The following is a 57,671-nucleotide window of genomic DNA, read 5'->3' on the forward strand; positions in this document are numbered from 1 at the left end:
GGTATCGCGACGAACACGCTCACCCTTTTCAACATGCAATGTTTCCAGCAGACCAGATACCGGCGCAACAATGACAGTATCGCTTAACTGTTCTTCAAGTTTGCGCAGATTTACCTTGGCGGTGGCATAGGCGGCGGCACGTTCGGCCTGTTCTAATGGCGCACTGAAATTTTCTTTTGCCAGACGCTCGGTCACCTCGCGGCGTCGCTTTGCCACCTCTAAATTCGCCTTGGCCGCGCTGATCTGTTCGACGAGGGTGCCTTTATCAAGGCGCACCAGCACATCACCAGCCCTGATATCACTGCCCTCAACCGCATCCAGCGAGATAATCTGTCCATCGGCCTTTGCCGAAACGGTCATTTCAAATTCGGCCTCACTGACACCGCTGGCCCGCACAACGCGAGTAATCGGCTGGTTCTTCACCTCGACCGCCGCAACAATCAGTCCCTTTTTCGCTGCCCCAGATGAATCCCCGGATGATGCCGCTTCTGGCGATGTGGTCGCTGACACGCTGGCAACCGGCGCTTCACCCTCGGCCTTGCCAAGCAGATCATCAGACAGCATCCAGCCGGTTACAGCCGCCGCAAACAGGCCTGCCAACAAATAAGAGGGTTTCCATTTCATCGTCAGAACCTTGCCAATTCTGCGGAACCCGTGTGGGGCGCTTCCATCGGGTTATATAAGCCTGTTTTACCTTTACCGCAAGGCAAGCACCGCAAACCGGATAGCGAGCAGCACATTTGGCAGGTTAAAAGATTCGTCCAGATTTGGCAGTTTGACCAGCCACCGCTGCTAGCCTTGCCGATCTTGCAGAACAAGCTGCGCCGCCTTATGGGCAAGCATGATCGTCGGCGCGTTTAAATTGGCCGAGGTTATATTTGGAAAAACCGACGCATCGGCAATCCGAAGCCGGTCAATCCCATGCACACGCAGCGCCGGATCAACAACGGCATGCGCCGCATCAGGTCCCATTCGGCAGGTTCCACAAGGATGGTAGACCGTGCCGCTGCGGGCGCGGAAATCGTCAATAATCGCATCGTCTGACAGGCGTGATAACGGCGTTTCAGGCGGCGCGGCCAAGATCTGGCCAACCGCAGCGCTATCCTGCATCCGGCCGACCAGCCGCGCCATATGGATTACATCGTCCAGATCGCGGGGATCAGAGAGGTAATTGCCAAAAATCAATGGTGGCTGGCGCCAATCGGGGGTATTGATTTCAATCCGTCCGGTACTGAAGGGGCGGCAGGAATTAAAGCTGAAGATAAAGCCCGGTTCCCGGTCAGGCAGGAATGGCCGACGGCCACCTGGCGGCGGCGGACGATAGGTAATCGGATTGATATAAATCTGCGTATCGGGTCGTGGCGCATCGGCGCGCGCGCGAAGCAATCCGCCAAGCTGGTTGACCCCAAGCGATAGCGGACCTTTCTTGGTAAACAAATATTGCAGACCAGCAAGGCCGATACGCGGCCAGCTTCCAAAAACTGAGTTCAAGGTCGCACAGCTCGCCCGCTGATAATAATTCACCCCAAGATGATCTGATAGATGTAACCCGACATTCGGCTGATCAAGCATAACATCAATGCCGTTGCGCTGGCTGATCGCCCCCGGCCCGATACCTGATAATTGCAGCAGTTGCGGCGAGTTCACCGCCCCAGCCGATATGATGATTTCGCCATCAGCCGCGAGGCGAACCGGCGCACCTTGCTGCATTAAATGAACCGCGATCGCACGCCCATCACGCACTTCAATCCGCGTTGCCATGCAATCTGTCATAACCGTCAGATTTGGCCGCGAGGCTGCCGGATGCAGAAATGCCTTTGATGACGAACAACGCACCCCGCGACGTGTCGTAATAAAATACGGATAAAGACCCTCACCATCGAGCCTGCAGGCAGCGTCATTATGAAGCCCCATCTCGTTCGCCATCGAGAAGAAATGTGATTTCAACGGGTGATATTCATCCGCAACGTCGCTAACCGTCAATTTGCCAATCATGGGCCGCTGATCATCATTGCGGATGATGTCTTCAAAGCTATTGTAAATCGGCTTGATCGAATGATAATCCCAACCGGAGTTGCCGGCTGCTGCCCAATCATCATAATCAGCTGGCTGGCCATGATGATAAACCAGCGCATTGATCGAGCTTGATCCGCCAAGAACCTTGCCCCGCGGCCAATAGAGCTGGCGGTTGTCCAGGCCAGTTTCGGCATTGGTGCGATAGCGCCAATTAACGCGGCTATCATTAAAAAGCATGCCGTAACCAATCGGCGTTCGAACCCAGAACCGGTCGTCCGACGGCCCCGCCTCAACAAGCAAAACACGAAATTTACCGCTGCTGCTTAGCCGATCAGCAAGAACGCAGCCGGCCGAGCCAGCGCCAATAATGATATAGTCAAAACTTGCCATGGATCGCACCTTAGCGAATATGCGGCCAAACAAGACCTGCCCATTGACACCAACCAGCTTTTACCTGAAATGCGGCATTAGAATGGTGTGCCTAGCTGGCTAGACGCCGCCATGCGCCTTGGACCACTCACGCGGATTATTCAGAAAATCTTCGACAGCGGCTAATGTTTTCGGATCAAAGCGTTGCGCGTCCTTGCATTCGGCAAGAACATCCCACCATGTCGCCAGATAATGAAGGCTGATGCCATCTTCGGCGAGACGGGCGGGCGTATCTTTAAAGATATCATAATAGAAGATCACGAATGTATGCGCTACCTCGGCACCGGCGGTGCGCAATGCCTCGACAAAATTCAACTTGCTGCCCCCATCGGTGGTCAGATCTTCAACCAGCAGAATACGCTGGCCTTCGCTGATATCGCCCTCAATGCGGGCATCGCGACCAAAGCCTTTGGGTTTTTTGCGGACATATTGCATTGGCAGATGGGTGCGCTCAGCAAGCCATGCGGCAAACGGTATCCCTGCGGTCTCGCCGCCAGCAAGCGCATCAAGCGACTCATGGCCGATATCGTTTAAAATCACCGATGCGCCGTAATCCATAATGGCAGCACGCATCCGTGGAAATGAAATAATCTTGCGGCAGTCGATATAAACAGGGCTCATCATGCCCGAGGTCAGTTTAAACGGCTCGTCAGCACGAAACAGAACCGCATCAATTTCAAGAAGCATCCGCGCAACCGACCGGGCCATCGCAGCCTTATCATAAACATGCTTGAAATTATCACCCGCCATCAAAATACCCTCAATCTATCTTTACTCAAAAAATTCGGCCGATTGGTTTACCCGGTTAGACGCGTCATAAGAATCGTCAATAAAACGTCTATAAAACATCCGTAAGGGCGATCATATCGGCTAATCCGCGGCTTGTCATTATGCCAGTTGCATCATGCCAATCGATGGCCATATGGTTGCCACGATTACCAGCATCACCGGATCATAACCTCACGCGACCCTACGCGCGGGCGGCTTTTTTGCGTTCATGCGGGCACAGATACATCTTTCTCAAACGCAGGCTTTGCGGCGTGACCTCTAGCAATTCATCTTCATTGATATAGGCCATCATCTCTTCAAGTGACATACGGCGCGGCGGCACCAGCTTGACCGCTTCATCCGAACCTGACGCGCGAACGTTGGTCAGCTGCTTGCCCTTTAGAACATTGATCTCGAGATCATTATCACGGCTATGTTCGCCAACGATCATGCCCTGATAAACCGGCGTTTGCGGGGCCACAAACATCTGCCCGCGATCTTGCAGGTTGAACAGCGCATAGGCAACCGCAACACCTGAATCAGTCGAGATCAGCGCGCCATTACGGCGACCTTCGATCGGGCCTTTATGCGGGGCGTATGAATCAAAGATACGGTTCAGTACACCTGTCCCACGGGTCTGGGTCAAAAAGCGGCTTTGATAACCGATCAGGCCGCGTGATGGGGCGCGGAACACAAGACGGGTTTTGCCCGCACCGGCGGCGCGCATATCCAGCATCTCACCCTTGCGGCGGTTCAGACTATCCACAACGGTGCTAGAAAATTCCTCATCAACATCGATTGTCACCTCTTCCATTGGCTCTAGCCGCTGGCCGGCTTCGTCTTTCTGGTAGAGAACCCGTGGCCGCGACACGGTCATTTCAAACCCTTCACGGCGCATGGTTTCGATCAGCACGCCCAGCTGCAATTCGCCGCGGCCACCAATCTCGAACGAATCCTTGGTGCCACTTTCGTTAAAGGTGATCGCAACATTGGTTTCAGCCTCGGCCAATAACCGCTCACGGATCGCTGTCGAGGTGACCTTTTTGCCCTCACGCCCAGCCAGAGGCGAGTCATTTACCGTGATTGTGACCGACATTGTTGGCGGGTCAATCGGGGTTGACTGCAATGGCACGGTGACTTCGGGCGAGCAAATCGTGTCGGAAACCGATGTTTTGGCCAATCCAGCGATACAGATAATGTCGCCAGCCTGAACATGATCAACCGGAATGCGCGACATGCCTTCGAATTTCATCAATTTGGTCAAACGGCCTGTCTCGACAATTTTGCCGTCAAGATTAAGCCCGCGAACACTGGCATTGACTGATGCGCTGCCCTGAACAACACGGCCAACAAGACAACGACCAAGATAGGGGTCGCTGTCGAGCAGAGTTGCCAACATCGCAAACGGCGCCTCATGGTCAACCTGCGGCGGCTTAACATGATCGAGAATAACATCCAAAAGCGGGTGTAGATTATCGCGCGGATCATCCAGATCGCGAACACACCAGCCACTGCGGCCAGATGCGTAGAGAATGGGGAAATCAAGCTGTTCTTCATTCGCATCAAGCGCGACAAACAGATCGAACACTTCGTCCACCACTTCTTCTGGGCGGCCATCACTACGGTCAATCTTATTGATGATCACAATCGGCCGCAGCCCTTGTGCCAACGCCTTACCAAGCACAAATTTTGTCTGCGGCATTGGCCCTTCGGCAGCATCGGTCAACAAGATCACCCCATCGGCCATACCAAGAACGCGCTCGACCTCACCGCCGAAATCGGCGTGACCCGGGGTATCAATGATATTGATACGAACATTTTTCCACATCACCGATGTTGGCTTGGCGAGGATGGTAATGCCGCGTTCTTTTTCAAGATCACCGGAATCCATCAGCCGCTCATCGACCTGCTGGTTTTCGCGGAACATACCGCTTTGTTTCATGATCGAGTCAATTAGCGTGGTTTTGCCATGATCAACATGGGCAATGATGGCTATATTGCGTAGCTCTTGGGTCATATAAATGTCTCTTGGGTTGGCGATTTCTATCCGCGCCGCATTCCTATAGCCAATAAGCCAGAATGGAAAGCATTATTTTCCCCTCAATGGAAAGGATTATTTTTCAGAACCGCCTGCCTTGTCAGGGTCGTCAGCACCGCCAATCCGGTTATCAGCCGCAAATAACCACCCCGCAAGCCGGCACGCTGGCCAGACCGCAAGCATCTGTGCGAGGATGAAAAACGGCATATCACCCATATGGATGCCGGAGAAACTGTCGGTCAATGATCGCGCAATCGTAACCGCCGGATTGGCAAAGCTGGTTGATGCGGTAAACCAATAGGCCGCGGTTATATAAAGCCCGACCATCCAAGCCACTGCGTCGGCGCGATATCTGACACCGCCAAAAATCACCATTAGCAAGCCAAAGGTCGCCACCCATTCAGATCCGTATTGGGTTAGGCCAGATCGCAGATGCGTTGCGTCTTGCAGTAATGGCGCCGCAAACATCCAATGCGCCAATAACGTTCCGCAGATACCGCCAGCAATCTGACAAATGATATAAAATGCCGCCAGTCTGGCCGATAAATCGCCACGCAGCAGAAAGGCCGCGCTGACCGCAGGGTTGAAATGTGCACCAGACACCGGCCCAAGCATGGTGATTAAAACAACAAGAATGGCACCCGTTGCAATGGTATTGCCAAGCAACGCCAGCGCCAGATTATTATTCGCCAATGTTTCGGCCATGATGCCCGAGCCAACCACCGTTGCGACCAGTGCCAACGTGCCAAACCACTCGGCAAAAAGGCGGCGGAAAAGATGATCCCGCGTCATGACCGGCCTGCCGCTTGCGCGCCGATGGCCCGCGCAATATCGCCAATGGTTTCTGTATCGGGATGCGCCGCGATTAACGCGCTAATTCGCGAACTCATCTCGGCATAGGTTGTTTGAAAGGCCGCTAGAATTTCGTCGTCACTGCCATTTGCAGCAGCCGGATCGACAACGCCCCAATGCGCCACCTGTGGATGACCCGGCCAGATCGGGCAGGTCTCACCAGCTGCATTATCGCAAACCGTTACAATCAAATCCATAGCCGGCGCATCATCACCGGCAAAAATATCCCAAGCTTTCGATGCGGCAAAGCCGGTCTCGATATCATGTGCGGCAAGCACCCGCAGCGCGAACGGATTTGGCGCACCGGTCGGCTGGGATCCGGCCGAAAATGCCTTAAAAAGACCATCGCCCAAATGACGCAGCACACCCTCGGCAATCAATGATCGCGCCGAATTTCCAGTACAAAGGAACAGAATATTTAGAGGCGTTGCTGACATTCTTTTTCCCTTTCAGCTAGGACTTTATTACCATGAAAGGCGTAGCGCCAAAATTATATGATAGGCGTGGCGCCGACGGTCGATTGATAGGGTTTAAATATGCCAAAAATGGTTCGAAAAGCCAATTTGCCGGAAAAGATTTGTGCCAGTTGTGGACGGCCCTTTCAATGGCGGAAAAAATGGGCGCGTGACTGGGAACAGGTTCGCTATTGCTCAAAACGTTGTCAGGGCGTCGGGGCATCGGCATCACCCCAGCCGCCCAGATAGCAATTGACCTTTGCGTATTTCCGCCTCAAGCGCATTGCGGAACCGTGAACGATCCTTTGCCGAAAATGCGGCATTTGCGCCTTTCCGGCCCGATTGCACCAGAAACGGATCAGCGGCGCGGATATCAGCCATTAAATCGCGGGTTGCCAATTGGCCGCCAATATTTGCTGCGGTAAAAACATCGCCATTATGCCGCATCGCCGCTGCCCCATTTGCGATCACCTTCGCCGCCAGCGGAATATCGCCGGTGATCACAATATCGCCTGGCACCGCCTGATCAGCGATATGTTTATCGGCCATGTCAGGGCCGTCAGGAACAATCACCAGTGTCACCAGCGGATTTGGCGACGGGCGGATACCGCCGTTCGAGACCAGCACAAGACGGATCTGATGGCGGGTCGCGATCTCTTCAGCTTCAGTTTTGACCGGACAAGCATCGGCATCAATATAGATTATCGACATTTTATCAGCCTTTAATGGTTGCTGCCCAAAACCGCGTAAATCAGATCGCGACTATTGATCCAACGCAACAATCGTTGCCTCAACCGCCGCCTGTTCCAGAACCTCGTTCACCAAACCGTTTTTCAGCGTTTCACCAATTGGCATTTCATCAATGAAAATGCCGAACTCCTCCGTGCCATAAAGATTTGCAGGAACCCACGCAAATAACGGACGGTGGCCTTTGGGGGCGCTTCGCTCAATTTCATCTGACAGCGCCTCAGGTTCGTCAAAACTGGTCGTAACAGCGACGGCAACAAAGAATTTCTGTTTACCCTCACCCGCCACATCAACGGTGACTGGCATCGTAATCACCACGTCATCCGCTTTACTCTCGTTCATATACTGCGCCAGCACACCGTCATAGTCGCGCATAATCACACCAAGCGGCACAAAGTGAGCAGGATTTTTGCTGCTAGGTGGCGCGCTACGCCTTCTTGATGTATTTGCCATAGTTGCTTCCACACACATTGCTACATATCGGCCAGCATTTGATTGCCTTAACCTATCTGTATTTTTCCCGAGTATCTTGATATTCCGAAACGGCCTTTAAATTTTCTATTGAACTCATTATTGTTTTCAAGCTCTAGCGGAGGTGAGCCTCAAAGGCAGAGGCCTCGAATTTTAGCATTAAACGAGATCTGTTTATTAATGGAGACCAGCTCGAAGGGAATAGCCACTACCACGCACCGTTCGAATTAAATTTGGCAATGAACCGTCGCCAGTATGATCAAGTGCTTTTCGAAGACGGCTTAGATGCACGTCAACCGTGCGCTCCTCCACATAAACACCATGCCCCCAAACAAGATCAAGGAGTTGAGCGCGACTAAACACCTGGCCTGGTCGTTCAATAAGAATCGATAAAAGGTGAAATTCCTTAGGCCCTAACGGAACCAACACATTCCCACGGTAAACCTCCACGCGGCTCGGGAACAACCGCAAATCTTCAAATTCCAGGACATCACTCATCGATGCAGGCTTAGACCTGCGCAACAACGCTTTAACTCTTGAAACCAACTCTCGGGGTGAAAAGGGCTTCGTCATGTAGTCATCAGCGCCAGTATCTAACCCCAAGGTTCGGTCGCCCTCTTCTCCGCGGGCACTAAGGATTATTACAGGCAGATATCTTGTCTCGTTACGTGATCGCAAGAGCCTGCATAATTCAATACCAGAAAGGTGGGGCATCATCCAATCTAACACCGCTATATCAGGCCGCCTATCTTCAATCGCCGCCATTGCTTGCTGACCATCTGAGGCAGAAACCACCTCAAAGCCTGCCTTCTTCAAATTAAAAGAGAGCAGTTCTAATTGATTTATTTCATCGTCAGCGATTAATACTTTAGCCAGCATTTCAAACCACCCTCAAATCAAGCCCCCAAAACCCTGCTAGTTCTATCGGCCTTTGGTCGGTCTTCTTCAGGCACGTGGCCCCTAACTAAGAAATGGACTTGCTCTGCGATGCCAGTGGCATAATCGCCAATCCGTTCAATATTCTTCGCTATGAAAAGCAAGTGCGCACCAGTAGCCACCATATTTGGATTTCGTGACATTGATGCAAGCACCTCTTTGTAAAAAGCGGTGTGCATGTGATCGACCTCAACATCACGGCTCCATACCTTTAGTGCCATCTCAGCATCATTATGCTTTAAGGACAGCATCACATCACGAACCATTTCCAGAGTAACATGCCCCATACGGCCAATATTAACACCGGGAATATTTTCGTTACCTAATTCAGAAAGAACCCTGGTGCGGTTGGCGATATTGCGTGCATAATCCCCCATGCGCTCAAGGATGGTCGCAATTTTCAATGACACAAGTACATAGCGCAAGTCCTGTGCCCGGGGGGCTCTTATAGCAATAATTTCAATTGCCTTTTCATGTATTTCAGCTTCTATTTTATCGAGTGCGGCGTCGCCTGTAATTACGGTGTCCAAAATAGCGTCATTCTGAGTTGCCAAACCTTCAATAGCTTTATCAAATTGATTACTCGCAAGCAAACCAAGCTCTTGCAATAAGTCGTTTAATAACTCTAAATCTTGATCGAAAGCAGAGCTGATGTGTTTTGAGTTGTCCATTTTTTGTCCTAACCAATTTTACCTGAAATGTAGGCCTCAGTCTGTTCATTTTTTGGCAAAGTAAATATATCTTTGGTGTTGCCATATTCTACCATCTCGCCAAGGTGGAAATATGCTGTTTTTTGCGATACCCGAGCTGCCTGCTGCATTGAATGAGTTACAATTAAAATAGTAAAACGCTGCTGCAACTCGCTTATCAATTCTTCAATCACAGAAGTTGCTATTGGATCCAGTGCTGAGCAAGGCTCGTCCATTAATAGGACATCCGGGCCAATCGCAATTGCACGGGCAATACAAAGACGTTGTTGTTGACCACCAGAAAGACCCGTTGCCTGGTCGGCTAACCTATCGGCAACTTCTTTCCAAAGACCCGCCTTTTTCAAGCTATCTTCGACTACTTCATCAAGTTCATTTTTATTTTGTGCAAGACCATGAATGCGCGGCCCATATGCGACGTTATCATAGATAGTTTTGGGAAAAGGATTAGGTTTTTGAAAAACCATGCCGATACGCGCCCTCAACAAAACAGGATCCACGTCAGGGCTATTAACATCAACATCACCCATGAGGATTTTTCCTTCCACCCGGCAGGAAGGAATTACGTCGTTCATTCGGTTAAAACACCGAAGGAACGTTGATTTTCCACAGCCGGAAGGTCCAATAAATGCTGTAACAGAACGGTCCTCAATATCGATGGACACGCTGTTCAACGCCTGTTTTGCGCCGTAGAAGACGTTGACGCCGACTGCACTAAGTTTAACCGCCTTAGCTGTTTCCGCTACCGAGTCCATTTTTACGTTACCACTTCTTCTCAAATTTTCGGCGCAAGAGAACAGCCGAGATATTCATTGTGATCAAAAAAGTCAAAAGCACCATGATGGCCAATGACGAGCGTTCGTAGAACGCTCTTTCTGCGCTATCCGACCATATGTAAATCTGAACTGGCAACGCTGTTGCTGGGTCAGTGAGGCTGGCAGGAACATCAACTATAAATGCCACCATTCCTATCATTATAAGCGGTGCGGTTTCGCCAAGTGCCTGCGCTATACCAATAATTGTTCCTGTCAGTATACCTGGTGCAGCTAGGGGCAACACATGATCTGTTGCCGCTTGCATACGCGAAGCGCCAAGTCCAAGAGCAGCGTCTCGAATTGAAGTTGGCACAGCTCGAATAGATGCTCGGGTTGCAATAATGATGGTTGGCAATGTCATCAAGGCAAGCACCATACCGCCAACCAAAGGCGCTGAACGTGGCATACCAAAAAAACCAAGGAATACAGCCAACCCTAAAAGACCGAATACAATTGATGGCACGGCTGCAAGATTATTGATGTTCACCTCAATAAAATCTGTAAGCCGTCCGGGTGGCGCAAAGTATTCAAGATACACGGCTGCCATTACTGCCAGTGGCAGTGCCAACAACACGGTAATCAATAACGCCATTGCCGACCCAACAGTCGCACCCAAAACTCCTGCACTTTCTGGCTCTCGAGAGTCGGCTGCAGTAAAAAATGTCTTGTTGAAAACCTTACGGATCCTATCATTTTTGACCAGCACATCTATCCAGGCGAGCTGTTGGTCTGTTAGCCGCCGCTTGGACTGATCGATACTCCGATCCATGCGGCCCTTCATAAGCATATCTACATCGTCTGAGGCTTTGATCCATATCTTAGTTTTGCCCGCGGATGGGCTGCTCATCGCCTCGATTTGCTTACGTAAATCGTACCCAGCATTTTCCGAAACAAGTTCACCAAGCGCCCTCTGGTCGAGCATACCTGTGACCTCTGGAAAATCAGCGCGAAAAGCTTTCTTAATCAATCCATTCCAGTTGAATTCCCTTGTCCTTTCGAGATCTAGGTCACCCTCTTTATTTAAGAGTTTTTCCAAAGGAAGTGTAACTTCAACCTGCAATTCTGTTTGCTTCAAAGCGGTGTAGCCATTACTGACAATGGTTGTTAATAAAATCGTTAGAAAACCGATAGCAATTGCGATTGCAAGAACACCGTAATTGCGCAGTCGTTGGGAAGCAGCGTGACGCTTTTTCAAACCCTGAGAAATTTTTATGAACCGAGCTTCAGTTTGATTATCGAGCTTTATCATTGTAACTGGATCACTCATAACGCTGCCCCAATCTTCGCGATGCAGTGAGAGCTGCAACATTCAACAACAACGTAATCACAAATAAAGTGATGCCGAGCGCAAATGCAGAAAGGGTTTTGACTGAGTCGAATTCGTTATCACCAGTGAGCAACATAACGATTTGCACAGTAACTGTTGTTACGGACTCCAAAGGATTAACTGTCATATTCGCTGCAACGCCGGCTGCCATTACCACAATCATCGTCTCACCAATGGCTCGACTTATGGCAAGCAAAAATGCGCCAACAAGACCAGGGAATGCAGCCGGCAAAACAACCCGCATAACTATCTCTCCCCTGGTGCTACCTAGCCCATAAGCACCGTCACGCAATGACTGTGGTACTGCAGTAATAACATCATCTGAGAGAGAAGAGATAAAGGGTATGATCATTATACCCATTACACCTCCGGCAGCGAGCGCACTCTGCGACGATACATCCAACCCAACAAAAAGCCCAAGATCTCGGAAGAATGGCGCAGCAGTTAGTGCTGCAAAAAACCCATAGACGACAGTAGGGATTCCAGCAAGCACCTCCAGAGTTGGCTTAATAACATTGCGGACCCGGCGCGGAGCAAACTCCGACGTATAGATAGCTGAAAACAGTCCGATCGGAACGGCAACCAGCATAGCGATGACTGCCACGAGCAATGTGCCTACCATCACCGGCACCATGCCGAATGAGCCAGTTGACCCCGCTACGAATTCATCCTTGGCACCAACTGCGCCTTCTCGAAGCGCAGTCATTGGTGCCCAATGCGTACCAAAGAAAAAATCAATCAAAGAGATTTCACGGAAAAACCTAAACGCCTCAAACAACAGAGACAAGACAATACCAATAGTTGTGAGAATGGCTATGCCTGCTGATAAGAAGAAGAGGCGGCGCAAAAATGTTTCGCATTGAATACGTGCACGAAACTCCGGAGAAACCCGCCTGTATGAGTAAAAAAATCCAATACACATTACTGCAGCAAGAGTTAATATCCGAGCACGATCCGTTGTGGCCTGAGCCCCAACGAGCAACTCCGCTTGAGCAGCCATAATGTCATCAGGCGCTTTTATATAACCAGCGGCAATATTGCCAAGCTGTGCCATTTTTAGGCTAAGAAAGGAGTCTGGAAGATTTGGATAAGCAGCTGCCATCCTAACCTTGGCAGCGCTCATTAGCATCGGGTCTGCCACGAACATCCAAATCAGGGCTAGAAGTAATGCTGGTATAAGAACCCACAAGGCCACATAGTAACCGTAGTATTGTCTGAGAGAATGCGCTTTCCCTTGGCCAGAAACACTCTTTTTGTGCACTCGATTCACAGCTAAGTAAAAAGACGCAATCGAGGAAACGACGGTGGCAAAAAAAACCAAAAAGTTTGTTGAAAAAAAAGTGTCCATCAAATCCTACAAACACAAAGCTCGGTTCACCTGTTTCAAGGCCTACCCAGTGTCAAATCATTTATTCGATATTTGAAGCCTAAAGCGATGACTTTATCATTCGGCCATTGGTTTATCACTTATAGTGCTCAAAGAAAAGGCATGCCACACATTCCTATCAAAAATGCGGCATGCCCTTACCGAGCGGTGTCGCTTAGAGCGAGTTACGTGCTGAAACTTGCTTCGCAAAATCGTCTTCAGACAATGGCACAAGACCAGCAGGGAAAAGGTAACCGTCTAAACCCATGGCTTTCTCTGAGACAAACTCGTTGATGAATTCCTTCATACCTGGGATCACACCAACGTGGGCTTTCTTCACGTAGAAGAAAAGTGGGCGGGCACCGGGGTATTTGTAGGACGCAATGTTTTCAAAGTTCAAATCAACACCGTCAAGCACAGAAGCCTGAACCTTGTCACGGTTCTGATCAAAGAAAGAATATCCGAAGATACCAAACATATTTTGGTCAGCAGCGAGTTTTTCGATGATAAGCGAGTCATTTTCACCGACTTCAATAGCGGCTCCATCTTCCCGAAGCTTTTTATAACCATCGCCCTTCAGGCCCAACTTTTTCCAGCCATTCTTCATAAACAACTCACCCATGGCATCGCGAGTTCCTGAGGTTGGTGGGGGAACCATAATTGACACTGGGATATTCGGCAAGCCTGCAAGCGCCTGGCCAGTTACCTTGGCGACATAACTATCAACCTGATCCCATGTCTTCAGTCCGTTTGCCGTTTCATTGGAAACGTTTGCTGCAACCTGGTATGGCAACGTAGCCGCCAAAGCAGCGGCGATGTGTGCGACAGAGATTTTAAAAGATTGACCGCTTAGGCTGTTGGAGAAAGCAATACCATCGTTGCCGACAATAAACTCCTGAAACTCAACACCAGCATTCGCACACAATTTGGCTTCTGAACTCTTCATTGCTCGCGATGCGTTAGTTACGTCAGGATGCTCAACGCCAACGCCTTTGCAAAACAACTTCATACCACCGCCGGTTCCGGTTGACTCGATAACTGGTGTCTTGAAACCACTGGATTGGCCAAATTTCTCTGCAACAATTGTCGCAAAAGGGTAAACTGTTGATGATCCTACAATTGAGATCTGGTCTCTGGCTTGCGCCACTGTTGTTATTGCAAGGCTCGCAACAACGCCCGCGAAAAGAGAAGTAAGACGCATATTAAACTCCTGAAATTTGAATTGCCCAAATGAAACTGTTCATTCGGTAGTCCGGCGTTGTTAAATACTGGAGATGTCACTTTGATTACAAATTTATTACAGATTTGTGACAAAACAAATTTAATCAATAATGATAGCTAAGAAATAAGATCATTAGTGGCTTTTGAAACTGGTACAGTTGGAAAGGCAACGGAAAATTTCGTTACATCATTTACTTTGCTCTCGATTGAGAGATAGCCACGATGTTTGTTGATGATATGCTTAACAATGGCAAGTCCGAGCCCTGTTCCGCCAATCTGGCGTGAACGCGCCTTGTCGACTCGGTAGAATCGTTCGGTCACCCTCGAAATATGACGTTCTTCGATCCCCTCACCAAAATTTATGACATCAATCTTAACTTTTCTTGGGTCGGTAACTTGGGCCGACAAAATAATTTCACTACCCTCGTAACCATATTTGATTGCATTCTCGATTAAATTAATGAAAACCTCTGTAATTTCATCGTGATTGCCAAATATCAATGGTCGGATAGCGTCCACAGCATCTCGTTCTTCATCATCCTGATCTTTGTCAGTTCGCTGTAACATTTTAAATTTTATTGACATGTTTTTTTTGCGGGCTTGGCCCGCCAAGGAATCACAAACAGCGCTTAATAATTGATTAATATTAATAATTTTTTCCGGGACGATATGCTCCTCAACCTCAACCCTTGATAAGGATAATAAATCATCGATTAGCCTCGACATGCGCTTGGCCTCTTCATCCATTATGCCCAGAAATCTTTTTTGCATTTCCTGATCATGGATATCCCCCTCTAACATCGTCTCCACGAAACCAGCGAGGCTAGTGAGAGGGGATCGCAATTCATGACTAACATTTGCGACAAAATCACGCCGAACATTTTCCAGATTTCTTTGCAATGTCATGTCCAAAAAAAGAAAAGCCACAAGGTTTTTGCCCACCCGTTTCATACGCACCTTGAATTGCTGCTCAACGATGCTTTTCGGTTCATATACAAATTCAATGAATTTTGTTTCACTAACGGCCCTGTTGAGTAGCAACATGAGGTCGCTGCGATCGATTAAATCGCAAATGTTACGGCCTGTCAGATTTTCACCCAACCACCTCACAGCTACTGAGTTGGTCGATGTGATAACTCCATCAAAATCAGTCAAAATCAAAGCATCATCAAGCATCGAGGCTAATTGACGTATTTTCATCTGCTTTCTCCGATCTCACGGCTACATAGCTTGTGATTTAAAGGTCAACGCCTTTTAAAGCCCGCCTATACACTGCGATTTGAATGCATAACAAAAGCAACGCGTGGAAGCCAAGCACGGAAATAAAATCGATGTGACAAATAAATAAAGGTCGGCACAATTAGGTGCCGCATTCACATAATTTACGCCTTACTGCAATATCTTTTTAATATTGCTGTGTTAACGAAATAATATGGCGGAGTGTGATGCCAGCGTTGAAATTGGCCTTAGACGCTTACAAGTTCAAAACTGCTTATTCAATACTGCAGCTAACCAAAGTTAATTCTGCATGAGTTCTCTGAAGACTAAGCGTCTTTAAATAAGGTAACCAGGTAAAAAATGATCAAAATCCTTGAAGCAAAAATCAGCTACATAATCGCCATGGTTGGCTTTTGGACGTTATACCAACAGAAAAAACGTCTTTGTAAAAAACACCCCTTACGCCGTTTGTCGTTTTAGGATCAGATAAACTCACATGGCAAAATAAAAGTGTGAAGATTGTCACAGCGCTCATAATTACGTCGCCGCCTCTTTGTTTTTATGCATGGGATTCTTGGATTACTAACATCATGGTCTCGGCGGTGAGCATAAGTTTAGTTGACAGTCCTCTTGCTCAAGTTCCTATTCAGTCCACCTTCCAAGGGTTAAGGCAGCTAAACTTTATAATTAAATAAAAACGCCTACTCCCCAAACAACCATCTCCAAACAAATAAAAAGTGGGTTGTTGCACACACGATTAGAGCAATCATTACAGCAGCGCTCCCGTAATCCTTTGCTCGTTTTGATAGTCCGTGATTTGACAATGAGATTCGGTCCACTGCAGCTTCTATACCGCTGTTCAGAAGCTCAACTATCCAGACCAGCGCTATTGTTATCAGCATCAAGGCTGTCTCTAATGCGCTAACCGGCAACAGCAGCGCTGTTGGAACAAAAAAAACTGCAAGAAACACTTCCTGACGAAAGGCACTCTCCTCACGAAATGCATGAATTAGCCCGGATAACGAATTTTTGGCAGCTGCAAAAACACGTTTCAGTCCCTGGTTCGACTTATGGGGGTTATCGGAAAAGTGATATTCACCCGGCCGAGACCTTGCCTGAACCAAATGATTTTCGAAAATCAACGTAGCGGCCTGCCAAGAAAACTGTTCAGCATGTGCGCGCACCAGTTTTCGATCAATATTCAGTGCTTCAAGACAAGCTGCTCGAAGGTCATGATTTAGAGCCCCTGCACCCGACATGCCAATCACATCAATTGGCCCAGTCACCGGATACGCAGCAACTGGCAAACCACAGCCCATAGCCTCCAATAACACAAGCCCGAACGTGTCAGTCTTGCTAGGAAAGACAAAAACGTCCGCATCATTATAAAATTTGGGAAGTTCAGCCATTTGCCTTGAGCCATGAAAAACTGTTTCAGGAAAGCGCGCTTGCAACGCCAACATCGCAGGGCCATCACCCACAACATGCTTTTCACCAGGCAAATCCAATGACAAAAAAGCTTCAAGGTTTTTCTCTACTGAGACTCGACCAACATAAATGAAAACTGGTTTTTTCTTTGCCTTACCTTGTATTTGCGGTCTTTCTGTTGGTTTAAAGAGATCAAGATCAACTCCCCGTGGCCATAGAACTGGCCTCCCAACTCTCCATTTTGATAAATCATCAATAACTGTCTGCGTTGGCGCCATTACTAGGTGGGAGGCACCGTGAAACCAGCGAAGAAATGAGTATGTCACAGCAAGCGGCAGCCTAACACGGGAGCGGACATACTCTGGAAACCTAGTGTGATAAGCGGTGGTAAAAAGAAACGAATTTTGTTTTGCAAACTTTCTAGCAGCGAGCCCAAGAGGCCCTTCGGTTGCAATGTGGATAAAATCGGGCTTCAGCTGCTGAATAATAGATCCAACTTTCCGACCCGGCAATACCGCTAATCGAATTTCTGGATAGGTAGGGCAAGGAATAGTCTTGAAAGCCTCAGGCGTTATCATCTCAACAATGTGGCCCATGGACCGCAAATGATCCCGTGTCATTGTTAATGTTCGAACTACACCATTGACTTGCGGATGCCAGGCATCGGTTACAATTAGGATTTTCAAAGTTTAATTCCCTGCGTTCGTGACGCGAATATCACTTGTGCATCAGGGTTTGAAAAGTTTTCTTCGGGTAGATTGAGCCCATTCTGTTTTTCGAACCCTGACCCAAGATTTTTGTGCCAGTCAACCAGCTCAAGTTTTCCATCAGTATGCTCAACAAGCGCAGAAATTGACTCAACCCAGTCACCATCATTGGCATATAAAATATCATCAATATAGCGAAGCTCAGGCTTGTGGATGTGGCCGCAGACGATACCATCACAGTTGCGCCGGCGTGTCTCAGTGACCATGACATGTTCGAAAGCTGAAATAAAAGAAACTGCCGACTTCACTCTCAACTTCAGATATTGAGACAGTGACCAATATGGTAAGTTTAACCAATTGCGAATTTTATTTAACAAACGATTTAGCTTAAGCAACACTCCGTAGGCATGGTCACCAACATAAGCTAGCCAGCGTGCGTGCTGAATTACATGATCAAAGAGATCACCATGCACCACCCACAATTTGAGGCCGAGTTTTGTTTCATGAACATGATCTCTCTTGATCCAAATTTCACCAAATTTCATGCCAACATATTCACGTGCAGCTTCATCATGATTGCCCGGAATGAAATATACCTTCGTGCCATGTCTGGCTTTCCGTAAAATTTTCTGAACAACATCGTTATGCGCCTGTGGCCAATGCCATCGCCGCTTGAGTTGCCAGCCATCTACAATATCCCCCACGAGATAAAGATATTCACTGCGTGTATGTTTTAAAAAATGCAATAGGAACTCGGCTTGCGCCCCTGGCGTTCCAAGATGAGTATCTGAAATCCAAATCGCTCTGTAGGTTAAAACTTGTTGACCGTTTTCATTCATTAGATCGGCCTGGCCCGTTAGAAGTCCACAATCTGGTAGCGATCTGGTATTACAATTTTGATACACTTATTTGACAAATGCGTGACAAATTTGTTCAACACGGCTCTGCACAGACATCTCCGCATTGCAAAATCAATACCTTCAGGTGGAACCAAAAAACTGGTCAATCACCAACTTTGTAATTGAACTTTACCTTTGTCATATTTTTGAAGCATTCATCCGTTAATGACGGATTTGGTCTTAATTTTTTCACATTTGCTAGAATTCTTTGACTGCATCACAGCGCAGCTAGCAATAACGAAAAGTGCGATTGTCCTGTGGGGGCGCAAATGCTTGATAATTTCGATTATGTTGTCAAAAAAATTGACACAGGGAAAATTCTGGAAAACCACGTTACTGGTTTCAAAAAATACCCCTCAATTCTTCGCACGATTGTGAAATACTTTTTGAGGGCTTTGGTAAGAGAAAAAGCAATCAACGATTTTCTTGAGGCCCATAAATATACTCGGAATTTTGATTTTATCGATGCCGTCTTCAATAGAATAAAAATTGACTGTCACATAAAGCAAAATGAAATCCAAAACATCCCTGCGCGAGGGCGAGTTTTAGTTGTAGCCAACCATCCCTTAGGCGGCATTGATGGGTTAACTCTTTTACGAGTAGTAGGTATGGTTCGGCGAGACGTAAGGATCGTGGCAAACAACATATTAATGTCAATTGATCCACTCGAAGGGTTGATGTTACCAGTAAACTCTTTCAGCGGTAACACAAGAAAAGCGGACATTGATCGAATCACGCAAGCACTTGAGAATGATGAGGCTGTAATCATCTTCCCGTCGGGGGAGGTGTCTCGTGCAGGAGCCAAAGGTATTCGCGATCGAAGCTGGTTACCTGGTTTTCTCAAGATTGCTGAAAAAACTTCAGCCCCAATATTACCGATATTTGTTAAAGGAAGAAACTCTGCTCTTTTCTATTTAACATCCAGAGTCAGCCAAGTAGCGTCTATGCTTCTACTTCCGAGAGAGATGCTAAATTACAAAGGAAAGATTGAACTTATTATCGGGCAATCGATCGAGGCAGAAACACTTTTCAAACTACCACTTCAGCGTAAGCAAATTGCACAATTAGTTAGCAAACATTTGCGGAGTCTTGGGAGCAAAAAAGCTCCAGTTTTTGAGACAAAAAAGAGTATAATCCATCCTGTTGAAAGACAAAGTTTGCGCAATGCTCTTCAAAAAGCTGAGCAGCTCGGCGAAACTGCTGATGGGAAAAAAATACTCCTTGCCGAGTATGATGAACGTTCACCAATAATGGATGAAATTGGGCGGCTACGTGAAATGACATTTCGCGCAGTTGGAGAAGGCACGGGAAAACAAAAAGATCTCGACCATTACGACCGGTATTATCGACACCTAATTCTTTGGGATGACGCTTCTCTTGAGATAGCTGGCGCTTATAGATTAGGAGAGGTGTGGCGTTGGTCAGATCAATCCCCTGATCACCTCTACTCAAGCAGTCTTTTTGAATATAAACCCAACATGAAGGCGCTACTCAATGAAGGGTTAGAGCTTGGCCGTAGTTTTGTTCAACCACAATATTGGGGCCTTAGAAGCCTTGATTATCTGTGGCAGGGCATTGGTGCATATTTACACTCAAACCAAGAGGTTAGATACTTATTTGGCCCTGTTTCACTATCAAGCAGTCTTCCAAAAAGTGCTCGCGATTTGCTTATTCATTTCTACAAAACCAACTATCCTGACCAAGATGCACTCGTAAAAGCGCGGATCCCTTATGTGGTTGAGAAGTCTGTTGAGGAAACTCTTAAAGCTGATTTTCCAGGGCATGACCTTAGACTTGAACAAGACCAATTAAAAGAGCGCCTGGAATATGTTGGTGTAAAAATCCCCACGCTGTTCAAACAATACTCTGAATTGTGCCAGCCAGGTGGTGTCAAATTTTGTGGGTTTAGTATTGATCCGGGATTTAATCACTGTGTTGATGGTTTTATTGTAGTTGACCTTGAAAAGGTTAAAGAGAAAAAGCGAGCTCGATATATTCGCAACCATAAAGATGAAAATTGATTAATTGTAGAAAACTAGCCTTTGTCATCGGGACATTGTTTTACTTCTATTTTGCAGAGACGCCACCACACAGTGTCTTTCATTGACTTTTTCCAAGATATTTATTGCACAAAAAGTCAGCCATCCCTCCATCACGAAGAAAATTGGACCCAGCTGGGCTTACACAGAAACGGGAAATCATGATTTCGAAAGTTAACACTTTTTTTGACAGAGCCACCTCTAAAGAGTGGCGTTTAATAACTGTGGGTAAAGATGTGGAGGGAGCCCAGCATGAACTTGAGTCATTAGACACAGGGGAGCGCGTTATTTTAAACTCATATGAGATAGAGAGGCGCTTTGTGTGCGAAGATTTTTTTGGACCAAAAAATATCAAGCAACTACTATTCAGTTCATTCAAAGGTTTTTTTTGACGGTAAACAGAAATTCAAACTGAGGCAATCATACAGCTGCAGACCATAAAGCACATATTATTAGTCATATTTATCGCCCAGCTTTACTCAAATGGAGTGAAGTCCCATAGCCTGCATACGCGACTTTAAGCCATTAAGATCCCCGTGCTGTTCCTCCAGTTCAAACCAAATATTCCATTGAGCCACCAATTTATGCAATTGTTGAGATTAACCCAAAAAACACCGGGATAAATTTTAACTGTTTTTTAAACTAAGAGCCTATCGAAGTATAGAAAACTGTGACAATTTAAAATAATCAAACAGCCTTTTATCGAGAAAAATCATGCCCAAAAAACACACTGGCGATAAGCTTTTTGACAACCTCATTGACGAAATGCTTGACGATACTTTAGAGCTCGACGCTGAGATTTTTGATTTGCCCAAAGAGTTGCGCGCAGAATTTGAAGCTCGACGGAAACAAACGTTAAGCAACAAAACATACTACAGAAACCTTTTGTCCTTGCAGGCTGAAATGATCAAACTTCAGGATTGGGTGATCAATACAAAAGCCAAAATTCTAATTATCTGTGAAGGGCGGGATAGCGCCGGCAAAGGTGGCGTAATCAAACGCATTACGCATCGCATGGACCCACGTGTGGCGAGAGTTGTTGCGCTCCCCAAGCCCAACGAACGCGAGGCTTCTCAATGGTATTTTCAACGTTATATGCCCCATCTACCGGCCGGTGGCGAGATGGTGCTATTTGATCGCTCTTGGTATAACCGAGCCGGTGTAGAGCGGGTAATGGGCTTTGCCTCAAAGAGCCAAGTCGAGCAGTTTTTTCAAGATGTGAAAGAGTTAGAGAAAATGCTGGTCAGGTCAGGAATTATTTTGTTGAAATATTGGTTTTCTATCACAGATGAAGAGCAACAGTTCCGATTTCAAATGCGTATACATGACCCAATGAAACAATGGAAATTATCACCGATGGACCTCGAAAGTCGGATTAGATGGGAACAATATACTAAGGCAAAAGAAGAAATGTTCGATCGCACTTCGACCGATACCGCACCTTGGTTTATTGTTGAGGGCAATGATAAAAGGCGGGAAAGGTTGAATTGTATGGCACATATCCTTTCACAAATACCGTATCATGAGGTACCACATACAAAAGTTAGCCTGCCTGAGCGCAAATTTAACCCAGATTATGAGCGGCGTACATTGCCCGACTCTCTCTATGTTCCCAAGATTTATTAATTAATTAGATCTTTGGATTTGCCTAATAATAGCTCTGACGCGTTTGAACTTTGGCTTGGCTAAGTCATATAATTTATCCATCTCACCAGAGACTATATCGCGTAGTTTGCCATTGACGTTCGTTGGAATTTCTGACGGCGTCGCTGTAGACAGTAATTCTAAAGACTTAGAAAGATCGTTGAAATTGCCAAGCAAGCCCTGCAAAGATTTAACCTCCTTGATTAGTCGAACTTCCTTGACGTCCCTGCCTTGCTGAAAAACTTCCAGCATATACCTCAATTTTTTTGTCCTAATGCGCAGGTCATGGATATTTTTAGAAAAGCTGCGCGCAGGAATACGCGAGAGACATTCAAAATTTCTAAGGTCGGCTTTTAATCTTTTATTACGTGCCTTAACCTCATTTTTTGTATCACTTTGAAGGTTTTCAATCCAAAAAAACAGGTGGGACAACAGCCTGTTATACCGATGGCTATTGTTTATAAACATCGCATCTTTAAGATGGTGATGTGTCTGTATGTCAACATAGCGGTCGAGTTTCGCAAAATCTCTTTTTAACTTAGGCTGAATAATTGGCAAAGATTCATGCTTCAGAACTTGCCAGTCCCTCGCAGCTCCAAGTTTTGTTTGCGCCCATTTCAATTCAGCATTAATTCCCTTCCGCTCTAAAAAGTTGAGACAATCTTTATGCCCTCTAAGGAGGGCACGAATACGGCGGATTGCAACTCTTGTTTGATGGATACTCTCCAACCGGTTATGCACTTGCTCAGGATTGTTTTTTAGTAACTGGAAAAACGCTATTGACAATAACTCCTTAAGACCAGTCTCAGCACTAACTTCTTCGGAGAGCTTTTCCCACTTAACTGGTCGGAATGCATACCTTTGGGAGGCCAAAGCATATCCATAATCGGCCTTCGAATATCCGTTTAACTTTATATTTACGGCTTTATTCAGTTCAAAGCCAAATTGCAGAAGGTTCTCAATGTCCCCATCGATAAGCTCTATCTCGATTTCGTTAAAAGTGCGGCTCCCAACCTTTCGCCGACAGCTTGCTATTACTCCTTGATCTAGGGCAATATTCAATCGACAGCCATACCACTTAATATCAATACTCCGACGTTTCACTTTTGTCTCAAAAACGGGGTGTAAATGCTCCTGTTGAAGCGAGCGAAGTCCATATAGACGTGTCTCTTTCTGGACGAGTGATGTGTCAGGGGACATTTTCTTAACTGATGCTGTTTTTTCATCCCGAATAAACAATGCTTGCCTATTCTGGCCTCTTGGTTTCAATGTTTGAGTAAATTGTCCCGCTGTGTCACGCACACGGAGCTCTAAACCTGCATTGCGCAACAGGTATCTCGGCGTATCAAAATAAACTGTGTGCGATATTTTGACCTGATCGCTCAAAATTTTACTACCGAGTTTTCGAAGAACCAGAATAATTCGTTCTAGATCATCAGTGGCTATGTTGTATTTTAACTCAATCTCAAGCATTAGTTTCTTCAAGTTGAATTTTAAAAAAGTCACTATCTTTCATGACTGGCTGCCCTTTTGGTTGTGTAAAATCCACACATTCAATGCCACACGATATTGCAAAACAGGCCAGTGACACCGCCTTTGGAATTTCTAATGGCTTTCCCTTCCGTTCGCCTTTTTCATAATATTGTACGGTGCGTAACTTTAGCCCAAGTTTGCGAGCTGCTTTCGTCTGACTGAAACCATGCGCTTTGCGCCACCTCTTGAACTCTTTAGATTTCATTACAAAACCAACCTAATAGAAATTATGCAATAGTTGCGTATTTAATATGTACATTTTGCATATTTGTGTTAACCTTTCAATATGAAAGTTGGAGCAATTGCCTATATAAATAACGCCAATGGCGTCGAATTGTGCTTTGTGAGTAGCCGTCGACACAAAGGCATAATTACTTTGCCTAAAGGGATAGTAAAACCAAATGAACAGCTGACCAAAGCTGCGACTCGTGAGCTCTTTGAGGAGGCTGGGGTAACAGGCAAAGTGAAGAGGAAATCGTACCCGTTGTTCTTCACGTCGAACAAAGTAGGGATCGAAGATATTTTGTATTTCTTTGTAAAAATCACCGCTGTTCAGGAAAATTGGCCCGAAGCTAACCATAGAAACCGGGTTTTTCTTACTGTAAATGAGGCATCAAGCAGGGCAACCAGCCAAGGCACAAGAGAAGTCCTTAATTGTTTGATGCGCGAACATACAGAAGCAGTTAAAGGCCCATTAAGCAACACATTCAACATCCCAATTTCACAGTGGGTCCTGTGGCTTGAAAAATTTCGCCTGCTTAAAAATTAAGAATAATTAGAATCAGGCAAGCAACAGTCGTTAGTGAGGCAACATGTCCAGACCGATAACAAGTAACAGCTAATTGTAACACTGCTACATTGTACTCTTAAAAACGGTCTAGAGAATACTGACGAGCAAAAACACAAATCATTACATAATCATTTAAAACAGGTTTCTAAACCAATGGTCCATGGACTATTTTCCAGCCAGAATTTCCTATTGGGATTTTTTTGGTTGAGCGTTGTTTGTGGCGGTCGCGCAGTGATTTCGCACTTCCATTTCTTTTTGTTGGCTGATTTATATTCGTCAACCTAAGAGCCTCAGAATGTTTCTCAAAGTTTATCGAGAGCAAATCAACAGCCTCTGGCGTCAGAAGGTGAATTTCGCTTTTAACGCGCCTTCTCTCTTTCTTTGCCTTTTTGTGCTTAGACATGCCAGATTTTCTGTGATGCCATTTTCTCGATTTATTGGGAACTCTATCAGGAACACAATTCAAATTGCTATGCATGCCGGCACCAATTCTAACTCTGTTTAGGTTAGAGTTACATCGCCATGTTGCATTTTTATAACAAACCTCTGCTTTTGTGACTTCTTATAGATAACACTACTAGCGATTCTGCAAGGAGCATTGCCTGAAAACAGATTTTGATGTTGGAATTCAAATTTTTTACACAACCTATGATAATTAACGAAGCCACAGCAAAAATTAGCAGTAAAATAATTGGGGCTTCTTAATACTATAGGTTTTTAGGCCTTAATTTAGACGCGTCTTGGCGTTCACTGATCAAATTTACAAACCAAAAGCGCCCCGTCCTCTTGTGTGAGGAATTATCATAGAGTGACCGCATGGCTTGGCACTCACAATCAAGACCTTGTGAAAAGTTATCAGAGAATTCAACAGAATAAAATTTCTGGATTGCACATAGCGCTTGCCGCAAAATCGGAAAAACGGCGCTGACAATTCAAATCAAACAAGCCCCTTACGCCCGGTTTAATATGTAATCGCATCACGCCTGGCTGGCATTCAAGCCGAATATTTTTCAACTGTTCACATGTGCCGGCACTAAATATTAGTGCAAACCGAAGAGCAAGTCCGACAGTGATGGCCTCGGCCTGCAGTTTTGGACCCAGTAAACTTTGCATTTCTTGCGGGTGTGGCTTATTTTGCTTTAATCCCGCATAGCGGTGATACAATGACATTGCCAACCACGTTCTTTCCTTGTGGGTCATGCAATTAACTGGCAAACCAAGAACGCGGCGTGCCGCCAAGTCGCCACGCATATCACTGTGTTCATGCCAGCACATATCCGCGAGGTTGCACGCCACATCCAAAAGCCGTGCAAACTGGGGTTCACGTCCATTTTTCAAAGGGTGCAAAAACTCCATTAGTTCATTCGCAAAACCGGCAAAACGACCGCTAGCTGCAGAAATTTCCTTGCTAATTGCGACTAAAAAATCTGCGCGCTGAGTGTCACTTAGCTCATTGATTGCAATCACTCCATCACGAATACTCGTTCCGCTGACAATGACTCGTCGTACTGCTGAGATGTTGACCAGCGCCCGAATAATCTTTGCTGCCATTGGCATCGTCGCACGACGAGCCAACGGTACACCTGCAAGCGGTGATGATGGCCGAAGAAAATCATTGCAAAGCATTAACGCGCTGTCACGGTTGATTTTGAGGCCGTGCAACACTGGCAACGGATAGTTCTCGCGCTCTATAAAAGCTGATCCTAATGCTCTAAAACTGCCGCCAACACCAAATAATTGTTTTGCGCCGAAACTTTCAATCCATCCAACTCCACGTATCGCATTAATAATTTCACCCTCTTCCACGTTCGAAAGGTGACCATGGTTAAGACTAACCGAATGCATGACCACGCCATCTTTTAGCGCTACAATTTCGATGCTTCCACCTCCAAGATCAGCAACTAAGCCATTAGCCTCTGGTACATTTAAAACCAGGCCTCTCGCAACATGGGCTGCCTCTTCCTGCTGCGATAAAATATGAATTGGCTGACCAAGAATTATCTCGGCAGGACGGCAAAACTCCTCACCATTTTTTGCGCGCCTCACCGCGGCGGTTGCTACTGGGTAACAGCTATCGACCTGCATCGCGTGGATTATTGAAGCAAATCGAGTTAGCGTTTCAAGCGCTGCCTCAATCCGTTCGTTTGCAAGCAAGCCTGTTTTATCGAGACCAGCGCCAAGTTGACAGTTTGAGCGCTCATCAAACAGCGGTGCCGGATAAGCACCATTCTTCCCATAAATTACCAGCCGAACCGAGTTTGAACCGATATCAATTACCGCAATTCGATCTGTTGGCGGCACAGCATCCTGATCAGCAACATGCGAGAGCCGTTCAGGCAATTTCATATTTCGTTGTTTAGCGGAGAGGTTCATTGTCTTTATGCTTAAATCCTAGAATTGTTAATTTGGTTTTGCCCAACCCACAAAATCTTATGAGATAAAACAACAATAAAATGATTATCAAAGAAAAAGCCTGTTTGATAGGATTTAGAGCGCACCCAATAAACTTAATGCTGCAAGGCAAAAGAACCACTCTCCGCGAAAACAACAAATCCTTGCGGCGGCAGCTTATATTTAAGCTTCCGCCACCAAAACCCGAAGCGAAAAGATCATACCGCTATCCTTTCTTAACGTTCGTCACCCTTATCACAGGCTAGCTTATTGATAATTGGGCAATCTGGCCGCGAGTTCCCCTGACAACTGCCAGCAAGATGCTGCAATTCATCGCGCAAGGCCTGTAGTTCGGCAAGCCTCCAGTCAATCTCATCAATTTTTTCAAGGGTGATCCGCTTCACCTCAGCGCTTGGCCGCTGGTCATCTTCATAAAGACTGAGTAGTTCACGGCATTGTTCGATGGAAAAACTATAGCGGCGCGCCCGCCCAACAAAACCCAGTTTGGCAATATCCGGTTCCGCATAAAGCCGATAGCCAGATCCAGAACGCCCGGCCGGTTCCACCAGTCCGATATCAGCATAATAGCGAACTGTTTTCACCGTCAGGTCAGCCCGCTTTGCCGCATCACTAATTTTATACATATCCGCTCTCATCCTGTATTTTGCGCATTTTAAACAGGCCAGCCTCACCCCGTTGGCAAAACCTTCCTTTTACAAGAACCTTATTTTTAAACTAGGTGCGATTGCCGCCTTGCACAAGGCTCTCAAAGCCGGCGTCTTTTATCAGGTTGCCAAAGCGACCAGCTTAGACATGGATGATGCGCTGCGACAGATAAGGGTTATCAAACCCGGCCGCCATGCCGCGCAATCCGCCAAGCGGGTCGCTTGAGAGATAGATCGGCACGGTTTCGAGATAGGAACGCCGCCGCCCATGATCATCAAACCGATCAAAAAAACCACTATCGCCAAGCAGATCAGCCAGTTTCGGCACAATCCCACCAGCAATCACCACACCGGCCCGCGCCCCTAGGCTTAGCACCGCATTCGCCGCAACCGTTGCAAGGCTCTGCAGCATCAAAGAAACCGCCGCCACTGCAGCCGCGTCACCGGCAAGAGCCAAGCCACCAATGTCTGGGGCTGGCCGCTTTTCGCCAGTCTGGCTGTAATAGACCGCCTCAAGCCCCGGCCCGCTGATAATACGTTCCGCCGAAACATGCCCAAACTCTGCGGCCAGATCGGCCAGCACTGCCTGTTCGGCCGCGTTGCGCGGGGCATAACTGACGTGACCGCCCTCACCCTCGATTATCTGAACCTGTTCACCAGCCGGCACCAATGCCGCAACACCAAGACCCGTTCCCGGCCCGATAACCAGCAATGGTGTTAAGGGATCACCATCGCCGCCGCGTAAAATCTGCCGGTGTTTTTGTGGCAACGGGCCGCCTTGCAGCAGGTCGCGCTGCGCCAAAGCCTGTGCGGTAAAATCATTCACCAGCAAATAACGGCGCGCACCAATAGCGGCGGTTAGCGCAGCAGCATCAAACTGCCAGTGATTATTGGTAATATCGACAGCAGCACCCGTAACAGGACCTGCCACGGCAAGCCCGAGCAACTCGATATCCAGCCTGTATTGATTGCAATAATGCAACAGCGCATCACCAGCTGTCGCAAAATCGGCGCAGGCCAGCACTTCAGGGTCTTTTAGCGCTGCCGGATCACAAGTTTGCGCCGCATCAACACGCTGATGCGCAATCCGCACCGACGTGCCGCCAATATCAACAACAAGCCGGGACATCACTGCCAGCCTCTGGCATTAGCAAGCCAGCCAAGCCCAGCCTCGGTCGATGCCACAGGGCGATATTCGGCGCCAATATATCCTTCATATCCAGCCGCATCCAATGCCAGCAGAATATCTTGATAGCATAGCTCGCCATGATCAGGCTCGCCCCGATCTGGCACCGCGGCGATTTGCACATGGCCAATAAAATCGAGGTTGGTTTCAATGCGCCTGATCACATCGCCCTGCATAATCTGGGTATGGTAACAGTCAAACATCAATTTTATATTGCCAAGCCCAACCCGCTTAATGGTCGCAATACCGGCCTCGATGGTGGATAGATGATACCCCGCAACATCACGCTGGTTAATCGGCTCGATCAAAATGGTTATGCCATGGCGTGCCGCCATCTCGCCAGCATAGGAGAGCTGTTCGCAATAAGTGGTTTCAGCTGTTGCACCAGCGTCGGTACGGCCGGCCATTACATGAACCGCACCGGTACCAGTCTTGGCGGCATAATCAATCGCCTCGTCAATGTAGCGGCGCGCCTCGGCGGTGCGTCCGGGACAGGCAGCAACACCAAAATCACCCGCATCAACATCACCGCGCCGAGTGTTTAGCCCCAGCATTGGCAATTTGGTGGCGGCCAGCGCGGCTGTTATCTCGGCCGGCGGCACATCAAAGGGCCAATGGCACTCGACCGCGTCAAACCCAGCCTTTGCGGCAGCCTCAATCGCGGCTGGCAACGGCAATTCAGTCCATAAAAACCCAAGATTGGCAGAAAAACGCAACATAGCCAGCTCCTCAAAAACGCCCGCCGAGAATGCCGGTTTTATTGATAGAAATCAATGCAACTGCACCGCGATATAACACCCCCAACACAAAAACAGATCAATAAGCGGGTGACGTTTGGCTGCGCGCTTTGTATGATCTTCGGGTGTGATCATGCAACGGCATTGCCGTGGTAAATAAGATCACAAATGACGCAATGATGGGACAGGGCATGAAACAGACAGGTCAGGACATTATCAAGGAATTGCAGGAACGCCGTGAGCAGGCGCGTCTTGGCGGTGGCAGTGCCCGTATCGAACGCCAACACGCCGCTGGCAAGCTGACCGCACGTGAACGGATTGATGTTTTGCTCGACCCCGGTTCATTTGAAGAAATTGATATGTTTGTCGTGCATCGTACCCGCGATTTTGGCATGGACGGCAACACGATTGCCGGTGACGGCGTTATTACCGGATCAGGACGGATTAATGGCCGCCTGATTTATGTTTTCTCACAAGATTTCACCGTTTTCGGTGGTTCGCTATCCGCCGCCCATGCCAGCAAGATTGTCAAGGTGCTGAAACTGGCAATCCAGAATGGCGCACCGGTTATCGGCCTGAACGACAGTGGCGGCGCACGCATCCAAGAAGGCGTTGACTCGCTGGGTGGCTATGCGGATGTGTTTTTGCAAAATGCGCTTGCCTCGGGCGTTGTGCCACAGATATCGGTGATTATGGGCCCTTGTGCTGGGGGTGCGGTTTATTCACCGGCAATGACCGATTTTACCTTCATGGTGCGGGGCAGCAGCTATATGTTTGTCACCGGCCCGGATGTGGTGAAAACTGTCACAAGCGAGGATGTAACCGCCGAACAGCTTGGCGGGGCTGACACGCATACCACACTGTCATCGGTTGCTGATGGGGCGTTTGACAATGATCTTGAGGCGCTTGCCGAAATTCGTCGCCTTGTCGGGTTTTTGCCATCGCATAACGCTGCCCAATTGCCGCAGCTTGACCGCGATGATGATCCGGCCCGCACCACACCCGCGCTTGATAGTCTGGTGCCGGAAAATGCAAATATGCCCTATGATATGCGCGAGCTTGTTACCAGCCTTGCCGATCATGGTGATTTCTTTGAATTACAGGCTGACTTCGCCAAGAATATCCTGACCGGTTTTGTTCGGTTGAACGGCGCGCCGGTGGGGGTGGTGGCGAACCAGCCGATGGTGCTTGCCGGATGTCTTGATATTGACTCCAGCCGCAAGGCCGCGCGCTTTGTTCGCTTTTGCGATGCCTTTAACATTCCTGTTCTCACCCTTGTCGATGTTCCCGGTTTCATGCCCGGAACCGCACAGGAATATGGCGGCATTATCAAACATGGCGCCAAGCTGTTATTCGCCTATGCCGAGGCCACCGTTCCAAAGGTTACATTGATTACCCGCAAGGCCTATGGAGGTGCCTATGATGTGATGAGTTCAAAACATCTTCGCGGCGACGCAAACTACGCCTGGCCAACTGCCGAGATTGCGGTGATGGGAGCCAAGGGTGCCGTTGAAATCCTCTACCGATCAGAGCTGGGGGACGCCGCGAAAATCGCTGCTCGCACGGCCGATTATGAGGCACGTTTTGCCAATCCTTTTATCGCTGCTGAACGCGGCTTTATTGATGATGTGATCATCCCGCAAAACAGCCGGTTCCGCATCATTCAGGCGTTTGAGAAACTGCGCGGCAAGCGCCAGCAAAATCCGGCCAAGAAATTTGGCAATATTCCACTTTAGCCCGGTTCCACACTGATGATGTTCCCCACTATCAACCGCCATCCCGTGACGCACCAAGCAGAGAGTTTGCCATGTTCGAAAAAATCCTAATTGCCAATCGCGGCGAAATTGCCTGCCGGATCATGCAGACGGCGCGCAAGATGGGCATCGCCACTGTTGCTGTCTATTCCGATGCAGACCGCACGGCAAAACATGTGCAGCTTGCCGATGAGGCGGTTGCGCTTGGCGGCATGACTGCGGCGCAAAGCTATCTTCAATCCGACAAAATCATTGCAGCCTGCCAGCAAACTGGTGCCCAAGCCGTGCATCCGGGCTATGGCTTTTTATCCGAGCAGGCCGGTTTTGCAACCGCGCTAGCGGAATGCGGCATTGAATTTATTGGCCCACCAGCGAACGCAATCGCGGCAATGGGCGATAAGATCGAGTCTAAAAAACTGGCAAAGGCGGCTGGTGTCAGCACGGTTCCCGGGCATATTGGGGTGATTGCAAGCGCCGACGAGGCGATTAAGATTGCCGATGAAATTGGCTATCCGGTGATGATCAAGGCCAGTGCTGGCGGCGGCGGCAAAGGGATGCGGATTGCCCATTCATCTGGCGAGGTCGCCGAGGGCTATGCCACCGCAATGCGCGAAGCGGCATCCAGCTTTGGCGATGATCGGGTATTTATCGAAAAATTCATCACCAGCCCACGCCATATCGAAATTCAGGTGCTAGCTGATAAGGCCGGAAATTGCATCCATTTGAACGAACGCGAATGTTCAATTCAGCGGCGTAACCAGAAAATCATCGAAGAAGCACCATCACCCTTTCTTGATGATGCAACCCGTCAGGCAATGGGCGCCGAGGCCATAAGGCTGGCGGCGGCGGTGGGCTATTACAGCGCCGGCACGGTCGAATTCATTGTTGATCGCGAACGCAATTTCTATTTTCTGGAGATGAATACCCGCCTGCAGGTCGAACATCCAGTGACCGAATTGATCACCGGGTTAGATCTGGTCGAAGAAATGATCAATATCGCGGCGGGCAAGGAATTGCGTTATGCGCAAACGGATATCGGCATCAATGGCTGGGCCATGGAAAGCCGCCTCTATGCCGAAGACCCTTATCGCAATTTCATGCCGGCAATTGGCCGCCTGTCGCTTTATCGCCCCCCAGCCGAAGACAAGCATGATGATGACACGATCACGCGCAATGATACCGGCGTTGGTGAAGGTGACACAATCTCGATCTATTATGATCCGATGATTGCGAAATTATGCAGTTGGGGCAGTGATCGCAATGCGGCGATTGGCCGGATGCAGACTGCGCTTGATGCCTTTACCATGCGCGGCATCGGCCATAATATTCCGTTCCTGTCGGCCGTGATGGAACATGAGCGCTTTATCAGCGGCGCAATCACTACTGCCTTTATTGATGAGGAATATCAGGACGGGTTCAAAGGCGTGATCGCATCAAAGCCGCGTCAACGCCACCTTGGCATGATCATTGCCGCCGCCGCATATGGCGAGGCGGCACGACTAGCGGGCAGTGATACAGCCCCAACCCACCCACGCCATGATGACAGCCGTAACCAGCAGATTGTGCAATTTACTGATATCGAAACTGGCGCACATGATCGTGAGGCGGATTTGGAACTGACAATCTGCCGGTCGGATGATGCTGGCTATGTCATCACAGTCGCCGCAGATCCTGATAACGAAATCCGCCTGAATTTGGAACAGACGCCGGGGAGCCCGCGACTTACCGTCCAGATTACCGAGCGTGACGACACCGCCGCATATGTTTGTGAATTATGGCGACAGCAGGATCGCTGGCATCTCTATTATCGGGGAACCAATTTATGCGCGCATGTACGGGCACCGCATATCGCCCAATTGGCGCACCATATGAAGCCGGTCGAACGTCCCGATACATCGAATATGCTGTTATGCCCGATGCCGGGCAGCCTGATTAAGTTATTCGTCAAAAATGGCGATATTGTCGAAGCTGGTCAGACCTTATGTATTGTTGAGGCGATGAAAATGGAAAATGCGCTCATCGCTGAAAAACGTTGCAAGGTGGATAGACTGCTTGCTGGTGAGGGCGATATATTAAGCGTCGATGCCACCATCATGACGTTTGCCCCTGCCGACTAGCTGTTCGGCAAAATTGCCAGCAACCCTTATCGCGGCCAGTGAAACCTCGCTGGCGGCAACAACATCGCCAAGGCTGCTGGCCATCTGGGGACCAATCATCAGCAGGTTTTTACTGGCACTGCCATCAGGCCGGATGATTTGGTTATCCGCAGTGACCCGAAGCCCTTTTCCAAGCGCATCAGCAACGCCGATACCGGCTGTTACCAAACTCGCAAGAAACGGGTCTTGGCCTGCACCGGTGCAATTAATCACATAATCAACATCAAGGCAGCGCACCTCACCAGCAGCGCCCGTCAGATCAAGCCGCAGCGGCGTATCGTCGCCCGGGTTAATCGCTGTCAGCCGTGCATGACAGATATCCAGAATACCCGATTGCTGCAGCCGCGTTGCCGCGACGATGGTTTGCGGTGCGGCGCGATAACGGTAGCGCGACCACAGCCATCCAAGGCGGCGCATTAACCGCCGCCGATCATCATCATTCAATGCCGCCCATTGCTGGTTAATGTCGATGCGCAATTCCTCAAAGGCCGCTTGCCAGCGCGAATCTTCTGGCGGTAGATCGGGCAGATAACTGCGGAACCGGCGCAAGATTTTTGACGGGCGTGGCGGTTTTGGCCAAATTGGCGGCCCCTGTTTTACCCAATCTGCCTGTACTGGCGGCAGGTTACCATGTGGTGCCAGCAGATAAATCTGCGCCTGATGATTGCGCCGTGCCAACGCGGTAATCGCGTCCAACGCGGTCAGGCCACTGCCAATAATGGCAATGCGCGATCCGCTGGTTACATGGTCAAGCCAGCGCCCATCCCACGGATTTTGCACCAGCAGTTTTGCCGTCGCTGGCGATGCCATAACCGCGTGATTAACCCGGCACGGCCATTGCGGCGTTGGATTGCCAGTTGCCAGAATGACATGATCGGCGGTGATCAGGCGGCCATCATCAAGGCTTGCTTGCCAGCCGCCGCTGTCGGCCGTGCCAAGGCTGGTTACAATTTGCTGGTGATGGGTGATGCCATTATGCGGCGCGCCAGCATCGGCCAAAACCGTATCAAGGCAGCTTTTCACATAACGGGCAAAATCACGACGCCGGTAAAAATTACCGGAATTCTGCACGGCCTCCGGATCATCGGTGATATTCGCTTTTGCCCAAAGGCCGAAATCATCACGCTTTTCAGGCCATATCCACATCAGTGCGGCACGCACATTCAGCCGGAAATCCTTATCGTCACAGCCATAGGCATTGCCCGCACCAAGCGCACCCGGCCCGACAATCGTGATCGTGGCCGGTTTTATGCCAGCTTGGACCAGATGAATTACGGTCACCGCAGCAGCAAAACCACTGCCAATAATCAGGATATTTTGATCGGCCACAGCCAAATTCCTTTATTGCCCTTCGGCCTGATGCCAACCGTGGTCAGATCAATTCATCGCTGCGGTCATCGGTTTCGCCAAAGCGTTTCAGAACCGCTGGTCGGGTGCCTTCATAGACCTTATCAAGCGATGCCGCGATACGGGCATTTTCACGCTCAAACAGGCTATTGCCGGCAAGGTCGCTCTCGACAATGAAGGGGCCGAAATTTTCCACCTCAAGAACCCACATGGCCTGCGCAAGCCCAAGTTCCTTTTTCCAGTGAAGATTGCTGACCTGTTTGACACCGCGGCCCAAAAGCGCGCCCGTTCCATAGCCAACCGTGGTCAGATAAATGGCACCATGCGGCACGAAATGCTCGCGGTAATCCTTGGCGCTCATTCCGCCTTTACCAATGATCAGCTTGGCCCCGGATGCGGCCAGCCACGGGCCGATCCATTTGGAAAACCGAAAGGATGCGGTTGCTGTTACCGCACCAAGATCAAAGCTGCCATCATCATGCTGAGTGGCAGCGGGCGAGCAATGAAAATTGGCCGCACTCTCGCCGGGTAACGCCAGCGGCATTGCAACGCCATCTTCCAGCACGCGTTTATAAACCCCTTCACGCGCGGTATAGACAGTCCCATCAAGATAAACAATATCGCCAATCACCAGACCGGCCAATGCTTCGGCGGTGGGGTTCGCGCTGAGGCGAATTTTACGCGGTTTGCTCGGCTTTACCATTCGACTGTCTCCCGCCTCTGATAATCGGTAAACCATTCAGGGTCAGTGCGATATTCAACCCGCCCATCATCAAAAATCCGCGCTACCGCACGGCGCGACGACAAACAAAAGGCATGAACACTCATTTGCATCCCGCCAGTATGGCAATAGCCAACCTCGATATTGCAATCAATCACCATTGATTTGCCAACGAACCCCATCGCGCCCATACCGATGTTGTTGCCCAATGTCTTGAACTCATCCTCAAGCGCGGCAATTTTCGGATCAGGATTACGGTTGCCAACGACACGCAGACAGGCGGCACGCTTGCCAAGCACCATGCAGCTATCTTTTGAGCCGCCAAGACCAATGCCGATAATCGCCGGTTGACAGGCCAGACCGCGCTTGCCAAACGCCACCAGCGAGTCGAGGTAAAACCGCTTGATGCCCTCGATGCCGTCACTTGGAAACAGCATCCGGTAATCAGTGCCAAACAGGCCGCCCTTGTGAACAGTAATCAGATCAATCCAATTACCGTTCGGTTCAAACCCATATTCGATTTCCGGCGCCCCAATGCCGACATTATTATCATGGTCGGTTCGCCATAATGGATGCACCCGGTTTGGCCGCAATGGCACCGATTGTGTTGCGTTTGCGGTCGCACGTCGCAGCGCCGCCTCAAGCGCGACCGGCCCACCATCAATTTGCGCCTCATTACCCATTTTGACATACCATCGAGGACAGCCAGTATCACCGCACATGGCGCGGCTGTCTTCTTTTGCGGCTGCGTAATTTTCCAGCATCGCCTCAAGCACAAAACTGGACAGGTCACCATCCTCGTCATTGGCGGCCTGTTGCAAACCGGCAAGGTAATCATCGGGAATTTCAATTGCTGCTTTCGCCATCAGGCTTTCAGCGGTTTGTTGAATAAGCTCGATATTGATCATTGTGCAGCCCCCACCAGCGTTTCGGCCTCGTCCGCCCCAAGCAGTGACTCGCCCGGCTTGACGATGGTGAATTTCACTGCCTCGCGGGAAACTTCAATGCCCTTATCGCCCGATGTTGCAACAGTGAAATAGGATTGGTCAAACGATCCGGCGTCAGGGAAATCTTCGCGGAAATGCGCCCCACGTGAATTCTCGCGCGACAGACCAGCCTTGGCAATCACCTCGGATGTATCAATCAGGCTTTGCAGACTTAACCAATCATGCCATGATAGGTTAAAGGCCAGATTATCGGCAGCAACGCCAACCGTTTCCATTTCGTCTTTCAAGGCAGCAATCTTTTTAATGCCGCGCTGAATACCAGCAGCATCGCGCATCACCCCGACATCATCCCACATGATATCCATCAGCTGTGTGCGCAATTCCTGAACATTACCCGGTTTCGCCGAGAACGGAATAAGCGCGCGCGCGAGCTCTTCATCAAGAACGGTCTCATCCGGATCATGCAATGCGCCCATTTTCATAGCATCAGCGCCCATTACATCACCTGCAATACCGCCATAAACAGTAGAATTCGCAACACCATTACCGCCAAGACGATTTGATCCATGCGCTCCGCCAGCATCCTCACCAGCAACATAAAGGCCGTGAAGGTCTGTGCGGGTATCAACGTCAACAACAACCCCGCCCATCAGATAATGTGCGGTTGGCACCACCTCGACCAAACCGGCAGCAAGATCAAATCCACTATCGGCGCAGCGCTTGACCATACCTTGGAATTTCTTGGCAACAACGTCCGGCCCAAGATGCGCCATCGAGATATAAACCCCGCCATAGGGCGAGGTACGACCCTGCCGCATTTCTTCGTAAATAGCGCGGCTGACAATATCGCGTGTGGCGCGTTCGCCCGCATCATCATAATCAAACATAAACCGGTTATTCTCGCCATTGATCAGATAGCCACCAGCCCCGCGAAGCCCCTCTTCAAGCACCGTGCCAGTCATTTTTGTTTCGTCACCCGCCATCAGGCCGGTCGGATGAAACTGCACCATTTCCATATCACGCAGCCTAAGCCCGCGGCGCAATGCCATCGACAATCCGTCCATGCTCTTATCGCCGGATGGGGTGTGATATTTATACATTGTCGGGCCGCCACCGGTTGCCATCAGCACAGTTTTCGCCCGCACTAAACGGAACGTGCCGCGCCGCATATCAATAAACAAAACCCCGGCAAGCGCGCTGCCATCGCGTGACGGGATCAACCCGATTGCGCGATGTTCCTGCATTTTTTCAACGGGGCGCGACAGCACCTGTTCCATCAGGCGGCCAATAATCTCGATACCGGTCAAATCGCCCTTATGGGCGGTGCGGTCAAAGGTCTGTCCGGCAAAGGCCTTTTGATGCAGCGTGCCATCACTGTTGCGGTCGAAAAAACAGCCGATTTCATTTTCCAGCTCATGAATACGGGTTACTGCCGTGGTGACAAGTCGCCAGGCCATATCCTGATCAGGAAGCCATTTGCCGCCGATGATCGTATCCATGAAATGACGCTCGACCGAATCTTGGGGATGTAGCGCCACATTATAGCCGCCCTGCACCATCCGCGTGCAGCCGCATTTGCCGATCAGCCCCTTCACCGCGATTGTAACTTTTTGATCCGGTGCAGCCTTTTGCGCGTGAAGGGCGGCAAACAGACCCGCCCCACCAGTGCCCAAAATCAGAATATCGGTATCATGTCGTTCAATGATTGGTTTCATCAGATTAAATCGCTTTCAAAAAGAATAGTGTCGACACCAGAAAGGCCAGTGCGACGGCCGACGCCGCCATGGTTTTCTGATGCGGGCTCCATGGCAGAAATTCCAGCGCCATAAGCCGCAGCCCGCCAAAAAGATGGACGGCCAGCAAAAACACCAGCCCAAATTCAGCCAGTTTAACAATCGTCAAATCGGTAAAACGCAGAAAGCCGTCAAGGCGCACCGGCGCCGACACGGCAAGAGACAACATATAGAAATGAACCGGCAAAAATAGCGCCAGACTAAGCCCCGATAGCCGGTGCAGCAAAAAGGCAAACCACAGAGGGTGCGATCGGTGCGGCCTTATCATAGCCCGCCTCCTGCAAAGGTAACGCTATAAACCGCCTTGCCGCCAAGCCCCAGCAACGCCGCAAAAACTGCCCAGCTGAAAAGCGTTAGGGCGCGCCCCCTAAGCCCTAGCCATTCAAAGCTGATTACCCGCACGCCAATGGCCCCATGCACTGACACCGCAACAACAAAACTGCCGTAAAATAAAAACCATGCAACAGAGCCTTGTGTACGGGCCAGAATTTCGGCAACCGTCAAGCCGCCCTGAACCGCATAGATCATGACCGCAATATGGCCGATTACTAGTGGCACCATAATCAGCGCGGTTAGACGCTGTGCCATATATAAACGAATATCCAGCATCTAGCGGCTCCGCCGGAACAATGCCTTGGTCGTTTCCCGCTTTAATCCAGCGATCGACAAGGTGGGGTTAAGTTCGTTCGGACAATATTGCACACAGCCTTGCTGAGAGTGGCAATTGTGACATCCACCGTTCGAGCCAACCGCCGCCAGCCTTACATCCTGACCGGCATCACGGCTGTCATTCAACAACGACCATGACCGGTTCAAGGCTGCCGGACCAAAATAATCGGGGTTCGACTCGACCACATCACACGCCGCATAACAGATCGCACAATTGATACATTCAATCGCCTCACTCGCCGCAATGCGCATTGGATCATCGGGCGTAATCGGCGCCATCGGATCGTCCCGGGTGGCACTGGGATGAAACACCGCCTTGGCAGCAACCCATTTTTCGAAAAACGGATCCATATCGGTTGCCAGATCCTTAATCACTGGTAGGTTCCGCAATGGCGCAACTTCCAATTCATCACCGGCGACAACCTTGCTGACATGCGTGCGGCAGGTCCAGCGCGGCGCACCATTAACCATCATCGCACATGATCCGCACATCCCAACACGGCAGGCGAACCGGTACGATAAAGTCGGGTCAATATATTGTTGAACATACGCCACGACATCAAGCACCGTCTGGTTTTCACGCGCCGGCACCTGATATTTCTCAAAGCGGCCATCATCGCCGCTTTCGCGCCAGATCGACACGGTCATCATTTGCGTTTCATCCGCCACCAGATCACTCCATTTGATTAAACTATCAAAACTATAAATTTAATTTTTTCTTTAATAAAATAAATAATACTTACTAAATATGTAAGAATAACTTACAATACGATCAGCGATTAATCATTAAAGGCCGGATTATCCTAACATGTCCATCCGCCAGCTCCGTACATTGCTCGCCATCCAAGATCACGGCTCGTTCAGCGCCGCCGCCGCCGCTTGTCATGTCACCCATGCGGCGGTAAGCCAGCAGATGAAGGCGCTTGAAACATTATGGGGTGTCGCGCTGTTCGACCGCAAGGGCCGCCGCCCTGAATTAACCCCGACCGGCCGCGCGCTGGCCGCCAAGGCCGATGAAATCATCCGCGCTTATGATGGCATCCTTGCATCGGTGATCGGTGATCAGGGGTTTCAGGGCGAATTTGTACTTGGCGCGGTGCCAACAACCCTGACCGGGCTGGTGCCGCTGGCACTATCGCTGCTGCGCCAGCGCCATGCCGATTTAAGGGTCACGATCTATCCGGGCCTATCACGTCAATTGATGCAACAGCTAGATCGTGGCGCGATTGATGCGGCGATCATCACCCGCCCGGACTTACTACCGCAAGGGCTGGCCTGCCTTGATATTGCGGCCGAACCGATGCAGCTTTTGGCCCCCCCACAAACCGACAGCGGTGATCCGATTGAGCTGTTGCGCACCCGTCCTTTTATCCGGTTTGACCGCAATGCAATTTTTGGTCAGATGGTCGAGGGGTGGCTGCAAAAACACAAGATCACTGTCCGAGATTCGATGGAGCTTGAGGGACTGGAGGCAATTTCCAGCATGGTGATGGCTAATCTTGGCGTCTCGATTGTACCGAAACGATGTGTGCGCAATATGAACCCGTTACCGGTCAAACGCCTTGCCCTTAGCGGCAATCCACCGGCACGCCAGCTTGGCCTTGCCTACCGTGATGGCACGCCGAAACTAAGCGTTATCAAGGCTGGCGAAACGGCGCTTCTTGATGCGGTTGCGATTGGCGAATTCTCATCGTAGACGGGGCCTATTTGCCCGGCTTAATCGCCAGAAAATTCAGCGCGGATAGCATCATTATGCTCGCCCAAATCCGGCACCGAACCAAGCGTTGGCAACGCGCCATTTAGAATTGCGCCCGGTGCCAACAGCTTGACATCACCAGCTGAGGTACGCACCGCAACAAACCGGTTTTGCGGGTGTTGGGCAAAGACATCCATATCGTTTAACCGGCCAAAGGCAATTTGCGCAGCCTGTAATTTATCGGCGATCTTGTCGATTGAATATTGGCTGAACACCCCGTTCATGATCGCATCGAGTGCGGCGCGGTTTTGCACCCGATGCACATTACTGTCAAATTTCGGATCTTGCGGCAGGTCGGGCTGATCAAGGACATCGCTGCAAAGCCGCACCCATTCGCGTTCATTCTGGATCGAAATCAACAGCATTTTTTCATCACCGCAACGATAGGCACCATAGGGCGCAATTGTCGGATGATGCAGGCCCGGACGGCGGATTTCCCGCCCGCCATAATGATGCTGCAAATACGGAACATTCATCCAATCGGCTAGCGCATGAAACAGCGAAACCTCAATTGCGCGACCCTCGCCGGTAAGACCGCGCGCCACCAGTGCCTGCAAGATTGCGGCATGCGCCGTCATCCCCGCCGCGATATCACAAACCGACACACCAACCCGTCCGGGCTCTTCAGGCGCACCTGTTATCTGTGCCAGACCCACCTCGGCCTGCACCAGAAAATCATATGCCTTCATCTGGGCAAACGGGCCAGACGCGCCATAGCCGCTGATATCACAGGTAATCAGCCGCGGATCAGCCGCGCGTAACGCCGCCATGGAAACCCCAAGACGGTCCAGCGCACCGGGCATTAAATTCTGGATAAACACATCTGCCTTGGTCAGCATGGTTTTGAAAATCTTTACATCGGCGGGCTGTTTCAGATCGAGTGCAACCGATTCCTTACCGCGATTCAACCAGACGAAATACGAACTATAACCATGCGCGTCAGCATCATAATTGCGGGCAAAATCGCCTTCAGGGCGCTCGACCTTGATCACCCGCGCCCCAGCATCGGCCAGACGGCTTGCCGCATATGGTGCTGCTACCGCCTGCTCAAGACTGACCACAAGCAACCCTTCAAGATCACGATTCCCCATTTGCCTCTCCTGCCCCTTATGCCGACGTGCATTAACGTAAAATAACCCGAACCAAATTAGGCCAATGCCTCAAAATCACGAATAATCGCCTCGGCCCGTTTGATCACCGGCACATCAACCATCGCCCCATCAAGCTGAACCGCAGACGCGCTGGTCGCAACAGCGGCCATCACGCGCCGTGCCCACTCATAGTCATCCTGACTTGGCCGAAATACCGATTTCGCTGGCGCAATCTGTTTTGGGTGGATCAGCAGCTTGCCACCAAAGCCCATGTCACGGGCACGGCGCGCCTCATTTTCAACGATTTCGGCATCATCAAATCGCACCGCAACCCCGTCAAGCGGCGCTGCCTTTTGCCCCAGACGCGAGGCAACAACGATCTTGCCACGCGCATAATATAACGATTCCCAATGCGGCTCGGCGCCAATATCAAGCGAGAAATCCAGATGACCAAATGCGCATTGCAGCACTGACGGGTGTTGCATCATCGCCTCAACCGCCGCCAGCCCGATCGCGCTTTCGATGATTGGCACAATCGGCATATCAGCCCCAAGCGTTTTGGCAATCACATCCAGATGATCCGCAGATTCGGCCTTTGGCAGCATAATCATCTGCGGTGGATTTTTTACCAACGCTTCCATATCCTTTGCAAACCAGCCGCTGTCAAACCCATTACACCGCACCACTAGCGGTACCGGCAAATCAGGCCGGTCACCCAGCGCCGCATGGGCGGCTGGCTTGTCGGCATCAGACACCGCATCTTCAAGATCCATGATCACAGCATCGGCGCCGCTAGCCGCCGCCTTTGACAGTAATGCGGCGCGATGCCCGGGCACAAACAGCGGAACAGATAGAGGTTTTGCTAAAGTCATAATTTTGTCTTTCTACTAATTTGCATCTAGGGGGTGACAGTTGCTGTCATGGTTATATTGCCATCAACGCCGCGAACACAGGCCGCCAGTTTCGCATCTTCAGGATTGGCATCGACCATAATAGGATCACCGCAGACCAGCGGGCGCACCCCGCGATAGGCCATATGTTGCGGCAGCTTTCCATTTACCGTGCAGGCAAGATTAAGCATCAGGGTTGCCTGCAAAGGGCCATGAACCAATAGCCCGCCATGCCCCTCGACATTCATCGAATAAGGCAGGTCGTAATGAATACGATGACCGTTGAAAGTCAGCGCCGAATAGCGGAACAGCATCACACTATTCGCATCAACCTGCCAGCGATGTGCGGCCTTACTATCCGCAATCGGATCCAGCGGCGGTGCGGCCGTTACCTCTTCACGGTAAACGACATCATGGCGTTCGCGCAGTTTCAGCTGACCATCAACCGAAAATTCATGCGTCACTGCAACGAAACACAGATTGCCACTTTTGCCTGATTTAAAGGTGATATCGTCAATGCGGCTTTGCTTGCTGACATGGTCACCAATGCTGAAATCACCGTGAAATTCCAGCCAGCCACCTGCCCACATTCGCCGCGCATAGGGGATTTCGGGCAGAAAATCGCCGCGTTTTGGGTGGCCGTCAGGCCCCAGCGCATCCGGATCAACCGCGTCAGGGGCCAGACACCAATGCATCCCGGGCGGCACCGCGGTACCGGCAAAACAATGCGCTCCCAGCGTATGTTTGAAATGATTAACCATGCGCGGGGTAATCACATCATTGCTTGTTACGCTGTTACCAATCCAGTTGGAAAAATCCATCAATTTGCTCCTATGCTTTGACCCGCCATATATCCAAAACCAAATTATCGACCAGATAGGATGACCGGCTAGCGTTGTAGTTTGCTGGCCAGATCCGATGCTGAAACACCGCCAAGATTATTCATCATTGCCCATAAATCATGCGCCGCCGCCGTGCCGATTAACGCCGCGCCCTTAGCCAGTAGCCGCTGCCCCAGAACCGCTGGATCAATTGGTGATAAAAGATCAAACGACTGGCTAGATGTCTTGCCGTCTTTCAGCCGCACCTCAACACGCGCCGCACTATCGGCAATGCTGTCATCGCCGACCACCTTGACCCGTTCAGCAAGCGCCATCAGATATGTGTCCTTGCAGGCCGCATCATGATAGCTTTCATAAGCGGCAAGGTTGATATTTTGCAGCACCATCGCCGCCAGAAAGACATAGCTGAATTTAATTTCAAGGCCGGTTTGCGGTGTCTTTATATCACAGACATTCTGCCACCGCGGGGTGATATTGACCCGCACCTCGTCAACATCATCGGCGGCAATCTTGCCACCAGCCTGCAACAAAAGCAGTGCCTCGATCATCGCATGGGTGCCGTGGCAGCAGGCGTGTAACTTGTGACTGACGCTAGCAAAAAAGAATTTATCAAATGACCAATCAGCAATTTTGCCACTGCCAGCATTGTCGGCGTGATGTGCGGCCAGAAAGCTTTGCGCGCCAGCAAAGGCATCGGTGCTGGCGGTAAAGCCGCGTTTGGCAAGGCTGGCCGCCTCAATCCCGTTTGCCGCAGCCGCCCCCGCATTAAACGGTTTGCCCATTGTGCCAAATTGTGATTTAAGCCCCGACGCACGGGTGCTAACCAGACCCAGTGCCGCCGACAGCGCATCGCGGTCAAGCTGATAAAGCCGCGCCGCGGCGATGGTGGCACCAAAGGCGCCTGACGTTGCGGTCTGATGAAATCCAGCATCATAATGATCACGCCCAAGAACCATACCAATCCGGCAGGTCGCCTCGGCGCCAAGCAGAAATGCGTCAACCACATCATCGCCCGATGCCCCCATCTCTTCAGCCGCCGCCAATGCCGCCGGAAAGATTGCCACAGACGGATGACCGATATAGGCAAAATGCGTGTCGTCATAATCAAGGGCGTGCGAGATCGTGCCATTTGCCAGCGCCGCAGCACGCGCTGGCACGCGCAATTTACTGCCGGTAACGGCGGCCTTGGCAACCCCACCTTCGGCCGCAACAAAATCACGGATGATGCGCGCCAACGGCTGATCAGCGCCAGCAAGACTGACCACCATCCAGTCGAATAGTGATAATTCTGCCATCTTGCGGGCATCTTGCGGCAGGCGGGCAGGCCCCATTTCGGCAAGGTCAAGAATATGCGGCAGTAGGGCTGAATCGGGCATTGCTGAACCTATAAAATCGTTACCATGTCAACTCAATATTACGTCAAATATTTTCAAATGGTCGGCCTGCCCAGTCTAACCAGAACAGCCGGCCTTTACCAAGCGCCCGATAGCATTTTACCCATATCAAATCAGGCGATATATGACAGTGGTGTATTTTGGGCAATCGGGGCTAGCCGGGCATTTTCCACGTGGCTGTTGTCATCGCGGCAAGTTTGCCATCGCTGCCCCATAAGCGGCTTTCCATGAAAGATAGCGACCGCCCCTTTTTGATAAACCGCCCCTCGACGGTTGCCCGCCCCGTTAAAACAGGGCGCAGATACTGCGTTTTCATTTCGATGGTGATCCCCATGCCAGCGGTTTTGTGCAAAAGATGCCCCATCGAAATATCCGTCACCGCCGCGATGATGCCGCCATGAAGCGAGCCTTGCGGGTTCATCAGCATCTCAGTGACCTCAAAGCTGATACGAAGGTGATCCTTGTCAGCATCAGCCGCCGTTTCTGGGAGATAGTCAAACTCCAACCCGATAAATTTTGACAGGAAGAATTTTTCAAAGACCTGTTCACTGCTTTCGAGAACAGACTCGATATGATCTCGAACCTGAACTGGATCGACTTTACGTATTTTCGTCAAAATATAATCTCCTAACGGGTCACTTTCATGTAAATATCGCGCTTGTTTTACCGTCACAGAACACATCACGACGTCTAAAATGGCCGCCAAGAATTGCACTGCATCAGGCGTTTGTCCATAGCGAATGTCGGCTATCATACCGCTGATTTCCCTATGGATTTTGATCAGATTATCCGATTGCCAGATCACGCTGGACCGGCGGTGCAGCCGCGCCCGGAAATGTCAAGAAAACCCGCCATATGCCCGAATTTGCGCTGGCCTTTCAAGGGGCAGATGCCTAATCTGGGGCCGGTTAGGTTTGGTGGCAGCATGATCTGACCGCCACGCCCCATCAAAGTTGATTTCTGGCCCGATTTACGTGCGGTTATCGTCAAAATGAATTTATCAAAGAGGTAGACAATGAGCAGTGGCAACAAGACCGCCCTTATCACCGGATCTGGTCAAAATATTGGTCGCGGTATCGCCAATCAATTGGCGCTAGCCGGCTTTAACATCATCGTCAATGGCAGCCGCAATCAAGAGGCGGCCGAAGCGGTTGCCGCCGAGGTGCGCGCGCATGGTGTCGAGGCATTGGTGGCAATGGGGAATGTTGGAATTAAAGCCGAAGCCGAAGCAATCGCCAGCGCCGGACTAGATCATTTTGGCCGGATTGATGTGCTGGTCAATAATGCAGCAATTCGCCCGCACGAACCATTTCTAGAGATGCGTGACGATGCGTGGCAAAAGGTCATGGATGTCGATCTGAACGCCGCAATCTGGCTATCACGCGTGATTTTACCCGGCATGATCGACAATGGCTGGGGCCGGATCATCAGCTTTTCCGGCATGAATGCACAGCGCGGTTACCCGGGCGCCTCGGCAGTCTCGGTTGCCAAACACGCGGTCTGGGGGCTGACCAAGGCACTCGCCGTTGAATTCGGCACCAAGGGCGTTACCGCCAACATCATTTCACCGGGAACATTTCCGCCTAATGACGCCGACATTAAGAGTGATGCAAAATTTTCGGCATTGCTGAAGGCAAACCCATCAGGCCGGCTTGGCCACACCGAAGATATTGGTGGTATGGTGGCCTATCTCTGCTCGGAAAATGGCGGTTTTGTGAATGGTCAGATGCTGCAAATTAATGGCGGCGTGGTCATGCAGTTCTAGAATGATTACCAGTAACGCGCCTGATCGGCTGCCAATATTGGGTGCCAGTATTAGGTGCCGATATCAGGTGCCAGTATTAGGTGCCAATCAGTCTAAAAAAAAACCGTCGCACCCACCAACGGGCGTGACGGTTTTCTAATGCTGCATTATCGCCAGATCATGAAAAACATGAGGCTCTAAAATCAGCTGCCTGTCCAAACCGGCTTGCGCTTTTCCATAAAGGCGCGCCGCCCCTCGATATAATCGGCACTGTCGAAACAGGCCTGCACCATTGCCTCACACGCGGCCAGATCGCGCTGGCTTTCATCCATGCGGGTCTGGTTGGCGATGAATTTGACCGCATCAACGGTCAAAGGCGCATTGGCGGTAATCATTGTTGCCATATCGTCTGCGGCCGTCTCAACCGCGCCATCTTCGGCAACCCGGTTGACCAGTCCCATGATCCGCGCTTCTTCAGCATCAAAGCGGCGCGCCGTGAAAAATATTTCCTTGGCAAAGGCTGGCCCAACAAGATTGGCCAGCCGGTTAATGCCCAAAAATCCATAGCCAAGACCAAGCCGCGCTGCCGGAATGGCAAAATTAGACCCCTGACCACAAATGCGAATATCACAGCAAACCGCCAAGGCAACCCCGCCGCCAACACAGAACCCATCAATTTGCGCAATCGTTGGTTTGGGAAAGGCCTCGACCTTGTCATAAACGCGCTTGGTGGTGGCGTTATAATGGGCAACCCCCTCAGCACTTGCGCGCTCGCTTTCAAATTTCGATATATCGGCCCCTGACACAAAGGCCTTGCCACCAGCACCTGACAAAATCAGCACGCGCACTTCGTTGTCAGCGGCAAACCGGTCAAGCGCCACTTCGACCGCTTCCCACATTTCCAGCGACACCGCATTCCGCTTTTCCGGCTGGTTAAAGATGATACGGGCGATGGCGCCAGATTGGTTTACGATAATTTTATCTGTCATGACGTCGGCTGTCCTTTAACTGATTTTTTCTGGTATTTGATCGTTTTTGGTATTTGATCTTTTTGGGTGACGGGCTGATTGATCACGTCCTTCATGTTAAATTGGTACTGCCGAGATGGTCATGCGACCAGGCCGGCTTGAGTTTTGGACTCTATATGGTTTTGGCCTCACGCAGCGCGGCGATTTCGGCCGCACTATAGCCCAATGTTGATAGAATATCATCGCAATGACCACCGGCAAGCGGCGGCGGTGCCGCAAGATGGCTTGGGGTCCGGCTCATCATAATTGGCTGGCCGACGAGATGCGTGTCACCGCGCTCATGGCTTTTGACCGGCTGTGCCAGCCCAAGATGTTTTACCTGCGGGTTCTCGAACGCCTGACCAATATTATTGATTTCACCAGCTGGAACACCGGCTTCGTTCAAGATATCAATCCACGCAGCCGTCGTTTTCGTGCCGGTAATCGCCGTGATCGCGGCATTCAGCGTGTCACGATTTTTCGACCGGTCAGGGCCCGTCGCATAATCAGGATTTGTGATCCAATCCTCGCGTCCAAGCGCGGCCGCAAACCGTTCCCAGATCAATTCACCAGCAACGGCAATATTCATATACCCATCACTGGTAACAAAAACGCCGGTTGGAATTGAGGTCGGGTGGTTATTGCCGGCCTGTTTGGCAATGTCGCCATCCATAAGATATCGCGCCGCCTGAAAATCAAGCATGAACATTTGCGCTTGCAACAGCGAGGTTTGCACCCATTGCCCCCGCCCCGAATGAGCCCGTTCCAGCAGCGCAATAAAGATGCCCTGCGCCGCAAAAAGACCTGCACAAAGGTCGGCAATCGGAATGCCAACACGCATCGGCCCTTCGCCCGGCGCACCGGTAATCGACATCAGGCCGCCCATACCCTGCGCGATCTGATCAAACCCCGGACGCCCGCTATAAGGCCCGTCCTGACCAAAGCCAGAGATTGACGCATAAACCAGACGCGGGTTGGTTTTGGACAATGTTTCATAGTCAATGCCGAGCCGGTTTTTAACGTCGGGGCGGAAATTCTCAACAATGACATCGGCCTTTGCCGCTAGCTGGCGAAAGATTTTCATACCAGCTTCACTTTTCAGATTTAGCGTCAGGCTGCGTTTGTTGCGATGCAGGTTCTGAAAATCTGGCCCGTCACGAGGCCCGCCAAGCTGGGCGTCATCTGCTGGTGTTTCGATCTTGATTACATCCGCGCCCCAGTCGGCCAACTGGCGAACACAAGTCGGCCCCGAACGAACCCTTGTAAGATCAAGCACCAGATAATCCTTCAACGCGCTGCTGGCAGGCGGCGTTCTGGTGCCAATCTGACCGGCATGGGTCAGGGCGTTTGATGGTTCTGTCATTTCAGTCTCCAAAATCAGGTCGGCAAGTTAAAAAAGTAAGGTTCAGGCTGTCATATCCGAATAACATAGCCTCACCAAAAACGCATCACCCAGCCAAAAACGGGCCGCCCAGATTAAATTTACCAGATTAAAGTTACCGGATTAGAGTTACCGGCAATTTCTGCTGACAATTACTGGGCAAAATTGGGCTTTACAAGGTGATAGGCGGTGAAATTGTATTTTAAATCCATATTGTTGTATACTATCGGAACAATATTCAGGCTTGTCAAATATTGTATTTCGTTTTTTTACGTCAGCTAAATGCGATAAACCCGCCACCAAAACCGCCTGAGCGCGATCAGGAAAGCGGCGTCTTTGCGCTGTATGGCCGTTTGGTCATAAAGTCGAAATCAACCCCTTCACCGGCCTGATTAACCTGCTCCATATACAGCTTTTTATAACCACGATCGGCACGAACCGTATGCGGGGGCTGCCAATGCGCGCGGCGGCGTTCAATTTCATCATCATCCACCAGCAATTCCAGCCTTCGATTGGGCACGTCGAGGCGAATTTGATCACCCGTTTCGACCAGGGCCAACGGCCCACCGATCGCTGCCTCAGGGCTGGCATGCAGCACGATACTGCCAAAGGCGGTACCACTCATCCGGCAATCCGAGATTCGCACCATATCCTTAACCCCAGTTGTCGCCAGCTTTTTTGGGATCGGTATATAGCCCGCCTCGGGCATTCCCGGGGCACCCTTTGGCCCGGCATTGCGCAGAATTAGAACGCTGTCCTTGGTCACATCAAGATCGGGGGTGTCAATTCGGTTTGCCAGATCTTCTAGCGAGTCAAAAACCATGGCTGGCCCCTGATGCACCAATAGATCAGGCGAGCAGGCCGATTGCTTGATAATCGCCCCATCGCCAGCCAGATTGCCACGCAAAAACGCAATGCCGCCCCCAACGTGAATCGGATCATCAAGACCATGAACAACATTTTGCGGAAACGCGGCGGGCATATCCTCGATCTCGTCGCCAAGCGTGCGCCCGCTTACAGTCAGGCAATCAAGATGCAACAGCGGCTTTAAGGCACGAAGGATCGGTGCCATACCGCCAGCGCGATGCAAATCATCCATATAGAACTGGCCGTTCGGTTTCAGATCGACCAAAACCGGCGTGTCATTGCCAAGCGCATCAAAGGCGGGCAGATCAACCTCAATACCGAGCCGCCCCGCCATTGCCGTTAGATGGATGATGGCATTGGTTGAACCGCCGATTGCCAACAGCACCCGAAGCGCATTTTCAAATGATTTTGGCGTCATGATCTGGGATGGGCGCAGCTGTTCTGCGGCCAGCGCCATCGCCCGTGCACCGGCTATTTCGGCGTGGCGCAAACGGTCTGCAGCCACCGCTGGGATCGTGGCACCGCCGGGCAACATCATGCCCAATGCCTCGGTAACACAAGCCATCGTGCTTGCAGTTCCCATTACGCCGCAGGTTCCCGCAGTTGGTACCAACTGGCCCTCAATCTGATTAATGTCAGCCTCGGTAATACGGCCACCACGATAATCGCCCCAAAACCTGCGGCAATCAGTACAGGCACCGACACGCTGTTCACCAACCGTTCCCGACAACATCGGGCCGGTTACAATTTGAATTGCTGGCAGATCAGCACTGGCTGCCGCCATTAACTGCGCTGGCACGGTTTTATCACAGCCGCCGATCAGCACACAGGCATCCATTGGCAGCGCCCCGATCATTTCTTCGGTATCCATTGCCATCAGGTTGCGGAAATACATGCTTGTCGGAAAGGCAAAGGACTCATGCAGCGAAATGGTCGGAAATTCCATCGGCAGGCCGCCAGCCAGCATCACGCCACGTTTGACCGCCTCGACCAGCTTTGGCACATTGGCATGACAGGCGTTATAATCGGAATAGGTGTTGGCGATGCCAATAACCGGACGCGACAACGCATCATCGCTATACCCCATCGCCTTGATAAAGGCTTTGCGAAGGTAAAGCGAAAATGCCTCATCGCCATAACGGGTCAGGCCGCGCTTCATGCCTTTTTGCTGGTCAGTCATTTCATCCCCCAAAAAAAATACCGCCGGACTATAGCAATAAATGTCGATTTTGCTTTGCTGTTTTTGATTGTTCAAGACGGAAAAATCGGCACCTGTAAGCAAATTCGGACTGGAACTATTTTCGCTTGATAGCGCCTCAGCATTACGCAAAGATTATCCAGCATCATGCAACGATTAAAAAACCGCCAAGCCTAGACAATAACCTGCCCATATTCCTGTCACCGTGTCCATGCTGTGTTAATTTTATCAACCTTCGTTACCGAGCCTCATCATGCCATCAGCTTCTTCTGCTCTTATTCAAACGCTAGCCAATAATGGTGTCGAGGTTATTTTCAGCCTGTCCGGCAACCAGATCATGCCGCTTTATGATGCGTGTATTGATGCCGATATTCGCATCATTCATACCCGCCATGAAGGCGCTGCTGTCTATATGGCCGAAGCCTACGCCCAAATCACCGGCAAAATTGGCGTCGCCTTGGTGACAGCTGGCCCGGGGTTATTAAATGCGGTCTCGGCGCTTTATTCGGCGGCGCGTTCAGAAAGTCCGGTTTTGCTGATTAGTGGGGACGCTGCTGTGAACATGGACGGGCGGGGCGGCTTTCAAGAACTCGATCAATGTTCGGTTACCGCACCAATCACCAAATATTCAACACGGCCAAATGCGGCGGCCGCGATCCTGCCCGAATTAGAACGGTGTATTACCGCCGCCCTTGGTGGCAGCCCGGGGCCAGTGCATCTTGCGCTCGCCTTTGATATGTTATCACCAACCACAGATTTAGAACCGGCTGCGGTAACCGCAATACCCCCTGCATCAGGCGTTAGCCACGATGATCTTGACCATATTATTCGTGCAATTGAGGCGGCGAAATGCCCGCTTTTCATAACCGGCCCGCAGGCAAATAAAACCCGCCAACCAGCCGTTAATGCCGCGCTTGAGGCGGCGTTGGGACTGCCGGTTATCTGTCTTGAGTCAGCCCGCGGTCTTTCCGATAGTTTTTACGGCGATCTGACAACCACGCTAAAAGCCGCCGATCTGATCATTCATCTTGGAAAGCTGGCAGATTATTCCACCGGCATTCATGCCGGTGGCAGGATTACCGCAGGAACGCCGATTATCTCGATTTTGACCGACGATCAGGCCGCACCAAATCCGGCGCATGACAAAAACCCTATCCAGCTTATGCGCACTGGCAGCATTCCGGCGGCGATGACCCAGCTTGCCGCCGCAATTACCGATCGTGATATTAATGTAGGCGCCGATCATTGGCCGGCCGCAATCAGTGCATCAATTACCCGCCGTCTTGACTGGCAGGCGGACGGCAAAGGCCGGCATCCAGCCGCCCTGACCACGCAGTTACAGGCAGCGATTAACCGCGCCCCAGCGCCGATTCTAATCGCCGATGGCGGCGAATTTTGCCAATGGGTTCAGGCCGGATGCGTTGCCCCACGCCGCATAATCAATGGCCCATCAGGCGCAATTGGTGGCGGTATTGCCTATGCGATTGGCGCCGCGATTGCCGCACCGGATGCGCAGATTTTTCTGGTGATGGGCGATGGAACGGCAGGATTTTATCTTGGCGAGATGCATACAGCCGTGCGCACAAACGCCAATATCACCGCGATCATTGGTAATGACTACCGCTGGAATGCCGAGGTGCAAATCCAGATTGACACCTATGGACCGGACCGCGTCTATGGCTGCGAGCTTGATGAAAAAGCCGATTATGCAGCGGCGGCAATCGGCCTTGGCGCCTTTGGCAAAACGGTTGGGCCGGACGATGATCTGGACGCCGCCCTTGCCGCCGCCAGCGCGTATCAAGGGCCAGCTTTATTAAATGTGCTAATAGACGGCGTGGCCGCCCCCAAATTTGTGCCCCTCAAGCTATAGGGAAACTTTTCGGACGATATGCGCATCTTATAGCCTGCGCCTCATCCTATCCGGCGAAATTTGCCTCACGCGCCCGCACCAGTGCAACCAGCGTATCATTATAGGGCGTCTTAATGCCCATTTCACGGCCAAGCACCGGCACCATGCCGTTGATCGCGTCAATCTCGGATCGTTTGCCAGCCATATGATCAAGCCGCATTGACGGATTGGCGTTGGGCATATCGGCGGCAAATTTGGTGCCATAGGCAACTGCATCGCTAAAGGAAAATGCCACGCCACGTGCCCGCCCGATTTCATAAGCCTCAAGCATACAGCCAAGCGCCACCGCACGCCGGTCATCATCGCTGAACAGCTGGCCGATTGTGCAGTCAAATGCCACTGACGGCGCACTGCACATGACATTGCAAATAAATTTTTCCCAGACAAGCTGATGAATATCAGCAAACGCCTTGGCTTTAAAACCCGCCCCTTGCCATAGTGATTCAACCCAGACCAACCGGTCAGTCATACCGCCATCCATTTCGCCGATCCGAATCTGGCGCATCGCGTTATGATGGATGTGACCCGGCCCCTTGATTGACGCGCCAAACCCTTCGGCAACCCCAAGCAGCACGTTATCGGTTGGCATGAATTGGGCAATCCGCTCGCCCGCACCAAGCCCGTTCTGGATTGTCAGAACCAGTGCGTCTGGCTGCATGATTTTGGCGATTTCAGCCGCCGCGCTGCCGACGCCATTGGCCTTGGTGGCAATCACAAAAAGATCAATCGGGCCAAGATCGGCAATTTGGTGAACCGCTGTAATGCCGTTGATTATGCGGTCACCACTAGCCCCTTCAAGATGCAGCCCGTTTGCCCCAATGGCGGTGATATGGTCGCCCCAGAGATCAACTACCGATGTCTGATATCCAGCCTCGGCGAACAATCCGGCATAGACCGAGCCCATCGCACCCGCCCCAACGACGGCGATGCGTGGCGCGTTCTTTGATTGAAACCCACGATTGGATTCAGCGCTGGCCTTTGTCATTGAATATCTCCCCCTATTTTAAAAACCATGACAAAATGAAAATCTTAGCAACGCGCCCATCAACAGCGTCAGCCCTCGGCCACGACAATCGTTCCGGCGGCGATCAAGGCATCAATTTCTGCGTCACTAAGGCCCGCCGCCACCAGCACCTCACGCGTATGCTCGCCAAGCGCCGGCGGTAAGCCAGCAACCCCAACTTCGCGTGACCGGCTGAATTTAATTGGCGAGGCAACCCCCTGATAATCATCCCGCGCAAGCACCATTTCGCGTTCGGCCGTTTGCGGATGCAGCAGGGCTTCTTCGATATTACGCACCGGGCCGGCCGGCACCCCGGCAGCAAGCAGAGTTTCGGCAAATGATGCCCCATCGACCTTGGCCAGCGCCGTGGTCAGCAAATCGGTCAAGGCCGCACGATTGACCACGCGGTCGGCATTATCAGCAAAGCGCGGATCATCGGCAATTTCACCCTCGCCAAGCGCGTCACACAGGCGGCGAAACGCACGATTATTCCCGATCCCGATAAAAATATCATTGGTCGCGGTTGCAAATTTATCATAGGGCGAAATGTTCGGATGCGAATTGCCGGTGGCGCGCCCCGGTTTCTTGCTTAGAAAATAATTGGCATTATGCGGATGCATCAAGGCCAGCGCCGAGTCATAAAGCGTCATGTCGATATATTGACCAAGACCTGATGTTTGACGTTCGTGAAGAGCCATCAAAATCCCGATCACGCAATATAGCCCCGTTCCCATATCAACGATTGGCGCGCCAAGACGAACCGATCCGCTTTCGGCCATTCCATTGATCGACATCATGCCAGTCATCGCCTGAATTACCGCATCATAACCGGGCGCACCGCCTAGCGGCCCGGTCGCGCCAAACCCTGATATGCGGCAATGGATAAGCCGGGGAAAGCGGTCCTTTAAAACATCCTCATAGCCAATACCCCATTTTTCCAGAGTGCCCGTCTTGAAATTATCAATCAATATATCGGCGTCTTCTAGAAGCCGCAGCAACAGATCACGGCCAGCCGCGCTGGCAAGGTCAATGACAATGGATTTCTTGTTGCGGTTCACATTGATAAAATACGACGCCATATCACGTGCAAATGGAGGCCCCCACCCACGAACCTCATCACCGCTTGCCGCCTCAATTTTGATAATCTCGGCGCCATGATCAGCCAGAATCTGCGTGGCATAGGGGCCGCCCAGAACGCGGGTCAAATCAATCACCTTAACCCCCTCAAGCGCGTGCTGACCCAAATTTGGTTTTGCTATTGTCATGTTTTACTTAACGCCCCTGATTCTTGTCGCCCAACCATGTCGCCCAACCATGTCGCCCAACCATGTCGCCCAACGGGGCCACTGGTCAAGGCTGATGCCCTAATATGATTTTGGCAAACCAAGCACACGCTCGCCAATATAGTTTAGCACCATTTGCGCACTGACCGGTGCAAGGCGCGGAATCAGCGATTCGCGAAGCAGGCGCTCGACATGATATTCCTTGGCATAGCCCATGCCGCCAAGCGTCATCACTGCATTTGTTGCCGCCTTAAATCCTGCCTCAGCGGCAAAATATTTTGCCGCATTCGCCATACCGCCAGCTGGCGCACCGCTATCATATAAATTTGCCGCCTTGGCAATCAGCAGACTGGCTGCTTCAAGCTCAATCCAGCTTTCGGCAAGCGGATGCTGAATGCTTTGATTTTGTCCGATAGGGCGGCCAAAAACAAAGCGCTCGCCAGCATAGTCCACAGCCCGGCGAAGCGCCGTCTTGCCAATGCCAAGCGCCTCGGCAGCGATTAAAATCCGTTCAGGATTCAGACTATCCAGAAGATAGGAAAACCCCTTGCCCTCTTCGCCGATCCGTTGCGCCTCTGAAACCATCAACCCATCAATGAAAATCTGATTACTATCAACCGCCGCGCGCCCCATTTTTTCGATCTCGCGCACCTCGATGCGGTTCCGATCAAGATCAGTATAGAACAGCGTCAACCCGTCAGTTCGCCGCGCCGCAGGATCGGGCTGGCTGGTGCGTGCCAGCAGCAGAATTTTAGAAGCAACCTTGGCGGTCGATGTCCAGATTTTCTGCCCAGACACAAGATAGCCGCCCTCAACCTTTTCAGCGCGCGTGCGAATATTACCCGTATCCAGTCCGGCATCAGGTTCGGTCACCCCAAAGCAGCATTTAACCTCGCCCTTGATCAGCGGCGGCAACCATTCGGCGCGCTGTGCCTCGGTGCCATAAACCACAATCGGGTGCGGTCCAAAAATATTGATATGAACTGCCGATGCCGCCGCCATACCGCCGCCTGTTTCAGCAATTTTCTGCATCATCAACGCCGCTTCGGAAATTCCAAGCGCGGCGCCGCCATAGGCCTCGGGCATGGCAATTCCAAGCCAGCCACCAGCAGCGATTGCAGCATAGAATTCTTCGGGAAACCGGCCATCACGATCAGCCGCCAACCAATAATCATCGCCAAAATCGGCCATAATAGCGGTGATGGCATCAATGATGGATTGCTGGGTCGGCGAATAGGCAAAATCCATCCTGTTTGATCTCCTTAATAATCAGCGCCAGTAATCAGCGCCGCCTGACACACGCCGCCCTAGCTGGTGCGCGTTCACTGGTACGGATAGCCTGACCAATGAGACGGCCAGAGGGACAAAAATATCTGGCACTTACAGTGAAATGTTTTTTGCCAAAACCCAACAATTTTTTCGCCTTACAGTCACAATAAATATAACGCGGATAAAAGGGTATGCGGTCATGCCAGAATTTGTCATTGATCAGCCGCAGGCTTTGCCCATGACGGCGGCCGTTTGGCAAAAAACGCATCAACCCCTTCGCCGGCATCGGGGTGTTCCCAGCAATCGGCCAATGCGGCAATCGTCATATCAATAACCGCATCATCAATGGCCGGCGTCAACCTGCCGATCAGGCCCTTGGCCGCCTGCATTGCGCTTGGGCTGGTGGCAAGATATGGGGCAATCATGGCCTTGGTGGCGCTGGCAAAATCTGACGCCGGAACGAGGCTTGTAACCAGTCCAATGCGATACGCCGTCTGGCTGTCAAACCGCCGTGCCGACATAAATAATGCGCGCGCCGCCGCTGCCCCGATACGCGCCACAACATAGGGGCTGATCGTCGCCGGTATTAACCCAAGGCGCGTTTCGGTCAGGCCAAAGATAAGATTGTCCGTGGCCAGCACTTCATCACAAACCGCCATCACGCCAATACCGCCACCAAAGGCGTTGCCATCAACCGCGCCAAGCAGCGGTTTTGGAAACCTGTTCATCACACGTAACAGATTGGCCAACGTCGCCGCTTCGGCCATGCGTCTGGCGCGCGGCGCATCAATTTGCTGGCGCATCCATAAAAGATCACCCCCCGCACAAAAACTGCCCACTGCCGTTTGATTGCCCGCCTCTTGCTTGTCTGCCGGGGTGGCTTTCAGGCAAACAAGCCGGCAATCGGGATCATCCCCAAGCCGGACAAAGGCGGCATGAAGTGCAGCAATCATTTCAGGCGATAGCGCGTTATGCCGATCAGGCTGATTCAAGCAAAGATAGACAATGCCGCTGGCCTCATGGGTTTCAATAATTGGCCCCGAAATTGGCCCCGAAATTGACGAATAAGACATGATGAAATTCCTTTGGGAAGCGTAAAATAATCAATGTTTAACCGGCTCTCATTTCGCCAGATTTGGCGCTAGCGGGTTCGGCGTTTCCCCGCGAAGGCTGGTGGCAAATTCTGCCGCAACGCCAAGCGCATCAAGATCAAGCCCGGTCGCAAAACCCGCACCGGCCAGCATATGTGCCACCGCCTCGCTGGC

General features: G+C 50.6%; 54 protein-coding genes and 1 pseudogene (2 of these 55 running past the window's edge). 10 read left to right on the top strand and 45 right to left on the bottom strand.

What is annotated here, in order from left to right; translation table 11 throughout:
• The 6 genes from AB8881_05090 to AB8881_05115 all read right to left on the bottom strand — a co-directional run.
• A protein-coding gene (locus AB8881_05090) for an efflux RND transporter periplasmic adaptor subunit (protein XDZ64261.1) crosses the window boundary here: on the bottom strand, positions 1-624 show its 5' portion. It extends 492 nt beyond the left edge of the window; the window shows 624 of its 1,116 coding nt (coding positions 1-624); the start codon lies at positions 622-624; its stop codon lies beyond the left edge, outside the window.
• 168 nt (positions 625-792) lie between these two features.
• Positions 793-2,406, bottom strand: coding sequence for a GMC family oxidoreductase (locus tag AB8881_05095; GenBank protein XDZ64262.1), 1,614 nt, complete (start codon positions 2,404-2,406; stop codon positions 793-795).
• A gap of 99 nt (positions 2,407-2,505) precedes the next feature.
• The gene (locus tag AB8881_05100; GenBank protein XDZ64263.1) at positions 2,506-3,195 is read right to left on the bottom strand and encodes an orotate phosphoribosyltransferase; all 690 of its coding nucleotides are present in this window, start codon (positions 3,193-3,195) and stop codon (positions 2,506-2,508) included.
• Positions 3,196-3,415: 220 nt separating this feature from the next.
• The gene (gene typA / locus AB8881_05105) at positions 3,416-5,230 is read right to left on the bottom strand and encodes a translational GTPase TypA (protein ID XDZ64264.1); all 1,815 of its coding nucleotides are present in this window, start codon (positions 5,228-5,230) and stop codon (positions 3,416-3,418) included.
• 96 nt (positions 5,231-5,326) lie between these two features.
• The gene (locus tag AB8881_05110; protein ID XDZ64265.1) at positions 5,327-6,043 is read right to left on the bottom strand and encodes an aquaporin; all 717 of its coding nucleotides are present in this window, start codon (positions 6,041-6,043) and stop codon (positions 5,327-5,329) included.
• Positions 6,040-6,540 carry an arsenate reductase ArsC gene (locus tag AB8881_05115; GenBank protein ID XDZ64266.1) on the bottom strand — a complete coding sequence of 167 codons (501 nt, stop codon included), beginning with the start codon at positions 6,538-6,540 and terminating at the stop codon, positions 6,040-6,042. Before AB8881_05115 ends, AB8881_05110 begins: the two co-directional genes overlap by 4 nt.
• A gap of 99 nt (positions 6,541-6,639) precedes the next feature.
• Between AB8881_05115 and AB8881_05120 the strand changes: the two genes are divergently transcribed.
• Positions 6,640-6,807 carry a DUF2256 domain-containing protein gene (locus AB8881_05120; protein ID XDZ64267.1) on the top strand — a complete coding sequence of 56 codons (168 nt, stop codon included), beginning with the start codon at positions 6,640-6,642 and terminating at the stop codon, positions 6,805-6,807.
• Here AB8881_05120 and AB8881_05125 read toward each other — a convergent pair.
• The 12 genes and pseudogenes from AB8881_05125 to AB8881_05180 form a co-directional block, all read right to left on the bottom strand.
• Positions 6,787-7,269 (bottom strand): YaiI/YqxD family protein, encoded by a 483-nt coding sequence (locus tag AB8881_05125; protein ID XDZ64268.1) that lies wholly within the window; start codon positions 7,267-7,269, stop codon positions 6,787-6,789. The two genes, AB8881_05120 and AB8881_05125, sit on opposite strands and share 21 nt — an antisense overlap.
• Positions 7,270-7,320: 51 nt before the next feature.
• The gene (locus AB8881_05130; protein ID XDZ64269.1) at positions 7,321-7,758 is read right to left on the bottom strand and encodes a hypothetical protein; all 438 of its coding nucleotides are present in this window, start codon (positions 7,756-7,758) and stop codon (positions 7,321-7,323) included.
• Between the two features lie 195 nt (positions 7,759-7,953).
• Positions 7,954-8,655 carry a response regulator gene (locus AB8881_05135; protein XDZ64270.1) on the bottom strand — a complete coding sequence of 234 codons (702 nt, stop codon included), beginning with the start codon at positions 8,653-8,655 and terminating at the stop codon, positions 7,954-7,956.
• A gap of 17 nt (positions 8,656-8,672) precedes the next feature.
• On the bottom strand, positions 8,673-9,383 hold the full coding sequence (gene phoU / locus AB8881_05140; GenBank protein ID XDZ64271.1) for a phosphate signaling complex protein PhoU: 711 nt from the start codon (positions 9,381-9,383) through the stop codon (positions 8,673-8,675).
• A gap of 8 nt (positions 9,384-9,391) precedes the next feature.
• The gene (pstB, locus tag AB8881_05145) at positions 9,392-10,174 is read right to left on the bottom strand and encodes a phosphate ABC transporter ATP-binding protein PstB (GenBank protein XDZ64272.1); all 783 of its coding nucleotides are present in this window, start codon (positions 10,172-10,174) and stop codon (positions 9,392-9,394) included.
• Positions 10,175-10,181: 7 nt separating this feature from the next.
• Positions 10,182-11,501 carry a phosphate ABC transporter permease PstA gene (gene pstA / locus AB8881_05150; GenBank protein XDZ64273.1) on the bottom strand — a complete coding sequence of 440 codons (1,320 nt, stop codon included), beginning with the start codon at positions 11,499-11,501 and terminating at the stop codon, positions 10,182-10,184.
• Positions 11,494-12,909 (bottom strand): phosphate ABC transporter permease subunit PstC, encoded by a 1,416-nt coding sequence (gene pstC / locus AB8881_05155; protein ID XDZ64274.1) that lies wholly within the window; start codon positions 12,907-12,909, stop codon positions 11,494-11,496. The genes pstA and pstC overlap by 8 nt, the downstream gene beginning before the upstream one ends.
• 193 nt (positions 12,910-13,102) lie before the next feature.
• Positions 13,103-14,128 carry a substrate-binding domain-containing protein gene (locus AB8881_05160; GenBank protein ID XDZ64275.1) on the bottom strand — a complete coding sequence of 342 codons (1,026 nt, stop codon included), beginning with the start codon at positions 14,126-14,128 and terminating at the stop codon, positions 13,103-13,105.
• 137 nt (positions 14,129-14,265) lie between these two features.
• Entirely contained in the window at positions 14,266-15,348 is a 1,083-nt protein-coding gene (locus AB8881_05165; GenBank protein XDZ64276.1) for an ATP-binding protein, read from the bottom strand.
• A gap of 719 nt (positions 15,349-16,067) precedes the next feature.
• Positions 16,068-16,508, bottom strand: coding sequence for a diacylglycerol kinase (locus AB8881_05170; GenBank protein ID XDZ64514.1), 441 nt, complete (start codon positions 16,506-16,508; stop codon positions 16,068-16,070).
• Positions 16,509-17,480: pseudogene (locus tag AB8881_05175) on the bottom strand (glycosyltransferase family 4 protein).
• Positions 17,477-18,340, bottom strand: coding sequence for a UDP-2,3-diacylglucosamine diphosphatase (locus AB8881_05180; GenBank protein XDZ64277.1), 864 nt, complete (start codon positions 18,338-18,340; stop codon positions 17,477-17,479). Before AB8881_05180 ends, AB8881_05175 begins: the two are co-directional and overlap by 4 nt.
• Before the next feature lie 329 nt (positions 18,341-18,669).
• Between AB8881_05180 and AB8881_05185 the strand changes: the two genes are divergently transcribed.
• Together AB8881_05185 and ppk2 are read left to right on the top strand one after the other, a co-directional pair.
• Positions 18,670-20,421: a lysophospholipid acyltransferase family protein gene (locus tag AB8881_05185; GenBank protein XDZ64278.1), complete on the top strand. Its 1,752-nt coding sequence runs from the start codon at positions 18,670-18,672 to the stop codon at positions 20,419-20,421.
• 732 nt (positions 20,422-21,153) lie between these two features.
• A complete protein-coding gene (gene ppk2, locus AB8881_05190) occupies positions 21,154-22,065 on the top strand; it encodes a polyphosphate kinase 2 (protein ID XDZ64279.1) in 912 nt (303 codons plus the stop codon).
• Here the strand turns inward: ppk2 and AB8881_05195 are convergent, their stop codons facing one another.
• Together AB8881_05195 and AB8881_05200 are read right to left on the bottom strand one after the other, a co-directional pair.
• On the bottom strand, positions 22,066-23,556 hold the full coding sequence (locus AB8881_05195; protein ID XDZ64280.1) for a CHAD domain-containing protein: 1,491 nt from the start codon (positions 23,554-23,556) through the stop codon (positions 22,066-22,068).
• Entirely contained in the window at positions 23,549-23,821 is a 273-nt protein-coding gene (locus tag AB8881_05200) for a helix-turn-helix domain-containing protein (protein XDZ64281.1), read from the bottom strand. The genes AB8881_05195 and AB8881_05200 overlap by 8 nt, the downstream gene beginning before the upstream one ends.
• 81 nt (positions 23,822-23,902) lie before the next feature.
• On the opposite strand from AB8881_05200, the gene AB8881_05205 reads away from it, so the two are divergent.
• Positions 23,903-24,385 carry an NUDIX hydrolase gene (locus AB8881_05205; GenBank protein XDZ64282.1) on the top strand — a complete coding sequence of 161 codons (483 nt, stop codon included), beginning with the start codon at positions 23,903-23,905 and terminating at the stop codon, positions 24,383-24,385.
• Positions 24,386-24,551: 166 nt separating this feature from the next.
• Here AB8881_05205 and AB8881_05210 read toward each other — a convergent pair whose 3' ends face one another.
• Together AB8881_05210 and AB8881_05215 are read right to left on the bottom strand one after the other, a co-directional pair.
• Complete coding sequence (locus tag AB8881_05210; protein ID XDZ64283.1) at positions 24,552-24,809, bottom strand: hypothetical protein; 258 nt, start codon at positions 24,807-24,809, stop codon at positions 24,552-24,554.
• A gap of 461 nt (positions 24,810-25,270) precedes the next feature.
• The gene (locus tag AB8881_05215; GenBank protein XDZ64515.1) at positions 25,271-26,614 is read right to left on the bottom strand and encodes a hypothetical protein; all 1,344 of its coding nucleotides are present in this window, start codon (positions 26,612-26,614) and stop codon (positions 25,271-25,273) included.
• Between AB8881_05215 and AB8881_05220 the strand changes: the two genes are divergently transcribed.
• Positions 26,503-26,766, top strand: coding sequence for a hypothetical protein (locus AB8881_05220; protein XDZ64564.1), 264 nt, complete (start codon positions 26,503-26,505; stop codon positions 26,764-26,766). The genes AB8881_05215 and AB8881_05220 overlap by 112 nt on opposite strands.
• Positions 26,767-27,033: 267 nt before the next feature.
• Here AB8881_05220 and cueR read toward each other — a convergent pair whose 3' ends face one another.
• From cueR to AB8881_05235, 3 genes are all read right to left on the bottom strand, one after another.
• The gene (cueR, locus tag AB8881_05225) at positions 27,034-27,441 is read right to left on the bottom strand and encodes a Cu(I)-responsive transcriptional regulator (GenBank protein ID XDZ64284.1); all 408 of its coding nucleotides are present in this window, start codon (positions 27,439-27,441) and stop codon (positions 27,034-27,036) included.
• A gap of 163 nt (positions 27,442-27,604) precedes the next feature.
• Positions 27,605-28,591 carry a glucokinase gene (locus tag AB8881_05230; protein ID XDZ64285.1) on the bottom strand — a complete coding sequence of 329 codons (987 nt, stop codon included), beginning with the start codon at positions 28,589-28,591 and terminating at the stop codon, positions 27,605-27,607.
• Positions 28,591-29,367 (bottom strand): hydroxypyruvate isomerase family protein, encoded by a 777-nt coding sequence (locus AB8881_05235; GenBank protein ID XDZ64286.1) that lies wholly within the window; start codon positions 29,365-29,367, stop codon positions 28,591-28,593. Before AB8881_05235 ends, AB8881_05230 begins: the two co-directional genes overlap by 1 nt.
• Before the next feature lie 209 nt (positions 29,368-29,576).
• On the opposite strand from AB8881_05235, the gene AB8881_05240 reads away from it, so the two are divergent.
• Entirely contained in the window at positions 29,577-31,121 is a 1,545-nt protein-coding gene (locus AB8881_05240; protein ID XDZ64287.1) for an acyl-CoA carboxylase subunit beta, read from the top strand.
• Positions 31,122-31,192: 71 nt separating this feature from the next.
• Positions 31,193-33,256, top strand: a complete 2,064-nt coding sequence (locus tag AB8881_05245) for an acetyl-CoA carboxylase biotin carboxylase subunit (GenBank protein XDZ64288.1) — start codon at positions 31,193-31,195, stop codon at positions 33,254-33,256.
• On the opposite strand, the gene AB8881_05250 is transcribed toward AB8881_05245, so the two are convergent.
• The 7 genes from AB8881_05250 to AB8881_05280 are packed head-to-tail and all read right to left on the bottom strand — an operon-like array spanning position 33,212 to position 39,441.
• Positions 33,212-34,624, bottom strand: coding sequence for an FAD/NAD(P)-binding protein (locus tag AB8881_05250; protein ID XDZ64289.1), 1,413 nt, complete (start codon positions 34,622-34,624; stop codon positions 33,212-33,214). The genes AB8881_05245 and AB8881_05250 overlap by 45 nt on opposite strands.
• Before the next feature lie 43 nt (positions 34,625-34,667).
• A complete protein-coding gene (locus AB8881_05255) occupies positions 34,668-35,345 on the bottom strand; it encodes a fumarate hydratase C-terminal domain-containing protein (protein XDZ64290.1) in 678 nt (225 codons plus the stop codon).
• Positions 35,339-36,271, bottom strand: a complete 933-nt coding sequence (locus AB8881_05260) for a fumarate hydratase (protein ID XDZ64291.1) — start codon at positions 36,269-36,271, stop codon at positions 35,339-35,341. The genes AB8881_05255 and AB8881_05260 overlap by 7 nt, the downstream gene beginning before the upstream one ends.
• Positions 36,268-38,025, bottom strand: a complete 1,758-nt coding sequence (locus AB8881_05265; GenBank protein XDZ64292.1) for an L-aspartate oxidase — start codon at positions 38,023-38,025, stop codon at positions 36,268-36,270. The genes AB8881_05260 and AB8881_05265 overlap by 4 nt, the downstream gene beginning before the upstream one ends.
• Positions 38,026-38,029: 4 nt before the next feature.
• Entirely contained in the window at positions 38,030-38,371 is a 342-nt protein-coding gene (locus AB8881_05270; GenBank protein XDZ64293.1) for a succinate dehydrogenase, read from the bottom strand.
• Positions 38,368-38,712: a succinate dehydrogenase gene (locus tag AB8881_05275; protein ID XDZ64294.1), complete on the bottom strand. Its 345-nt coding sequence runs from the start codon at positions 38,710-38,712 to the stop codon at positions 38,368-38,370. The genes AB8881_05270 and AB8881_05275 overlap by 4 nt, the downstream gene beginning before the upstream one ends.
• The gene (locus tag AB8881_05280; GenBank protein XDZ64295.1) at positions 38,713-39,441 is read right to left on the bottom strand and encodes a succinate dehydrogenase/fumarate reductase iron-sulfur subunit; all 729 of its coding nucleotides are present in this window, start codon (positions 39,439-39,441) and stop codon (positions 38,713-38,715) included. It lies immediately after the preceding gene.
• A 139-nt stretch (positions 39,442-39,580) separates the two neighbouring features.
• On the opposite strand from AB8881_05280, the gene AB8881_05285 reads away from it, so the two are divergent.
• Positions 39,581-40,468 (top strand): LysR family transcriptional regulator, encoded by an 888-nt coding sequence (locus AB8881_05285; GenBank protein XDZ64296.1) that lies wholly within the window; start codon positions 39,581-39,583, stop codon positions 40,466-40,468.
• Between the two features lie 20 nt (positions 40,469-40,488).
• Here AB8881_05285 and AB8881_05290 read toward each other — a convergent pair whose 3' ends face one another.
• From AB8881_05290 to AB8881_05310, 5 genes are all read right to left on the bottom strand, one after another.
• Positions 40,489-41,619 (bottom strand): CaiB/BaiF CoA transferase family protein, encoded by a 1,131-nt coding sequence (locus AB8881_05290; protein ID XDZ64297.1) that lies wholly within the window; start codon positions 41,617-41,619, stop codon positions 40,489-40,491.
• Positions 41,620-41,675: 56 nt separating this feature from the next.
• Positions 41,676-42,491, bottom strand: coding sequence for a CoA ester lyase (locus AB8881_05295; GenBank protein XDZ64298.1), 816 nt, complete (start codon positions 42,489-42,491; stop codon positions 41,676-41,678).
• A 26-nt stretch (positions 42,492-42,517) separates the two neighbouring features.
• Positions 42,518-43,330, bottom strand: a complete 813-nt coding sequence (locus AB8881_05300; protein XDZ64299.1) for a MaoC family dehydratase N-terminal domain-containing protein — start codon at positions 43,328-43,330, stop codon at positions 42,518-42,520.
• A 68-nt stretch (positions 43,331-43,398) separates the two neighbouring features.
• Positions 43,399-44,727 (bottom strand): MmgE/PrpD family protein, encoded by a 1,329-nt coding sequence (locus AB8881_05305; GenBank protein ID XDZ64300.1) that lies wholly within the window; start codon positions 44,725-44,727, stop codon positions 43,399-43,401.
• A 172-nt stretch (positions 44,728-44,899) separates the two neighbouring features.
• Positions 44,900-45,499, bottom strand: a complete 600-nt coding sequence (locus tag AB8881_05310; protein ID XDZ64301.1) for a PaaI family thioesterase — start codon at positions 45,497-45,499, stop codon at positions 44,900-44,902.
• A gap of 261 nt (positions 45,500-45,760) precedes the next feature.
• Here AB8881_05310 and AB8881_05315 point away from each other — a divergent pair, with 261 nt between their 5' ends.
• Positions 45,761-46,510 carry an SDR family NAD(P)-dependent oxidoreductase gene (locus AB8881_05315; protein ID XDZ64302.1) on the top strand — a complete coding sequence of 250 codons (750 nt, stop codon included), beginning with the start codon at positions 45,761-45,763 and terminating at the stop codon, positions 46,508-46,510.
• 182 nt (positions 46,511-46,692) lie between these two features.
• On the opposite strand, the gene AB8881_05320 is transcribed toward AB8881_05315, so the two are convergent.
• The 3 genes from AB8881_05320 to AB8881_05330 form a co-directional block, all read right to left on the bottom strand.
• Positions 46,693-47,478: an enoyl-CoA hydratase gene (locus AB8881_05320; protein XDZ64303.1), complete on the bottom strand. Its 786-nt coding sequence runs from the start codon at positions 47,476-47,478 to the stop codon at positions 46,693-46,695.
• Positions 47,479-47,629: 151 nt separating this feature from the next.
• Entirely contained in the window at positions 47,630-48,859 is a 1,230-nt protein-coding gene (locus AB8881_05325) for a CaiB/BaiF CoA transferase family protein (protein ID XDZ64304.1), read from the bottom strand.
• A gap of 337 nt (positions 48,860-49,196) precedes the next feature.
• Entirely contained in the window at positions 49,197-50,924 is a 1,728-nt protein-coding gene (locus AB8881_05330) for an IlvD/Edd family dehydratase (protein XDZ64305.1), read from the bottom strand.
• 271 nt (positions 50,925-51,195) lie between these two features.
• Between AB8881_05330 and AB8881_05335 the strand changes: the two genes are divergently transcribed.
• Positions 51,196-52,812 carry a thiamine pyrophosphate-binding protein gene (locus AB8881_05335; GenBank protein XDZ64306.1) on the top strand — a complete coding sequence of 539 codons (1,617 nt, stop codon included), beginning with the start codon at positions 51,196-51,198 and terminating at the stop codon, positions 52,810-52,812.
• 46 nt (positions 52,813-52,858) lie between these two features.
• Here AB8881_05335 and AB8881_05340 read toward each other — a convergent pair whose 3' ends face one another.
• From AB8881_05340 to AB8881_05360, 5 genes are all read right to left on the bottom strand, one after another.
• Positions 52,859-53,836 carry a ketopantoate reductase family protein gene (locus tag AB8881_05340; GenBank protein XDZ64307.1) on the bottom strand — a complete coding sequence of 326 codons (978 nt, stop codon included), beginning with the start codon at positions 53,834-53,836 and terminating at the stop codon, positions 52,859-52,861.
• Positions 53,837-53,904: 68 nt separating this feature from the next.
• Positions 53,905-55,119 (bottom strand): CaiB/BaiF CoA transferase family protein, encoded by a 1,215-nt coding sequence (locus AB8881_05345; protein ID XDZ64308.1) that lies wholly within the window; start codon positions 55,117-55,119, stop codon positions 53,905-53,907.
• A 99-nt stretch (positions 55,120-55,218) separates the two neighbouring features.
• Positions 55,219-56,385 carry an acyl-CoA dehydrogenase family protein gene (locus tag AB8881_05350; GenBank protein XDZ64309.1) on the bottom strand — a complete coding sequence of 389 codons (1,167 nt, stop codon included), beginning with the start codon at positions 56,383-56,385 and terminating at the stop codon, positions 55,219-55,221.
• Positions 56,386-56,618: 233 nt separating this feature from the next.
• Positions 56,619-57,479, bottom strand: a complete 861-nt coding sequence (locus AB8881_05355; protein ID XDZ64310.1) for an enoyl-CoA hydratase-related protein — start codon at positions 57,477-57,479, stop codon at positions 56,619-56,621.
• A 48-nt stretch (positions 57,480-57,527) separates the two neighbouring features.
• Positions 57,528-57,671, bottom strand: partial view of a hydroxymethylglutaryl-CoA lyase gene (locus AB8881_05360; GenBank protein XDZ64311.1) — the end only. 747 nt of this gene lie beyond the right edge of the window; only the last 144 of its 891 coding nucleotides appear in the window; its start codon lies off the right edge, out of view — the gene reads right to left on this strand; the stop codon is at positions 57,528-57,530.

It is taken from the genome of Alphaproteobacteria bacterium LSUCC0396 (assembly GCA_041228345.1).
Lineage (GTDB): Bacteria > Pseudomonadota > Alphaproteobacteria > Puniceispirillales > Puniceispirillaceae > UBA3439.

Bases quoted from the DNA above. Each gene is read 5' to 3' on its own strand.
- AB8881_05255 (XDZ64290.1), bottom strand. From the start codon at position 35,345: ATGGTAAAGCCGAGCAAACCGCGTAAAATTCGCCTCAGCGCGAACCCC.
- AB8881_05290 (XDZ64297.1), bottom strand. From the start codon at position 41,619: ATGGGGAATCGTGATCTTGAAGGGTTGCTTGTGGTCAGTCTTGAGCAG.
- AB8881_05125 (XDZ64268.1), bottom strand. From the start codon at position 7,269: ATGTCGATAATCTATATTGATGCCGATGCTTGTCCGGTCAAAACTGAA.
- AB8881_05310 (XDZ64301.1), bottom strand. From the start codon at position 45,499: ATGATAGCCGACATTCGCTATGGACAAACGCCTGATGCAGTGCAATTC.
- AB8881_05180 (XDZ64277.1), bottom strand. From the start codon at position 18,340: ATGAATGAAAACGGTCAACAAGTTTTAACCTACAGAGCGATTTGGATT.
- pstA (XDZ64273.1), bottom strand. From the start codon at position 11,501: ATGAGTGATCCAGTTACAATGATAAAGCTCGATAATCAAACTGAAGCT.
- AB8881_05350 (XDZ64309.1), bottom strand. From the start codon at position 56,385: ATGGATTTTGCCTATTCGCCGACCCAGCAATCCATCATTGATGCCATC.
- AB8881_05285 (XDZ64296.1), top strand. From the start codon at position 39,581: ATGTCCATCCGCCAGCTCCGTACATTGCTCGCCATCCAAGATCACGGC.
- AB8881_05210 (XDZ64283.1), bottom strand. From the start codon at position 24,809: ATGTCTAAGCACAAAAAGGCAAAGAAAGAGAGAAGGCGCGTTAAAAGC.
- AB8881_05165 (XDZ64276.1), bottom strand. From the start codon at position 15,348: ATGAAAATACGTCAATTAGCCTCGATGCTTGATGATGCTTTGATTTTG.
- AB8881_05235 (XDZ64286.1), bottom strand. From the start codon at position 29,367: ATGTTGCGTTTTTCTGCCAATCTTGGGTTTTTATGGACTGAATTGCCG.
- AB8881_05160 (XDZ64275.1), bottom strand. From the start codon at position 14,128: ATGCGTCTTACTTCTCTTTTCGCGGGCGTTGTTGCGAGCCTTGCAATA.
- AB8881_05295 (XDZ64298.1), bottom strand. From the start codon at position 42,491: ATGACTTTAGCAAAACCTCTATCTGTTCCGCTGTTTGTGCCCGGGCAT.
- AB8881_05200 (XDZ64281.1), bottom strand. From the start codon at position 23,821: ATGAAATCTAAAGAGTTCAAGAGGTGGCGCAAAGCGCATGGTTTCAGT.
- AB8881_05195 (XDZ64280.1), bottom strand. From the start codon at position 23,556: ATGCTTGAGATTGAGTTAAAATACAACATAGCCACTGATGATCTAGAA.
- AB8881_05265 (XDZ64292.1), bottom strand. From the start codon at position 38,025: ATGAAACCAATCATTGAACGACATGATACCGATATTCTGATTTTGGGC.
- AB8881_05095 (XDZ64262.1), bottom strand. From the start codon at position 2,406: ATGGCAAGTTTTGACTATATCATTATTGGCGCTGGCTCGGCCGGCTGC.
- AB8881_05110 (XDZ64265.1), bottom strand. From the start codon at position 6,043: ATGACGCGGGATCATCTTTTCCGCCGCCTTTTTGCCGAGTGGTTTGGC.
- AB8881_05115 (XDZ64266.1), bottom strand. From the start codon at position 6,540: ATGTCAGCAACGCCTCTAAATATTCTGTTCCTTTGTACTGGAAATTCG.
- AB8881_05260 (XDZ64291.1), bottom strand. From the start codon at position 36,271: ATGATCAATATCGAGCTTATTCAACAAACCGCTGAAAGCCTGATGGCG.
- AB8881_05135 (XDZ64270.1), bottom strand. From the start codon at position 8,655: ATGCTGGCTAAAGTATTAATCGCTGACGATGAAATAAATCAATTAGAA.
- AB8881_05205 (XDZ64282.1), top strand. From the start codon at position 23,903: ATGAAAGTTGGAGCAATTGCCTATATAAATAACGCCAATGGCGTCGAA.
- AB8881_05335 (XDZ64306.1), top strand. From the start codon at position 51,196: ATGCCATCAGCTTCTTCTGCTCTTATTCAAACGCTAGCCAATAATGGT.
- AB8881_05185 (XDZ64278.1), top strand. From the start codon at position 18,670: ATGCTTGATAATTTCGATTATGTTGTCAAAAAAATTGACACAGGGAAA.
- ppk2 (XDZ64279.1), top strand. From the start codon at position 21,154: ATGCCCAAAAAACACACTGGCGATAAGCTTTTTGACAACCTCATTGAC.
- AB8881_05130 (XDZ64269.1), bottom strand. From the start codon at position 7,758: ATGGCAAATACATCAAGAAGGCGTAGCGCGCCACCTAGCAGCAAAAAT.
- phoU (XDZ64271.1), bottom strand. From the start codon at position 9,383: ATGGACAACTCAAAACACATCAGCTCTGCTTTCGATCAAGATTTAGAG.
- AB8881_05245 (XDZ64288.1), top strand. From the start codon at position 31,193: ATGTTCGAAAAAATCCTAATTGCCAATCGCGGCGAAATTGCCTGCCGG.
- AB8881_05355 (XDZ64310.1), bottom strand. From the start codon at position 57,479: ATGTCTTATTCGTCAATTTCGGGGCCAATTTCGGGGCCAATTATTGAA.
- AB8881_05345 (XDZ64308.1), bottom strand. From the start codon at position 55,119: ATGACAATAGCAAAACCAAATTTGGGTCAGCACGCGCTTGAGGGGGTT.
- pstB (XDZ64272.1), bottom strand. From the start codon at position 10,174: ATGGACTCGGTAGCGGAAACAGCTAAGGCGGTTAAACTTAGTGCAGTC.
- AB8881_05300 (XDZ64299.1), bottom strand. From the start codon at position 43,330: ATGGATTTTTCCAACTGGATTGGTAACAGCGTAACAAGCAATGATGTG.
- AB8881_05240 (XDZ64287.1), top strand. From the start codon at position 29,577: ATGAAACAGACAGGTCAGGACATTATCAAGGAATTGCAGGAACGCCGT.
- AB8881_05230 (XDZ64285.1), bottom strand. From the start codon at position 28,591: ATGTCCCGGCTTGTTGTTGATATTGGCGGCACGTCGGTGCGGATTGCG.
- AB8881_05330 (XDZ64305.1), bottom strand. From the start codon at position 50,924: ATGACTGACCAGCAAAAAGGCATGAAGCGCGGCCTGACCCGTTATGGC.
- AB8881_05320 (XDZ64303.1), bottom strand. From the start codon at position 47,478: ATGACAGATAAAATTATCGTAAACCAATCTGGCGCCATCGCCCGTATC.
- AB8881_05100 (XDZ64263.1), bottom strand. From the start codon at position 3,195: ATGGCGGGTGATAATTTCAAGCATGTTTATGATAAGGCTGCGATGGCC.
- AB8881_05340 (XDZ64307.1), bottom strand. From the start codon at position 53,836: ATGACAAAGGCCAGCGCTGAATCCAATCGTGGGTTTCAATCAAAGAAC.
- cueR (XDZ64284.1), bottom strand. From the start codon at position 27,441: ATGTATAAAATTAGTGATGCGGCAAAGCGGGCTGACCTGACGGTGAAA.
- AB8881_05315 (XDZ64302.1), top strand. From the start codon at position 45,761: ATGAGCAGTGGCAACAAGACCGCCCTTATCACCGGATCTGGTCAAAAT.
- pstC (XDZ64274.1), bottom strand. From the start codon at position 12,909: ATGGACACTTTTTTTTCAACAAACTTTTTGGTTTTTTTTGCCACCGTC.
- AB8881_05305 (XDZ64300.1), bottom strand. From the start codon at position 44,727: ATGCCCGATTCAGCCCTACTGCCGCATATTCTTGACCTTGCCGAAATG.
- AB8881_05275 (XDZ64294.1), bottom strand. From the start codon at position 38,712: ATGCTGGATATTCGTTTATATATGGCACAGCGTCTAACCGCGCTGATT.
- AB8881_05270 (XDZ64293.1), bottom strand. From the start codon at position 38,371: ATGATAAGGCCGCACCGATCGCACCCTCTGTGGTTTGCCTTTTTGCTG.
- AB8881_05120 (XDZ64267.1), top strand. From the start codon at position 6,640: ATGCCAAAAATGGTTCGAAAAGCCAATTTGCCGGAAAAGATTTGTGCC.
- AB8881_05325 (XDZ64304.1), bottom strand. From the start codon at position 48,859: ATGACAGAACCATCAAACGCCCTGACCCATGCCGGTCAGATTGGCACC.
- typA (XDZ64264.1), bottom strand. From the start codon at position 5,230: ATGACCCAAGAGCTACGCAATATAGCCATCATTGCCCATGTTGATCAT.